57 protein-coding genes (2 of these 57 running past the window's edge) are annotated in these 55,168 nt (G+C 61.8%); 23 read left to right on the top strand and 34 right to left on the bottom strand.

Annotated elements, in window-relative coordinates:
* The 12 genes in view from GUY40_RS05755 to GUY40_RS05700 are tightly spaced (at most 40 nt apart) and all read right to left on the bottom strand, a layout consistent with a single transcriptional unit that may run on beyond the window.
* Positions 1-684, bottom strand: the 5' portion of a protein-coding gene (locus GUY40_RS05755) for a VOC family protein (RefSeq protein ID WP_166567973.1). 294 nt of this gene lie to the left of the window's left edge; 684 of the gene's 978 nt are visible here — the first part of the coding sequence; its start codon is at positions 682-684; its stop codon lies beyond the left edge, outside the window.
* Between the two features lie 11 nt (positions 685-695).
* A complete protein-coding gene (locus tag GUY40_RS05750; protein WP_166567972.1) occupies positions 696-2,177 on the bottom strand; it encodes an aldehyde dehydrogenase in 1,482 nt (493 codons plus the stop codon).
* Between the two features lie 10 nt (positions 2,178-2,187).
* The gene (locus GUY40_RS05745) at positions 2,188-2,991 is read right to left on the bottom strand and encodes an aspartate dehydrogenase (RefSeq protein ID WP_166567971.1); all 804 of its coding nucleotides are present in this window, start codon (positions 2,989-2,991) and stop codon (positions 2,188-2,190) included.
* 10 nt (positions 2,992-3,001) lie between these two features.
* Positions 3,002-4,684 carry a thiamine pyrophosphate-binding protein gene (locus GUY40_RS05740; protein ID WP_166567970.1) on the bottom strand — a complete coding sequence of 561 codons (1,683 nt, stop codon included), beginning with the start codon at positions 4,682-4,684 and terminating at the stop codon, positions 3,002-3,004.
* Positions 4,677-5,474, bottom strand: a complete 798-nt coding sequence (locus GUY40_RS05735) for an SDR family oxidoreductase (RefSeq protein ID WP_166567969.1) — start codon at positions 5,472-5,474, stop codon at positions 4,677-4,679. The genes GUY40_RS05740 and GUY40_RS05735 overlap by 8 nt, the downstream gene beginning before the upstream one ends.
* Position 5,475: 1 nt before the next feature.
* Positions 5,476-6,303, bottom strand: a complete 828-nt coding sequence (locus GUY40_RS05730; RefSeq protein ID WP_166567968.1) for an IclR family transcriptional regulator — start codon at positions 6,301-6,303, stop codon at positions 5,476-5,478.
* Positions 6,300-7,172 carry an alpha/beta fold hydrolase gene (locus GUY40_RS05725; protein WP_166567967.1) on the bottom strand — a complete coding sequence of 291 codons (873 nt, stop codon included), beginning with the start codon at positions 7,170-7,172 and terminating at the stop codon, positions 6,300-6,302. Before GUY40_RS05725 ends, GUY40_RS05730 begins: the two co-directional genes overlap by 4 nt.
* A 4-nt stretch (positions 7,173-7,176) precedes the next feature.
* Complete coding sequence (locus GUY40_RS05720; protein ID WP_166567966.1) at positions 7,177-7,713, bottom strand: cupin domain-containing protein; 537 nt, start codon at positions 7,711-7,713, stop codon at positions 7,177-7,179.
* 13 nt (positions 7,714-7,726) lie between these two features.
* Positions 7,727-8,494 carry an SDR family oxidoreductase gene (locus GUY40_RS05715; protein WP_178117696.1) on the bottom strand — a complete coding sequence of 256 codons (768 nt, stop codon included), beginning with the start codon at positions 8,492-8,494 and terminating at the stop codon, positions 7,727-7,729.
* Positions 8,491-9,267: an ABC transporter permease gene (locus tag GUY40_RS05710; protein WP_166567965.1), complete on the bottom strand. Its 777-nt coding sequence runs from the start codon at positions 9,265-9,267 to the stop codon at positions 8,491-8,493. Before GUY40_RS05710 ends, GUY40_RS05715 begins: the two co-directional genes overlap by 4 nt.
* Positions 9,268-9,295: 28 nt before the next feature.
* Positions 9,296-10,282: an ABC transporter substrate-binding protein gene (locus GUY40_RS05705; protein WP_166567964.1), complete on the bottom strand. Its 987-nt coding sequence runs from the start codon at positions 10,280-10,282 to the stop codon at positions 9,296-9,298.
* A gap of 40 nt (positions 10,283-10,322) precedes the next feature.
* Positions 10,323-11,159, bottom strand: coding sequence for an ABC transporter ATP-binding protein (locus tag GUY40_RS05700; RefSeq protein WP_256675651.1), 837 nt, complete (start codon positions 11,157-11,159; stop codon positions 10,323-10,325).
* A 618-nt stretch (positions 11,160-11,777) separates the two neighbouring features.
* Between GUY40_RS05700 and GUY40_RS05695 the strand changes: the two genes are divergently transcribed.
* Positions 11,778-12,053, top strand: a complete 276-nt coding sequence (locus GUY40_RS05695) for a short-chain dehydrogenase (protein ID WP_166567962.1) — start codon at positions 11,778-11,780, stop codon at positions 12,051-12,053.
* Between the two features lie 529 nt (positions 12,054-12,582).
* Here the strand turns inward: GUY40_RS05695 and aspA are convergent.
* Positions 12,583-14,007, bottom strand: coding sequence for an aspartate ammonia-lyase (gene aspA / locus GUY40_RS05690; RefSeq protein WP_166567961.1), 1,425 nt, complete (start codon positions 14,005-14,007; stop codon positions 12,583-12,585).
* A 181-nt stretch (positions 14,008-14,188) separates the two neighbouring features.
* Between aspA and GUY40_RS05685 the strand changes: the two genes are divergently transcribed.
* From GUY40_RS05685 to GUY40_RS05665, 5 genes are all read left to right on the top strand, one after another.
* Entirely contained in the window at positions 14,189-15,100 is a 912-nt protein-coding gene (locus GUY40_RS05685; RefSeq protein WP_166567960.1) for a LysR substrate-binding domain-containing protein, read from the top strand.
* Between the two features lie 202 nt (positions 15,101-15,302).
* Positions 15,303-15,794 (top strand): 5-(carboxyamino)imidazole ribonucleotide mutase, encoded by a 492-nt coding sequence (gene purE, locus GUY40_RS05680; RefSeq protein WP_166567959.1) that lies wholly within the window; start codon positions 15,303-15,305, stop codon positions 15,792-15,794.
* Positions 15,795-15,804: 10 nt separating this feature from the next.
* Positions 15,805-16,887: a 5-(carboxyamino)imidazole ribonucleotide synthase gene (locus tag GUY40_RS05675; protein WP_166567958.1), complete on the top strand. Its 1,083-nt coding sequence runs from the start codon at positions 15,805-15,807 to the stop codon at positions 16,885-16,887.
* A gap of 110 nt (positions 16,888-16,997) precedes the next feature.
* The gene (locus tag GUY40_RS05670) at positions 16,998-17,246 is read left to right on the top strand and encodes a GlsB/YeaQ/YmgE family stress response membrane protein (protein WP_166567957.1); all 249 of its coding nucleotides are present in this window, start codon (positions 16,998-17,000) and stop codon (positions 17,244-17,246) included.
* Positions 17,247-17,332: 86 nt separating this feature from the next.
* On the top strand, positions 17,333-17,866 hold the full coding sequence (locus GUY40_RS05665; protein WP_166567995.1) for a DUF3299 domain-containing protein: 534 nt from the start codon (positions 17,333-17,335) through the stop codon (positions 17,864-17,866).
* A gap of 158 nt (positions 17,867-18,024) precedes the next feature.
* Here GUY40_RS05665 and GUY40_RS05660 read toward each other — a convergent pair whose 3' ends face one another.
* The gene (locus tag GUY40_RS05660; protein WP_166567956.1) at positions 18,025-18,921 is read right to left on the bottom strand and encodes a D-hexose-6-phosphate mutarotase; all 897 of its coding nucleotides are present in this window, start codon (positions 18,919-18,921) and stop codon (positions 18,025-18,027) included.
* Positions 18,922-18,993: 72 nt separating this feature from the next.
* The gene (locus GUY40_RS05655; RefSeq protein WP_008366910.1) at positions 18,994-19,395 is read right to left on the bottom strand and encodes an acyl-CoA thioesterase; all 402 of its coding nucleotides are present in this window, start codon (positions 19,393-19,395) and stop codon (positions 18,994-18,996) included.
* 365 nt (positions 19,396-19,760) lie between these two features.
* Here GUY40_RS05655 and GUY40_RS05650 point away from each other — a divergent pair, with 365 nt between their 5' ends.
* From GUY40_RS05650 to GUY40_RS05615, 8 genes are all read left to right on the top strand, one after another.
* Entirely contained in the window at positions 19,761-21,050 is a 1,290-nt protein-coding gene (locus GUY40_RS05650; protein ID WP_166567955.1) for an MFS transporter, read from the top strand.
* 160 nt (positions 21,051-21,210) lie between these two features.
* A complete protein-coding gene (locus GUY40_RS05645; protein ID WP_166567954.1) occupies positions 21,211-22,209 on the top strand; it encodes a phosphate ABC transporter substrate-binding protein PstS in 999 nt (332 codons plus the stop codon).
* Positions 22,210-22,601: 392 nt separating this feature from the next.
* Positions 22,602-24,635: an ABC transporter permease subunit gene (locus GUY40_RS05640; RefSeq protein ID WP_178117699.1), complete on the top strand. Its 2,034-nt coding sequence runs from the start codon at positions 22,602-22,604 to the stop codon at positions 24,633-24,635.
* Positions 24,636-24,706: 71 nt separating this feature from the next.
* A complete protein-coding gene (gene pstA / locus GUY40_RS05635) occupies positions 24,707-26,323 on the top strand; it encodes a phosphate ABC transporter permease PstA (RefSeq protein ID WP_178117698.1) in 1,617 nt (538 codons plus the stop codon).
* Positions 26,324-26,408: 85 nt separating this feature from the next.
* Positions 26,409-27,242: a phosphate ABC transporter ATP-binding protein PstB gene (gene pstB, locus GUY40_RS05630; protein ID WP_166567951.1), complete on the top strand. Its 834-nt coding sequence runs from the start codon at positions 26,409-26,411 to the stop codon at positions 27,240-27,242.
* A 69-nt stretch (positions 27,243-27,311) separates the two neighbouring features.
* Positions 27,312-28,073, top strand: coding sequence for a phosphate signaling complex protein PhoU (gene phoU, locus GUY40_RS05625; protein ID WP_166567950.1), 762 nt, complete (start codon positions 27,312-27,314; stop codon positions 28,071-28,073).
* A 160-nt stretch (positions 28,074-28,233) separates the two neighbouring features.
* Positions 28,234-29,124, top strand: a complete 891-nt coding sequence (locus GUY40_RS05620) for a response regulator (RefSeq protein WP_166567949.1) — start codon at positions 28,234-28,236, stop codon at positions 29,122-29,124.
* A gap of 177 nt (positions 29,125-29,301) precedes the next feature.
* Positions 29,302-30,198, top strand: a complete 897-nt coding sequence (locus tag GUY40_RS05615; protein WP_166567948.1) for a peptidoglycan DD-metalloendopeptidase family protein — start codon at positions 29,302-29,304, stop codon at positions 30,196-30,198.
* A 9-nt stretch (positions 30,199-30,207) separates the two neighbouring features.
* Here GUY40_RS05615 and GUY40_RS05610 read toward each other — a convergent pair whose 3' ends face one another.
* From GUY40_RS05610 to phoB, 3 genes are all read right to left on the bottom strand, one after another.
* Positions 30,208-31,548 carry a hemolysin family protein gene (locus GUY40_RS05610; RefSeq protein ID WP_166567947.1) on the bottom strand — a complete coding sequence of 447 codons (1,341 nt, stop codon included), beginning with the start codon at positions 31,546-31,548 and terminating at the stop codon, positions 30,208-30,210.
* 98 nt (positions 31,549-31,646) lie between these two features.
* Positions 31,647-32,957 (bottom strand): phosphate regulon sensor histidine kinase PhoR, encoded by a 1,311-nt coding sequence (gene phoR / locus GUY40_RS05605; RefSeq protein WP_371924723.1) that lies wholly within the window; start codon positions 32,955-32,957, stop codon positions 31,647-31,649.
* Positions 32,958-33,018: 61 nt separating this feature from the next.
* Positions 33,019-33,708 carry a phosphate regulon transcriptional regulator PhoB gene (gene phoB, locus GUY40_RS05600; protein ID WP_010225936.1) on the bottom strand — a complete coding sequence of 230 codons (690 nt, stop codon included), beginning with the start codon at positions 33,706-33,708 and terminating at the stop codon, positions 33,019-33,021.
* Between the two features lie 144 nt (positions 33,709-33,852).
* Between phoB and GUY40_RS05595 the strand changes: the two genes are divergently transcribed.
* Positions 33,853-34,227 (top strand): hypothetical protein, encoded by a 375-nt coding sequence (locus GUY40_RS05595; protein WP_166567945.1) that lies wholly within the window; start codon positions 33,853-33,855, stop codon positions 34,225-34,227.
* A gap of 43 nt (positions 34,228-34,270) precedes the next feature.
* Here GUY40_RS05595 and ubiA read toward each other — a convergent pair whose 3' ends face one another.
* Both ubiA and GUY40_RS05585 read right to left on the bottom strand, forming a co-directional pair.
* A complete protein-coding gene (ubiA, locus tag GUY40_RS05590; protein ID WP_166567944.1) occupies positions 34,271-35,161 on the bottom strand; it encodes a 4-hydroxybenzoate octaprenyltransferase in 891 nt (296 codons plus the stop codon).
* Positions 35,161-35,724: a chorismate lyase gene (locus tag GUY40_RS05585; RefSeq protein ID WP_371924719.1), complete on the bottom strand. Its 564-nt coding sequence runs from the start codon at positions 35,722-35,724 to the stop codon at positions 35,161-35,163. Before GUY40_RS05585 ends, ubiA begins: the two co-directional genes overlap by 1 nt.
* A gap of 197 nt (positions 35,725-35,921) precedes the next feature.
* On the opposite strand from GUY40_RS05585, the gene GUY40_RS05580 reads away from it, so the two are divergent.
* The 4 genes from GUY40_RS05580 to GUY40_RS05565 all read left to right on the top strand — a co-directional run bounded on the left by GUY40_RS05580 (position 35,922) and on the right by GUY40_RS05565 (position 38,290).
* A complete protein-coding gene (locus GUY40_RS05580) occupies positions 35,922-36,089 on the top strand; it encodes a rubredoxin (RefSeq protein ID WP_166567942.1) in 168 nt (55 codons plus the stop codon).
* Between the two features lie 25 nt (positions 36,090-36,114).
* The gene (locus GUY40_RS05575; RefSeq protein ID WP_166567941.1) at positions 36,115-37,263 is read left to right on the top strand and encodes an NAD(P)/FAD-dependent oxidoreductase; all 1,149 of its coding nucleotides are present in this window, start codon (positions 36,115-36,117) and stop codon (positions 37,261-37,263) included.
* A 188-nt stretch (positions 37,264-37,451) separates the two neighbouring features.
* Positions 37,452-37,727, top strand: coding sequence for an HU family DNA-binding protein (locus GUY40_RS05570; RefSeq protein ID WP_166567940.1), 276 nt, complete (start codon positions 37,452-37,454; stop codon positions 37,725-37,727).
* Positions 37,728-37,915: 188 nt separating this feature from the next.
* Positions 37,916-38,290 (top strand): helicase, encoded by a 375-nt coding sequence (locus tag GUY40_RS05565; RefSeq protein ID WP_166567939.1) that lies wholly within the window; start codon positions 37,916-37,918, stop codon positions 38,288-38,290.
* Between the two features lie 37 nt (positions 38,291-38,327).
* On the opposite strand, the gene GUY40_RS05560 is transcribed toward GUY40_RS05565, so the two are convergent.
* The 6 genes from GUY40_RS05560 to exbB all read right to left on the bottom strand — a co-directional run bounded on the left by GUY40_RS05560 (position 38,328) and on the right by exbB (position 45,014).
* On the bottom strand, positions 38,328-39,722 hold the full coding sequence (locus GUY40_RS05560; RefSeq protein ID WP_166567938.1) for an aminoacyl-tRNA deacylase and HDOD domain-containing protein: 1,395 nt from the start codon (positions 39,720-39,722) through the stop codon (positions 38,328-38,330).
* A 62-nt stretch (positions 39,723-39,784) separates the two neighbouring features.
* Entirely contained in the window at positions 39,785-41,860 is a 2,076-nt protein-coding gene (gene recG / locus GUY40_RS05555; RefSeq protein WP_166567937.1) for an ATP-dependent DNA helicase RecG, read from the bottom strand.
* Complete coding sequence (locus GUY40_RS05550; protein ID WP_166567936.1) at positions 41,857-42,789, bottom strand: hydrogen peroxide-inducible genes activator; 933 nt, start codon at positions 42,787-42,789, stop codon at positions 41,857-41,859. The genes recG and GUY40_RS05550 overlap by 4 nt, the downstream gene beginning before the upstream one ends.
* A 93-nt stretch (positions 42,790-42,882) precedes the next feature.
* The gene (locus tag GUY40_RS05545; protein WP_166567935.1) at positions 42,883-43,620 is read right to left on the bottom strand and encodes an energy transducer TonB; all 738 of its coding nucleotides are present in this window, start codon (positions 43,618-43,620) and stop codon (positions 42,883-42,885) included.
* Entirely contained in the window at positions 43,617-44,042 is a 426-nt protein-coding gene (gene exbD, locus GUY40_RS05540; RefSeq protein WP_166567934.1) for a TonB system transport protein ExbD, read from the bottom strand. Before exbD ends, GUY40_RS05545 begins: the two co-directional genes overlap by 4 nt.
* 3 nt (positions 44,043-44,045) lie before the next feature.
* Entirely contained in the window at positions 44,046-45,014 is a 969-nt protein-coding gene (gene exbB, locus GUY40_RS05535) for a tonB-system energizer ExbB (protein ID WP_166567933.1), read from the bottom strand.
* A gap of 192 nt (positions 45,015-45,206) precedes the next feature.
* On the opposite strand from exbB, the gene GUY40_RS05530 reads away from it, so the two are divergent.
* Positions 45,207-46,067, top strand: a complete 861-nt coding sequence (locus tag GUY40_RS05530) for an SDR family oxidoreductase (RefSeq protein WP_166567932.1) — start codon at positions 45,207-45,209, stop codon at positions 46,065-46,067.
* A gap of 128 nt (positions 46,068-46,195) precedes the next feature.
* Here GUY40_RS05530 and GUY40_RS05525 read toward each other — a convergent pair whose 3' ends face one another.
* From GUY40_RS05525 to GUY40_RS05500, 6 genes are all read right to left on the bottom strand, one after another.
* A complete protein-coding gene (locus GUY40_RS05525) occupies positions 46,196-46,930 on the bottom strand; it encodes a hypothetical protein (RefSeq protein WP_166567931.1) in 735 nt (244 codons plus the stop codon).
* Between the two features lie 62 nt (positions 46,931-46,992).
* The gene (locus tag GUY40_RS05520) at positions 46,993-47,373 is read right to left on the bottom strand and encodes a RidA family protein (protein WP_166567930.1); all 381 of its coding nucleotides are present in this window, start codon (positions 47,371-47,373) and stop codon (positions 46,993-46,995) included.
* A 24-nt stretch (positions 47,374-47,397) separates the two neighbouring features.
* Entirely contained in the window at positions 47,398-49,506 is a 2,109-nt protein-coding gene (spoT, locus tag GUY40_RS05515) for a bifunctional GTP diphosphokinase/guanosine-3',5'-bis pyrophosphate 3'-pyrophosphohydrolase (RefSeq protein ID WP_166567929.1), read from the bottom strand.
* Between the two features lie 60 nt (positions 49,507-49,566).
* Positions 49,567-49,830, bottom strand: a complete 264-nt coding sequence (gene rpoZ / locus GUY40_RS05510; RefSeq protein WP_166567928.1) for a DNA-directed RNA polymerase subunit omega — start codon at positions 49,828-49,830, stop codon at positions 49,567-49,569.
* A gap of 168 nt (positions 49,831-49,998) precedes the next feature.
* Positions 49,999-50,619 (bottom strand): guanylate kinase, encoded by a 621-nt coding sequence (gene gmk, locus GUY40_RS05505; protein WP_166567927.1) that lies wholly within the window; start codon positions 50,617-50,619, stop codon positions 49,999-50,001.
* Positions 50,620-50,631: 12 nt separating this feature from the next.
* Positions 50,632-51,495 (bottom strand): YicC/YloC family endoribonuclease, encoded by an 864-nt coding sequence (locus GUY40_RS05500; RefSeq protein WP_166567926.1) that lies wholly within the window; start codon positions 51,493-51,495, stop codon positions 50,632-50,634.
* Positions 51,496-51,764: 269 nt separating this feature from the next.
* Between GUY40_RS05500 and rph the strand changes: the two genes are divergently transcribed.
* Together rph and GUY40_RS05490 are read left to right on the top strand one after the other, a co-directional pair.
* The gene (gene rph, locus GUY40_RS05495) at positions 51,765-52,487 is read left to right on the top strand and encodes a ribonuclease PH (RefSeq protein WP_166567925.1); all 723 of its coding nucleotides are present in this window, start codon (positions 51,765-51,767) and stop codon (positions 52,485-52,487) included.
* A 22-nt stretch (positions 52,488-52,509) separates the two neighbouring features.
* On the top strand, positions 52,510-52,878 hold the full coding sequence (locus GUY40_RS05490; protein ID WP_166567924.1) for a DUF4870 domain-containing protein: 369 nt from the start codon (positions 52,510-52,512) through the stop codon (positions 52,876-52,878).
* Between the two features lie 56 nt (positions 52,879-52,934).
* Here GUY40_RS05490 and GUY40_RS05485 read toward each other — a convergent pair whose 3' ends face one another.
* Complete coding sequence (locus GUY40_RS05485) at positions 52,935-53,714, bottom strand: exodeoxyribonuclease III (protein WP_166567923.1); 780 nt, start codon at positions 53,712-53,714, stop codon at positions 52,935-52,937.
* An 81-nt stretch (positions 53,715-53,795) separates the two neighbouring features.
* On the opposite strand from GUY40_RS05485, the gene pyrE reads away from it, so the two are divergent.
* A complete protein-coding gene (pyrE, locus tag GUY40_RS05480) occupies positions 53,796-54,437 on the top strand; it encodes an orotate phosphoribosyltransferase (protein WP_166567922.1) in 642 nt (213 codons plus the stop codon).
* Between the two features lie 165 nt (positions 54,438-54,602).
* Here the strand turns inward: pyrE and argB are convergent, their stop codons facing one another.
* Positions 54,603-55,168 carry the 3' portion of an acetylglutamate kinase gene (argB, locus tag GUY40_RS05475; RefSeq protein ID WP_166567921.1) on the bottom strand. 340 nt of this gene lie beyond the right edge of the window, so only the last 566 of its 906 coding nucleotides appear in the window; its start codon lies off the right edge, out of view; the stop codon is at positions 54,603-54,605.

Here is a 55,168-nt window from a genome sequence, read left to right as displayed (position 1 = left end):
GCCGCCGCCGAACACTTCATGCACATCGCGCACGGTGAAGGCGACGTGGTTCAAGCCGGCGCGTGGCGCGGGCAGTTGCAGCATGAACAGGTCGTGGTGGCCGCCTTCTTCGGCGGTGCGCAAAAACGCGCCGCGATCCGGGTAACGGTCCGAGGCCTGGAAGCCGAAACGCTCGTGGTAAAAGGCTTCGCAGGCGTTCACGTCCTTGACGAAAAACACCACGTGGCCCACTTCAATCGGCGTAGCGCGCTCGTACACCGGTGCCGGCTTGTTGATCCGGCCCTTGGTTTCCCAAGTGTTGTGGCCGCTGCATTCGATCTGAAGCTCGCGCTTGCGGGTGACCTGCAAGCGAATCGCCAGGCCGTTGGGGTCGGTGCAGCCGATGCGGCCGTTGCCTTCGACAAACCCTAAGTCGTTGGCGATGCGCTGGCTGTACAGCGCCAGGTCCGCCTCGCTCTCCACACCCCAGACCACTTCGCGCACGGTCGAACCGGCCTCGATGGCCGGCGGCAGGCCGGGTTTGTTCAGGTCGGCGAGGACCACGCGGCAGCCGTTGAGGGTTTCGAAAATCACCTCGTCAGGCTGCTCGCTGACCTTGCTCAGGCCCCAGTCGCTGAAGAAGCGCACACAGGTGTCGAGGTCTTCGACGCCATAGGTGATTTCATCAATACCTAAAACGCTCATGACGTTACCTCTCAGTGTCCGCTGGCCCAGGCCAGTGGCTGTTCATTCATGCCCCAGTAGAGGCTCTTCTGTTCCATGTACTGCAGGATCCCCAGGCGGCCCTTTTCACGGCCCAGGCCGCTGTCGCGCCAGCCGCCGAACGGGGTCGAAATAGAGAACTGTTTGTAGGTGTTGATCCACACCGTGCCGGCCTGGATCTTGCGGCCCAGGGCCCAGGCGCGTTTGTAGTCGCGGGTCCAGATACCTGCAGCGAGGGCGTAGAGGCTGTCGTTGGCTTGTTCGATCAGCTCGGCTTCGTCATCGAATGGCATGGCCACCAGCACCGGCCCGAAGATTTCTTCCTGGCAGGTTTGCTGGCGGTTGGTCAGGCCTTCGAGGATGGTCGGCGGGAAGAAATAGCCTTGGTCGTAAATGCCGCCCACCGGGCGCTTGCCGCCCAGCCGCAGACGACCACCTTCGGCCAGTCCCAGCGCTACGTAGCGCTCCACCGATTCGCGGTGCGCAGCGCTGACCAGCGGACCCATTTGCGTACCCTCATCGGCCGGGTCGCCCAGGCGAAGTTGCGCCGCGCCCGCCACCAGCCGCTCCATGAACGGCTCGTACAGCGAGCGCGCCACGAACAGCCGGGAGCCGGCGATGCAGGCTTCGCCCGAGGAGCTGAAAATACCGTAAAGCACGCCGGCCACGGCGTGGTCCAGATCGGCGTCGTCAAGGACGATGGTCGGCGACTTGCCGCCCAGTTCCAGCGACACCGGCATCATCTTGTCGGCAGCGATATGGGCGATGTGCTTGCCGGTACGGGTACCGCCGGTGAACGACACACGCTTGATCAGCGGGTGTTGGGTCAGGGCATCGCCGAGCACCGAGCCTTTGCCCGGCAGCACGCTGATCAAGCCCTTGGGCAGGCCGGCGTCTTCACAGATCCGGGCCAGTTGCAGGGCCATCAGCGGGGTGATCTCCGCCGGCTTGATCACCACCGCGTTACCGGCGGCCAGGGCGGGCGCGACTTTCTGCGCTTCGCTGGCAATCGGCGAGTTCCACGGGGTAATGGCCGCGACCACGCCCATGGGCTCGTACACGCTCATGGTGACGAAATCGCCGCGGGACGGGGTGATGGTTTCTTCCAGGGTTTCGCAGGCGGCGGCAAAAAACTGGAAGGTGCCGGCGGCACTGGCCACCAGGGCACGGGTTTCACCCATTGGCTTGCCGTTGTCCTGTCTCTGCAACTGCGCCAGTTCTTCACTGCGCTCGCGAATCAGCTCGGCAATGCGGTACAGCACACTGGCGCGCTCATGGGGTTTGCGCTGCGCCCAGCCGCTGTGGATAAACGCTTGATGAGCGCCTTGCACGGCCTCTTCAACGTCATCGAGGCTGGCCGCGTTGAGCCAAGCCACTGGCTCACCGGTGGCCGGGTAGCGGGTGGCGTAACGTTCGCCACGGCCCAGGCGCCAGGTGCCGGCGATGCAAAGAGGTAAAGTCTGTTCCAGAGTCATTTGGCTTCCCCTAGATGGAAATCGCATGGGCATGGTTGCCCAGGGCGCGGACCACGCTGTAAACGGTCAGCGCAGAGGTTTTTGGGTTGGCTTGCAGCGGCTTGCCGCGCAGGCTCAGTTCAAATCCGCCAAAGGCGCCACGGGCCTCGAACTGGTGGACGTTCTCGTCACTGTTCGGGTCGGCGATCAGCGTGACCTGTGTGCGGTCCAGGCCAAGTCCTGCCAGCGACAGGGTGGCGGCGACGTTGGCATTTTTCGGGTACAGGCGTGCGGCTTCGCGAGCGCTGCCCTGAAAAATCACCGTGGCCTGGGTGATGCTGTCCAAGTCGCAGACCTGCTCGCCGGGCGTGTTCTTCCAGGCCCGCGCCGGCTTGCGGCCGGTGTAGCTGACCGCGTCCAGGCCACCGACCTTGGCGGCCGACAGCGCATCGATACCGCCGATGGCGCCCGGCAGCAGTTCAATGCGGGTCTGGCCACGCTCGGCTGCCGCTTCCAGGCGCTCGACCAGGCCGACTTCCGACAGCGCACCCACCGAGACGATCAGGCAGGCGATGCCGCGCTCAAGGGCGGGCAGCACATGTTCCTCGATGGCCCGGTGGCCGGCACACTCGACCAGAAGATCCGGGTGAGCGTCGGCGGGCAGGGCGGTCAGCACCTGTGGTGGCCGCTTGAAGCTGGCCAGGCGCTGGCGAACCAGCTCAGCCGAACCCTCTGACGCGATGACGTAATCAACGCTCAGTTGCGGGTCCTTCTCCAGCAGTTCCAGCACACCGACGCCGATGGCGCCGCAGCCGATCATGGTGATATGCAACATGCGGCGATCCTCAGGCAGTGGCCTTCTGGGCCTTGGTTTCCATGTTGGGCGGGCCGGCAAACTGGGTGGCGAAGTTGCCCACCGCGAGCATGTCGACCTCCAGCAGGAACGGGCCCGGCTCGCTCAGCGCGCCTTCGACCACGCGGCCGAAATCCTTCAAGTCAGAGACCAGCGCATGACGCAGGCCCATGGACTCGGCAAGCTTGGTGTAGTCCGGGGTATGCAATTGGACGTAGGCGTGGCGGGCGCCATAAATGGCGTCCTGAATATTGCGAATCACGCCGTAACGCTGGTCGTTCATCAGCATGATCACCACGTTGGCCTTCTCCTGAACCAGGGTCGCCAGCTCACCGAGGTTGAGAATGAAGCCGCCGTCCCCAGCCAGGGCGAACACCTTGCGCTCTGGTGCGGTCTCAGCCGCCGCCACGGCCGCGCCGATGGCCATCGACAAGCCCTGGCCAATACCGCCGCCCAGAGCGTGCACGCCCGCGTTTGGGTGGTAGAGGTTGATCAGGCGGTTGCCCCAGATGCTGTTGGACAGCGTCACGTCGCGGACCCAGGAGAAATTTCGTCCGGTCGAGGCTTGCAGCTGTTCGACCATGGCCGAATACGGGCCCAGATCGGCGATCAGTTGCGCATGGGATTCGGCGCGCACTGCTTTCAACTCGCTGAGGAAATTCGGGTCGGTTTGCAGGCGTCCTTCCAGGCGATCAGCCAGACCATCCAGCGCCAGTGCCGAGTCGCCGCAGATGAACAAATCGCTCGAGTAGCTGCGCCCTTCGATCGCCGGGTTGGCGTCGATGCGCAGGGTGGTGCGCGGCAGCTTCAGGGCGTACTTGAACGTTTCGTTGCTGCGCAGGCGCGAGCCGGCCACCAGCAGGGCGTCGCAGGTCTGCAGAAAGTTTTCCACCCGCTTGTTCTGCGAGAACGCGCCCAGGCAGCGCTCGTCGTCTTCGTTGACCACGCCACGGCCCTGGGTCGAAGTGATCACACCCACGCCCATGTCCAGCAGGCGCTTGACCTGCTTGCCGGCATGGCGGGCGCCGCCGCCGAGCCAGAGCATCGGGCGCTTGGCGCTGGCCAGGCGTTCGGCGACCAGATCCAGCGCTTCGGGAGCAGGCACAGCGACCGGGATCGGCAGCGGCGACAGGTCGGTCGGCATCGGGATAAAGGTCGACTGAATGTCGATCGGGATTTCGACGCTGACGGGGCCGGTCGGCGCGGTCAGGGCGGTCTGCACGGCCAGCTTCATCGTGCTCAGCGCGGTCTCGACGCTGCGCACGCGGAAGGCGGCCTTGGACACGGCCTTGAGCATGGTCAACTGGTCACGGGCTTCGTGGATATAGGCGAAGTCCTGATCCAGGTACGGTGTTTCGATCTGCCCAGTGATGTGCAGCAGCGGCGTGCCGGCAGTCTGGGCTTCAACCATGGCACCGGCGGCGTTACCGGCGGCGGTACCGGTGGAGGTCAGGCACACGCCCAGGCCGCCGGTGGTGCGCGCATAGGCATCGGCCATGTTGGTGGCGCCGGCTTCACCGCGGGCCATGACGAAACGGATATTGCCACGCACGGCGAAGGCATCGAGGATCGGCATGTTGTGGATCGAGATCACGCCGAACGCGGCTTTCACGTCGCATTGTTCGAGGAAGGCGGTGATGACCGCGCCTACGGTGACAGTGTTTTCATTACGCATGGCGGGACAGGCCTCCAGAAACGTCGATATGGCTACCTGTGGTGTAGGCCGACAGGGGTGATGCCAAAAACAGGATCGCGCGGGCTGCCTCGACGGGCAGGCCCAGGCGGCCCAAGGGAATGTGTTTGCGTTGAGCCAATTGCGCGGTCCATTGCGACCAGTCCAGTTCGCGCTCTTCGCGGGCTTCGAAGCGGCGGCGCCATTGGCCGGACTCGACCAGACCGATAAGGATGCCGTTGACGCGGATGCCGTCGGTGGCGAACTCGGTGGCCATGGAACGCACCAGATTCTTCAGCCCCGCGCGGGCGGCTGAGGTGGCGACCATGTGCGGCTCCGGCTGGCTGGCCAGCAGCGAATTGACGCAGACGATGGCGGCGTTGCGCTGACTTTTGAGCTGGGCCATGAAAGCGCGCACCGGGTAGATGACCGAGAAGAACTTCAGGTTCAGCTCTTCGCTCCAGGCTTCATCGGTCGTGTCGGCAAAGGTCGACACGCGGCCTTGGCCGGCGTTGTTGATCAGCACCTGGGCCGGGCCGAAGGCGTTCTCGCTGGCAGTGGCGAAGGCTTTGACCGAATTCGCATTCAGCACATCGCACACCTGCGCCAGCAAACGGCCTTCGGGAAAGCGCTCGCGCAACTGCGCCTCGGCGCTGCGCAGGCGCTCCGGGTTACGGCCACAGAAGGCCACGTTGGCACCCGCTTCCAGCAACAGTTCGACACAGGCAAGGCCGATGCCGGACGAGCCGCCGGTGACAATGGCGGTGCTGCCTTGCAGTTGATAAAGGCTCATCTCAGTCCCTCATCAGCGCGGTGACGCGGCCGTGCGAAAGGTTCGGTGTGTAGTTGAGCAGGCGCGACAGCTCATCGGCGCTGCGGCGCACCTGGTTCACGGTTTCGTCGAAATTGACGTGGCCGATTTGCACGGTGGGAATGGTCACCCCCAGTGCGGCAACGATGCGGCCGCTCTGGTCGCGCACCGGCGCGGCGACCGTGGAGATGCTCGATTCGAAGAAGCCTTCGCCGCTGACAAAGCCGCGTTGGCGGTCGGTCTGAACCAGGTTGAACAGTTCCAGCACGGTGTTTGGCGTGCAGTTCGAGTGCCGTTCCAGGTGCTCTTCGGGGTACAGCTCGCGCAGCTCGGTCAGGCTCAGGTCTTCGAGCAGGATGCGGCCCAGCACGGTGGCGTGGGCGGGCAGGCGCGTGCCGACGCTGACGGCGCTGGAGAACACCGACGGCGGCGACACCTTGGCGACATAAACGATCGAGCGACCATCGCGCACTACCAGGTTGCTCGGGTAGTTGAGGCGGTCACACAGGCGAGCGAGCAGGGGTTGGCCCAGCTCGGTCAGCTCAAGAGAGGCGAGATATTCAAAGCCCAGGCGCAGAACCGACATGCCCAGGCGGTATTCGTTGCCGCTGCGGGTGACGAAGCCCATGATTTCGAGCGTGGTCAGCAGGCGGAAAATGGTCGAGCGTGGCAGTTCGAGGCGACGCGCCAGTTCCGGCGCGGTCAGGGTGCGGTTTTGCCGGCTGAACTCGCAGAGCAGCAACAGGCCGCGCTCCAGGCCAGGCACGATGTATTTGTCTTGCGGGTCTTTCATCAGATCCGAATCGCTCATAGCGCACTACCTGTCAAAGATTGCTTGAGGGCATAGGCCAGACGGCCCGTCACCACATGAGGTTGTTCGATGGGGCTGGCGTGCCCGGCATCGGGAATCAGGCTGAACGGCGCATCCAGTGCCTTGGCCAAGCTCAGGCAGGCCGTCGGCACGGTGATGCTGTCGGCTTCGCCGCAGTGCACTTCGCAGGGCACAGGCAGCGGTGCGTAACGCAGCAAGTCATCGCCGCACAGCAGCTCGATGGCCTGGCGATAGCCTTCGACGTTGAGTCGGGCCATGTTCCAGCGCACCCAGGCCAAGGCGGTGTTGCTGGCCTTGGGCGAGAGCATGTGGGCGCTGCGCTGTTCGGCCATCTGCTCGATGCCCAATTGCTCCAGCGCCTGCAGGCGTTTGCTGCGCACTTGCTGGCGCTGGATTTCCCGGGCCGGGTCGCCATAGCCACGGGCGGGGCTGAGCAGCACCAGCCGGCTGACCCGTTCACGGCCCAGGCCGCTGGCGAATGCCGCTGCGGTCAGGGCGCCGAGCGAATGGCCGACCAACACACAACGCTCGATGCCCAGCGCGTCCAGCGTCATGAGCAGGCGTTCGGCGTAGTCGCCAGCCACCGGTGCTGATTGCGTCAGTGGTGTTGAAGCGCCGTAGCCCGGGGCATCCCAGGCAATGACCCGGGCGCGCTCGCTCAGTTGTAGCGCCACCTGCAACCAGGATGCAGCACCGGAACCGATGCCATGCAGCAGTACAATGGCTGGCCCGTTGCCGACTTCGCGCACGGCTTGAACGCCGTCGTCGAGCGTCAGCAACCGCTCGGCAAAGCGGCTGTCGAGCAGTGACTGGTTGGCGGCGGTCAGGTCTTGGATGGCGTGTAACATGGGCTTATCCGCGCTTGATCGAAGCCAGAGGGTGCTCTGGCGGGTAGGTCGGGGTGACCGGCTTTTTCGCGCCGAGCATCACGCACATCAGCGCGTCTTCATCGCCGATGTTGATCTCTTCGCGGTACACGCCTGGCGGTACGGAAATCACGTCACGGTCGGTGAGGATGGTTTCAAAGCGCTCGCCGTCTTTCTCGATGATCACCTTCAGCTTGCCGCGCAGTACGAAGAACACTTCTTCGACGTCGGTGTGCAGGTGGGGCGGGCCTTCGTGCCCGGCCGGGATCACCATGGTGGAGAAGGTGAAGTTCTCCGACGGGATGGTGTTCATGTCGCTGCTCACGCCAGTGCCGCCGGTGCCGATGTAGCGCATTTGCGCACGGCGGAATTTGGGGTCGTAGTCGGCCTGGAACTTCAGCGCGTTCCAGTCGTACTTGCGGGTCTCGTAGCGGGCGATGCGGGTTTGCATCCAGCCGGCCAGGTCGGTGCCTGCAGGTTGCTCCCAGGTTTTCGGGGCGGTTTGTTGGGATAGGTCAGTCATGATGTTCTCCTGATCAAGGCATGACGAACCCGCCGTTGACCGGCAGGGTTTGTCCAGTGATGAAGCGCGACAGGTCAGACAGGCCGAACAGCACGGCACCGCTGACATCGGCGGGAAGTTGTGGACGTTGGATCGCCCGTTGTTCGGTGTAGAGGCGGTGGCGCGCCTCGGGCACATAGGCGGTGGCTTCCACCAGCACCAGGCCCGGGGCGATGGCATTGACGGTGATGTTGTCGTCGCCCAGCTCACGGGCCAGGCTGCGGGTCATGGCGATGATCGCGCCCTTGCTGGCAACGTAGGCCAGCAGGTTCGGCGCGCCCCACAGCGGGGTGTCCGAGGCCAGGTTGATGATCGCGCCCTTGCCGCTGGCGCGCAGGGCCGGCAGGCAGGCCTTGGTCATCAGCCAGGTGCCGCGCACATTGACCTGCATGACCTGATCCCAGGTGTCGATAGTCAGTTCTTCGCAGGTCTTGCCGCCGGAGTTGGTCACCGAAGCGTTGTTTACCAGCCCGTCAAGGCCGCCGAGGCTGGCCACGGTGTGGGCGACGCAGGCTTCGATGGAGGCTGGGTCGGCGAGGTCGACGGTGACGCCGACCACGTCCAGCTCCTGAGCCACCAGTTCGGCAGCCGATTGCTGCACGCGCTCGGCGAGAATATCGGCGATCACCACGCGGGCACCGGCCTTGGCGATGGCTTCGGCAAAGGCGAAGCCCAGGCCACGAGCGCCACCGGTGACCAGCACGCGGCGGCCTTCGAGCAGTCGATTGAGGGCAGTCATCATTGAGTACTCAGCATGGCTTTGGGCATGTAGTGCAGAACGCGTTTCTCGGCCCAGACCACGGCGCCGTAGGCGAGCACACCGATCAGGGTGAGCATGACGATGGCGACGAACACGCCGGCGGTGTTGCCCTGGCCTTCAGCATCGACCAGCAGGAAGCCCAGGCCCTGGTTGCCGCCGACCAGCTCGCCGACGGTGACGCCGATCACCGCAAGGGTGGAGGCAATCCGCAGTCCCGAGAACAGCGCGGCCATGGCCGAGGGGAATTCCACCAGGCGGAAGATCTGCCAGCGGCTGGCGTTCATGGTGCGCACCAGGTTGATCATGTCCGGGTCCACGGTGCGGATCGCCGAGAGCACGTTGATCATCACCGGGAAGAACACGATCAGGATGGCGATCAGAATCTTCGGGTAGATGGTGTAGCCCAGCCACATCACGAACAGCGGGGCGAAGGCAACTTTCGGGGCGATCTGCAAGGCCAGGATGTACGGCGAGAGCATGGCTTCGGCCGACGGCGAGAGGCCCAGCGACACGCCGATCATCACGCCCAGCAGGGCGCCGAGGGCAAAGCCGACGATGATCTCAAAGGCGGTGATCAGGGTGTGTCCGAGCAGTCCGCTGGACTGCCACATCACCACGCTTTCCTGGGCCACGCGGCTCAGTTGCGGCATGACGAATTCAGGCATCCCCAAGAGGCCGGGGCCCCATTGCCAGAGCACCAGAAAGAGGACTAACAGGGCCGTGCTGCCCAGCACGGAGGAATTCAGGCTTTTCATCGGTTGGGTACCTTATTGTGATCCGCGACTAGTTGGCGGCTGTCGTGGTTTCGATGAACTGATTGGTGTAGAGGTCGTCAAGCTTCGGTTCCTGGCTGACGATGCCTTCGCTGACATAGAACTGGCGGACCTTCTCCAGACGCGCCGGGTCGATCCGGCCGAGCACGGCCTGCTTGGCGTAAACGTGTTCGACGTAGAGCTTGAAGGTCTTCTCCAGCGAGTCTTCCTTGCCGGCATAGGCGGGCACGGCCTTGGCGAAGGTCACTGCGGCGGCGCGTGGGTCTTCGATGATGTCGCGCATGCCTTGCAGGGTGGCCTGGACCACGCCGCGAATGATCTCGGGGTGGTTCTTGATCGCGTCGTCGGAAGCCATGATCGACTGCGCCATGCTTTCGAAAATCTGCTCCTGCGGGATCAGCTTGATCGGCGTGTCGGCTTCCTCGGCGTTGGTCACCCAGTCCGGCACGCCGGCCATGGCTTGGGACTTGTTCGCCGAAAACAGCTGCCAGACACCGGACGGGCCGGCGGCCTGGACGTTCACGTCGGATTTGCTCAGGCCGGCTTTGCGCAAGGAAGCGAGCAGGGCGTAGTAGGTGGTGTCCGAGTACGACATCACGGTCAGGGTCTTGCCCTTGAGGTCGCTGATCGAATGGATGTTGTCGCGGGCATTGGTAGCGATCATGGTCACGCCACCGGCGCCGAGCACCGCCACGTTACGCACGGGAATGCCGTTGGCGCGCACCACGATCGGGGTGTCGCCAATGGCGCCGCCGATCATCGCGTTGCCGGCACCGATCTGCTTGGCCACATCGACACCGCCCTTGGCGGCGATAAAGGTCAGGTTCAGATCCTTCTGGGTGTAGTAGCCCTTTTCCTTGGCGATGACCCATGGCGCGAAGGCCGGGGAGTTCGGCGGCGCCGGCAGCAGGTAGGTCACGTCAGTGGCGGCCTGCGCGCTCAGGGCCAGGCTGAGGCCTGCGGCGCAGCTGAACGTTTTCATCAGAATCTTGAACATGCGTGCTCCTGAATCGTTGATGGGCCGGTGTGGCCGGTGATCAATGCAGTTCGGTGTCTTCGCCCACCTTGAGCAGCGCCATCAGGCGACCGGCCAGTGGGCCGATTTCCGGCAGCTTGCGACGCTCCAGCGGGTTGTCGCGAAACGGCAGGTCGACGGTGATTTCTTCGATGATGGTGCCGGGGCGGGCGCTCATGACCAGCAGGCGGTCCGACATGGCGATGGCTTCGACCAGGTCGTGGGTGATGAACAGGGCGGTCTTCTTTTCTTCGAAAAGCATCTTGGCCATGTCCTGCTGCAGGATCATCTTGGTCTGCGCATCGAGGGCCGAGAACGGCTCGTCGAGGAACAACACCTGCGGGTCGATCGCCAGAGTGCGAGCCAATGCCGCGCGTTGACGCATGCCACCTGACAGCTGGAACGGATAGTGGTCGGCAAAGCCTTGCAGATGGCAACGCTTGAGCAGATCTTCGGCGATGGGCTGGCGCTGGGACGCGGGCATGCCCTGAATTTCCAGGCCCAGCTCGACGTTGTGGCGAATGCTGCGCCATGGCATCAGCAGGTCCTTCTGCAGCATGAACGCGACCTTGCGCACCGGGCCGTTGACCGGCTCACCGCCGACGAACACCTCGCCTTCGCTGGGGCGATAAAGGCCCGAGCCCATGTTGAGGATGGTGCTCTTGCCACAGCCCGACGGGCCGATGATCGAAACCACCTCACCACGACGGATCTTGAAATTGACTCCACGGATGGCGAAGGGCGCTTCTTTTGCACCCTTGGCCGGGAAACATTTGCCGACATTACGGAATTCGATTTCCGTCGGCTCCAGGCCTTCCTTGGGCGCTTGTTGATTCCATTGCGGGGCGATTGCGTACATCTCTTTCACAGCCATTGGGGAGGTCTCTGGTCTGTTTTATAGGTGATACGTCGTTTAGTGCATGAACAATGCCAGTTACTTGAACGGACACTTTTTATTAAAAAGTCCTTTTAAATTAATTGGTTACGCATACGCGCTTATTTCTTGGTCGTTTCATATATGAAACGTGGTTTCTCCCGTGGCACGAATTTGCACAGTGGTTGAACGCCGTTTGAGCACTTGCCTGGAAACAGGGTTTTTGAGGTAACGCCAAAGAAGGGAGGTGTTACAGCGCTGTTCAACAGGTAAAACAAATGGCTCAGGGAATTAACGCTATCCAATGTGTAGGAGCGGACCCGGCCGCGATGGGCTGCGCAGCAGCCCTAAATTGCGATGACATTGCGCAGATCGCCGGGGCCGTTTCACGGCCCATCGCGGCCAGGTCCGCTCCTACATAAAGCGCGCCTTGCCGGGCGATTAGCAGGAGGTTTATAGTCCACCCCGTCGCCCACATGGCGACCGGGTTTGGCGACCCGCAACAGACGAGCAGCGGTGGTGCTTTTTTAAGCAACACGTCGTTGCAACGTATGGCTGCTTTATAGAGCAGCTGCGATCGCCAACTTTGAATGAGATTTGCCCATGCCCCGCTATATCCCCCTCACCGACATAGACCTTGATAACCCCAGCCTGATGATCGACAGCGAAGTACCGCCGTTGAGCATCCATGCCACTGCGCTCGCGCGGATTCGAGCGGCAACCGAGATGATGGAAAGCCTGTCCCGAACCGAGGTCGCCAGGGCTGATGGCGTTGATCTGCAACATATCGCCCAGGCGGCCACGATGCTGATGCGTGATGGGTGTGATTTGCTGGGGGTATTGGGAATTCAGCTTCGGGCGTTGCCTGCGAAGCTTTAAAGGCATAAAGGCCATACCGAAAACACACAGATCTAAAGCCGAACAAACAAGGCTGGCAACTCCAAACTCACAGGCCATGGCACGTTGCAACAAATGTGGGAGCGGATTTATCCGCGAAGCGCCGCGCGGGCGGCGCGCGATCTCAAGAACAAAGGAAAAACCAAGGCAGGCACCTCACACGGCTCATGCGATCTGCTGGCAGGCCCCCTCGCCTCCTCCATCAGAATGAAGAGAGTTGCCTGAGAACCGTATCAAGGCTTCCAGGTGCTTGCCTTGGGTTTTCCGGCGCTGCCGAAATCGAGCGCCGCCCGCGCGGCGCATCGCGGCGGTCCGGCGTTCCGGTAAATCCGCTCCCACATTTGTTGCAACGTGCCATGACCTGTGAGATTGGGGTTGTCAGCTTTGCTTGTAGGGCGGGAGATCGCGGTGGCGCAGGCATAAAAAAAAGGGCCCGGAGATCATCGTCTCAGGGCCCTGAAAGGTGAGAGGTGTCTAGTCCCTCGACCTGGTGAGCGTTACAGCGTGTGGCTTAGGCCTTCAGAGGCACCAGACGCGGAGCAATCATGTTTTCCGGTTTCAGGATGTCGGCGAGCATGACCTCGTCGAGCAGGCCTTCTTCGCGGACCAGTTCCAGTACGCCGCGGCCGGTTTCCAGCGCGATGCGGGCGATACGGGTGGCGTTCTCGTAACCGATGAACGGGTTCAGTGCGGTGACCAGGCCGATCGAGTGTTCGACCAGTTCACGGCAGCGCTGTTCGTTGGCGGTGATGCCGACGATGCAGTGCTCGCGCAGCATGTCCATGGCGCGTTGCAGCAGGCGGATCGAGTCGAAAATCTTGTAGGCGATCAGCGGTTCCATCACGTTCAGCTGCAGCTGGCCGCCTTCGGCCGCCACGGTCAGGGCCAGGTCGTTACCCATGATTTCAAAGGCAACCATGTTGACCGCTTCCGGGATCACCGGGTTGACCTTGCCTGGCATGATCGAGCTGCCTGGCTGACGCGCTGGCAGGTTGATCTCGTTGATGCCGGTACGCGGGCCGCTGGACAGCAGGCGCAGGTCGTTACAGATCTTCGACAGCTTGACCGCGGTACGCTTGAGCATGCCGGAGAACAGTACGAAGGCGCCCATGTCGGAGGTGGCTTCGATCAGGTCGGCCGCCGGTACCAGTGGCTGGCCGCTGATGGTGGCCAGGCGCGTAACAGCCAGGTGCTGGTAGCCAGGGTCGGCGTTGATGCCGGTGCCGATGGCGGTACCGCCCAGGTTCACTTCGGTCAGCAGTTCCGGTGCCAGCGAGCGCAGACGGTTGAGGTCTTCGGTCAGGGTCGTGGCGAAGGCACGGAATTCCTGGCCCAGGGTCATCGGTACAGCATCTTGCAGCTGGGTACGGCCCATTTTCAGGACGTGGCTGAACGCTTCACCCTTGGCCGCGAAGGCCTGGATCAGGCTGTCGAGGCTGGCCAGCAGCGCGTCGTGACCCAGCAGCAGACCCAGGCGAATCGCCGTTGGGTAGGCGTCGTTGGTCGACTGCGCCATGTTCACGTCGTTGTTCGGGTGCAGGTATTTGTATTCGCCCTTGCTGTGGCCCATGGCCTCCAGCGCGATGTTGGCGATGACTTCGTTGGCATTCATGTTGGTTGAAGTGCCAGCGCCGCCTTGAATCATGTCCACCACGAACTGGTCGTGGAAATCGCCGCGGATCAGACGTGCACACGCTTCGCTGATCGCTGCGTGCTTGGCCTCGCTCAGGTGGCCCAACTCGCGGTTGGCGTCAGCAGCGGCCTGCTTGACCATCGCAAGGCCGACGACCAGTTTCGGGTAGTGCGACAGCGGAACACCGGAGAGGTGAAAGTTATTCACGGCTCGCAGGGTCTGGATGCCGAAATACGCGTCAGCAGGAACTTCGAGCGTGCCGAGCAAGTCTTTTTCGATGCGGAATGATGCAGCGGAGGACATGATAGAGATGATCTCAGTTTTGGCCCGGCCTGTGCCGGAATGCTGCTAATGCTAGGCTTGTGGAATATTTCTGCCCAATGCTGTTGCACGCTGCCCTATGCACAAACGGCATAATGTTGGCTGTGACGCCGAGACTGATTCGAGCGTATGAATTTTATTTGACGTGTCCGTGGAGGACGTCATGAACCTGGAAAGTAAATGGCTGGAAGATTTCAGCGCGCTGGCTGCCACACGCAGCTTCTCGCAGGCGGCCGAGCGCCGCTTTGTGACCCAGCCCGCCTTCAGCCGTCGGATTCGCAGCCTTGAAGCGGCGCTCGGGCTGACCCTGGTCAACCGCTCGCGCACCCCCATCGAATTGACCGCCGCCGGGCAGCTGTTTCTGGTGACCGCGCGCACGGTGGTCGAGCAGTTGGGCGAAGTGCTGCGTCACCTGCATCATCTGGAAGGCGGGCAGGGCGAAGTCATGCAAGTGGCGGCGGCCCATTCGTTGGCGCTGGGGTTCTTCCCGCGCTGGATCGCCCAGCTGCGCAATGAAGGCTTGAACATTGCGACGCGTCTGGTCGCCACCAACGTTGGCGATGCCGTGCATGCCCTGCGCGAAGGCGGCTGTGACCTGATGCTGGCCTTCTATGACCCGGACGCGGCGCTGCAGATGGATGCCGAGATTTTCCCGTCCTTGCATCTGGGTCATACCGAAATGCTGCCGGTGTGCGCGGCCGATGCCGACGGCAAACCGCTATTTGACCTGGAGGGTGACGCCAGCGTGCCATTGCTTGCCTACAGCGCCGGCGCGTTTCTGGGGCGCTCGGTCAACCTGTTGCTGCGCCAGCGCAATCTGCGTTTTACCACGGTGTATGAAACGGCCATGGCCGACAGCCTCAAAAGCATGGCGCTGGAGGGACTGGGTATTGCCTGGGTGCCGCAATTGAGCGTGCGCGCCGAGCTTGCCCGGGGGGAACTGGTGGTGTGTGGCGGCCCGCAGTGGCACATTCCGCTGGAAATTCGCCTGTACCGCTGCGCCCTGGTGCGCAAGGCCAACGTGCGATTGCTCTGGCGCAAACTCGAAGGCGGCGCGGCCCAAGGCACCGCTTGACTCCAGAGTCAGCCAAGGGCTTGAAAATTCAAGCCGACAGTTGGTCGTCAGGGGGCTTTCAAGCGGGCGCTTTGCGGTATACTGCGCGGCCTTCGGCCGGTCCAACCGGCCCTTTTTCGCATAACAAGCCACGCCGGTAGTCCCCGCGTGGCTTGTTGTTTTTTGACGCGCCTGCGGGCGCCAAAGCAGAAGAGGCACGACGATGAGCGCACTGGTTGGCGTGATCATGGGCTCCAAGTCCGATTGGTCCACCCTGAGCCACACGGCTGATATGCTGGAAAAACTCGGCATTCCTTATGAAGTGAAGGTCGTTTCGGCACACCGGACACCGGACCTGCTGTTCCAGTACGCCGAGGAGGCCGAAAGCCGCGGCATCGAGGTGATCATCGCCGGTGCCGGGGGCGCTGCCCACCTGCCAGGCATGTGCGCCGCGAAGACGCACCTGCCGGTACTCGGCGTGCCGGTGCAGTCTTCCATGCTGTCGGGCGTCGACTCGCTGCTGTCGATTGTGCAGATGCCGGCTGGCATTCCGGTCGCGACCCTGGCCATCGGCAAGGCTGGCGCGATCAACGCCGCGCTGCTGTCGGCGAGCATCCTGGGCGCCAAGCACCCGCAATTCCACGCCGTGTTGAAGCAATTCCGCGCTGAACAGACAGACAACGTCCTGGACAATCCAGATCCACGCCAGGCCTGAGGTTTCAAGCATGAAAATCGGTGTAATCGGTGGCGGCCAGTTGGGCCGCATGTTGGCTCTGGCGGGTACTCCGCTGGGGATGAACTTCGCTTTCCTCGACCCCGCGCCGGACGCCTGTGCCGCGCCGTTGGGCGAGCACCTGCGCGCCGATTACGGTGACCAGGACCATCTGCGCCAGCTGGCTGACGAGGTCGATCTGGTGACGTTCGAGTTCGAGAACGTGCCGGCTGAAACTGTCGCCTTCCTGTCCCAGTTCGTGCCGGTCTACCCGAGCGCCGAAGCCCTGCGTATCGCCCGCGATCGCTGGTTCGAAAAGAGCATGTTCAAAACCCTGGGCATTCCGACCCCGGATTTTGCCGACATCCAGTCGCAAGCCGACCTGGACGCCGCGGTGGCCAGCATCGGTCTGCCGGCCGTGCTGAAAACCCGCACCCTGGGCTATGACGGCAAGGGTCAGAAGGTGCTGCGCACCGCTGCCGACTTGGTCGACACCTTTGCCGAACTCGGCAGCGTACCGTGCCTGCTCGAAGGTTTCGTGCCGTTCACCGGTGAAGTCTCGCTGGTCGCCGTGCGTGCTCGCGATGGCGAAATCCGCTTTTACCCGTTGGTGCACAACACCCACGAAAACGGCATCCTGCGCCTCTCGGTGGCCAGTGAAGACCACATGCTCCAAGGCCTGGCCGAAGACTACGCGAGCCGCGTGCTCAAGCAGCTCAACTACGTCGGTGTGCTGGCGTTCGAGTTCTTTGAAGTCGACGGCGGCTTGAAAGCCAACGAAATCGCGCCGCGCGTTCACAACTCCGGGCACTGGACCATCGAAGGCGCCGAGTGCAGCCAGTTCGAAAACCACCTGCGTGCCGTCGCTGGCCTGCCGCTGGGCTCGACCGAAAAGGTCGGCGAAAGCGCCATGCTGAACTTCATCGGTGAAGTGCCGCCGGTAGAACAGGTGATCGCGGTCGACGACTGCCACCTGCATCACTACGGCAAGGCCTTCAAGGTCGGCCGCAAAGTCGGTCACGCGACCCTGCGTTGCGCCGACATGGACACCCTGGTGCAGCAAATCGCCAAGGTCGAAGCCCTGATCGCGGGCTGATTCGCGAGTGCCGGCAGCCGGGAACCTTCCCGCTGCCGGCTCCCTCTGATGGCAGGATGCCAAAGTGCTGACTAGGCTGTGGCTTGGTCACTTCACTCAGAGGCAATCCCATGGGAATTATTGGAACCATCTTCATCGGCCTGATCGTTGGGCTGCTGGCCCGCTTCCTCAAGCCGGGCGATGACAGCATGGGTTGGATCATGACGATTCTGCTGGGTATCGGCGGCTCGTTGGCAGCGACTTACGGCGGCCAGGCGCTGGGCATTTATCAGGCAGGCCAGGCAGCCGGTTTCTTCGGGGCGCTGGTCGGCGCGGTCGTGCTGCTGGTGCTGTACGGCCTGATCCGCAAAAAAAACTGACTCACTGACTGACCAGACCCTCTCTGCGGCAATAGCGCAGGGCGCTAGAATGCGCGGCGTAAATCCATCTGGAAGCTCAATTGATGATGCGTCGCGTACTCTTGATGACACTGTTGCTGTGCAGCGGTCTGGCCCAGGCACAACTGCCGGAAACCGACTGGCTGGAGTTGATGCCCAAGTCTGACCAGAAAGCCCTGGAGCAGATGCCGGAGATCGACCATGACAGCCCCGAAGCCAATGGCACCTTTACCGAAAAGGGCGGCATGAAGCAGAGCAAGGGCTTGCCGGCGGTGATGTATTCGACCAAGACCGTGCCGGCCATGAATGGCAAGAAAATCCGCCTGGGCGGCTACCCGGTGCCGCTGGAAACCGACGCCAAGGGCAACAGCACGCTGTTCTTCCTGGTGCCGTACCCCGGCGCCTGCATCCATGTGCCGCCACCGCCGCCTAATCAACTGGTATTGGTGCGCTATCCCCACGGCTTGAAGCTGGACGACATCTATACACCGCTGTGGGTGACGGGCACGCTGAAGATTGAGACGGTCACCAATGACCTGGCAGATGCGGCTTATGCGCTGGATGCAGGGAGTGTGCGGGTGGTGACCGAGGCTGACCTCTGATTTGCTAAACCTGCTCCGATGCTGGCGAATGTCTTGCTTAATGTGGGAGCGGATTTATACGCGAATAGCTTCACGCGGTTTGCCTGACACACCGTTTTCAAGCTATTCGCGGATAAATCCGCTCCCACAAAGGCATGACTCAGGAATGAGGCAAGAGATTACAGCGGTTCGCTGACGATCTTAACGCTCAGCACATGGCTTGCGCCCGCACCGAGGCTGACAATGTCATCCCACACATTCGCCGTCTCGATGCACAGCATCCGCTGCCAGCCGTCATCGGCCATGTCCACCAGCTCCCGCGCACGATCCGTCCACGGGTTCCAGATCACCGCTGAACGCGATCCGCTGCTGATGATATTGATCCGACGCTTCCAGGCCGGGTCGATGATGCTTAGTTGAGTAGGCGCCTTCAGGTAGATCCGGTCGGTTTCGCCGGCAAACTGCAACACACCGTCCTGCTGACGCGGCTGCCACTCGGCCAGGGTTTCGATATAGGTCAGGCCTTCGACACCCTCGACCTTCACGTTGCGCACATCGCTGACCGCAAAGTAGCTGTGCAGCGCCTGGCTGATCATCGCCGTCTTCTCGCCAACGTTTGTGCTGGTCAGGCTGACAGTCAGCTGCTCACCCATCTCGATGCTCAGCTTCAGCTCGACCTTGTGCCGCCAGCCGGGCAGACCCTCTGCCGCTTCCGGCAAGCTGAAATCCACGCGCAGGGCGTCGCCGCTGCTGTCGATGCCGAGCAATTCCCAGTCGCGACCGCGCACCAGCCCGTGGGCCGGAGCTTCCTTGCCGTGGTACATGGCCTGAACGGCCTGAGGGTTGCGGGCCAGATTGCCAAACCAGGGCCAGCACACCGGAACGCCGGCGCGCACGGATTTGCCTTGTTTGAACACGGCCTGATCGCTGAGCCACAGCAGCGGTTCTTCACCGACACGCTGGTAACTCAGGATCTGTGCGCCTTGTTGGGCAACCAGCAGTTCGGCGCGCTCATCGCTGATACGCCAGCAATTCAGTTCGCCGTGCTTTTCGGACTCGACCTTAGGAGGGGACATGCGCTGCTCTCATTCAGATGCCTATAAGACATTGGACCGTATCGGGTCACACGAGTTTACCGCGCAGTCCGATCAGCGACGAGGTGGCACCGAGCGTGTGCGGCCGCTGCCATCGATGGCAACGAAGACGAAGACCGCTTCAGTGACCTTGCGCCATTCACTGGAAAGCGGGTCGTCGCTCCAGACTTCGACCATCATCTGGATCGAGCTGCGGCCGATTTCCAGGGTCTGGGTATAGAACGACAGCTGCGCGCCCACCGCCACCGGCACCAGAAAAGCCATGCGATCGATCGCCACGGTCGCGACGCGCCCACCGGCAACCTTGCTGGCCATGGCGGTGCCGGCCAGGTCCATCTGCGCGACTAGCCAGCCGCCGAAGATATCGCCAAAGCCGTTGGTTTCACGGGGTAAAGCTGTGATCTGCAAGGCCAGGTCGCCTTGCGGGATAGGATCTTCTTGTTCGAGCTCAATCATGCCGGGGGGCCTCTGACCCATCACGCTTCGTTGGTTGGCGTACTGCATACACGCCTCGAAAAACGATTCAGCACCAAACTACTACGCTGCTTTCGCTTGCGGAGGCGCTCCGAGGGAAACTCTGCGAAATCGACTAATCAGCCCGATTAGCAACGTTTTCGCACAGCACCCCTATTGCACCCAACCTTTTGTTACATCGCCCAGTATATAGAGCCGGATCTTCTGCGACGACCGTTGAGTTCTGTTTATGACCGCAGAATCGGCGGATATGTGCTTTTTCAAGCAATTTGCTATCGTGCGAAACTTCTTACACACCTGTTCCACCCCAGGTTCGGCTTGATTTGCCCCAATAAGAGACATCCGACATGACTTCCGTTCCCTCGAGCGTCGCACAGCCCGCGCGATCGCTGACCCGAAATGACTACAAAACCTTGTCACTGTCTGCGCTGGGCGGTGCGCTCGAGTTCTACGATTTCATCATTTTCGTGTTCTTTGCCACCGTGGTCGGCAAATTGTTCTTCCCCTCCGAAATGCCGGAATGGCTGCGCCTGATGCAGACCTTCGGGATCTTCGCGGCCGGCTATCTGGCACGACCGCTGGGCGGCATCGTCATGGCCCACTTCGGCGATCTGCTGGGCCGCAAGAAGATGTTTACCTTAAGTATTTTCATGATGGCCGTGCCGACCCTGATCATGGGTCTGCTGCCGACCTATGCGCAGATTGGGATGTGGGCACCGATCCTGTTGCTGCTGATGCGGGTCATCCAGGGTGCGGCGATTGGCGGTGAAGTGCCGGGTGCCTGGGTGTTTGTCTCCGAACACGTGCCGGCGCGCAACACCGGCTACGCCTGCGGCACCCTGACGGCCGGGCTGACCGCGGGCATTCTGCTCGGCTCGCTGGTGGCGACCCTGATCAACAGCCTGTACAGCCCCGAGCAAGTGGCCGATTACGCCTGGCGTATCCCGTTCCTGCTGGGCGGTGTGTTTGGCCTGATGTCGGTGTACCTGCGTCGCTGGCTGCACGAAACCCCGGTGTTCGCCGAACTGCAGCAGCGCAAGGCGCTGGCTGAAGAGATCCCGTTGCGTGCGGTATTGCGTGATCACCGGGGCGCCATCATGCTGTCGATGCTACTGACCTGGCTGCTGTCAGCCGGCATCATCGTGGTCATCCTCATGACTCCGACCGTGCTGCAGACCGTGTACGGCTTCAGCCCCACCGTCGCCCTGCAGGCCAATAGCCTCGCGATTGTGTTCCTCAGTATCGGCTGTGTGATTGCCGGCAGCCTGGCCGACCGATTCGGCGCGGGTAAGGTCTTTGTCATCGGCAGCCTGTCGTTGCTGATCAGCTCCTGGACCTTCTACCACAACCTGCAGGCGCACCCGGACTGGCTGTTTGGGCTGTATTCCCTGACCGGGCTGCTGGTGGGCACCATCGGCGCGGTACCGTATGTCATGGTGCGGGCGTTCCCGCCCGTAGTACGGTTCAGCGGCCTGTCGTTCTCCTACAACCTGGCCTACGCCATCTTCGGCGGCTTGACGCCGATGGTCGTGACTTTCCTGCTCAAGGTCAGCCCCATGGGCCCGTCCTACTATGTGGCGGGTATCTGCACCATTGGTCTGGTGGTGGGCGCTTATTTGATGGCGACCAAGCGCTGAGACCGCTCTGACTCAACCCTTCTTACATTTTGTAAAGGCCATCTCCCGAAAAGGGTGATGGCCTTTCATCTAATTGTCACATTGCATTCATAGAGTAGTCATGCGGCCTGCAGATACTTGGGCCCGATCCATCTAACCCCAATCCTGCTAGGAGCAAGGCATGAAACTGAAGCGTTTGATGGCGGCCCTGACTTTCGTCGCCGCTGGCGTTGCCACCGCCAATGCGGTTGCCGCTGTTGACCCTGCTATTCCGACCTACGTCAAAACTACCGGCGTGTCGGGCAATCTCTCCAGCGTCGGTTCCGATACCCTGGCCAACCTGATGACCCTGTGGGCCGAGTCCTACAAAAAAGAATACCCGAACGTGAACATTCAGATTCAGGCTGCCGGTTCTTCGACCGCGCCACCCGCCCTGACTGAAGGCACCGCGAACCTGGGTCCGATGAGCCGCAAGATGAAGGACGTCGAGCTGCAGGCCTTCGAACAGAAATACGGCTACAAGCCAACCGCTATCCCGGTTGCCGTTGACGCCTTGGCTGTGTTCGTCCACAAGGACAACCCGATCAAGGGCCTGACCATGGCTCAAGTCGATTCGATCTTCTCTTCGACTCGCCTGTGCGGCGCCAAGTCCGACGTGAAAACCTGGGGCGACCTGGGCGTGACCGGCGACCTGGCCAACAAGCCAGTTCAGCTGTTCGGTCGTAACTCGGTATCCGGCACCTACGGCTACTTCAAGGAAGAAGCCCTGTGCAAAGGCGACTTCAAGCCTAACGTCAACGAACAACCTGGCTCGGCATCGGTCGTGCAGTCGATCAGCAGCTCGCTGAACGGCATTGGTTACTCGGGCATCGGCTACAAGACCGCTAGCGTGAAAACCGTCCCTCTGGCCAAGAAAGAAGGCGGTGTCTTTGTTGAAGACAACGAAGCCAACGCCCTGAACGGCACCTACCCGCTGTCGCGCTTCCTCTACGTTTACGTCAACAAGGCACCGAACAAGCCTCTGGCCCCGCTGGAAGCTGAGTTCGTGAAGCTGATCCTGTCTCAGGCCGGTCAGCAAGTTGTGGTGAAAGACGGCTACATCCCGTTGCCAGCCAAAGTTGCCGCCAAGGCACTGGCTGACCTGGGCCTGGAGCACGTGAAGAACACCGCAGCCAAGTAAGTGAGAGCAAGGCGGGGCCTGGAAAAATGTCCGGGCCCTGCCGCAAATTGCGAGTCCGCTGCCAAGACCACTGGGCGGCGGACTTTTTTTCGTCACTGCATTGTCATGTTTCTGTCATATGAGATCGCTAGGGTGTGCGCATGAATGATCTGGCCAACTCCACAATGACTCAAAAAGCCCCGCCCGAGCGGATTGACTTCAATACGCCCGAATTGCAGCGCAAGCGTCGCGTGCGTGCACTCAAGGATCGCCTGACCCACTGGTATGTACTGGTGGGCGGGCTGGCCGTGCTGGCCGCGATTACCTTGATCTTCTTTTATCTGGCGTATGTGGTCGTGCCCCTGTTCCAGGGCGCCGAGTTGACCACCAGAAAAGCCATCACCCCGGCCTGGATGCAGGACGCCGGCAAGCCGCTGATGATCGCTCTGGAAGAGCAGAACCTGGTCGGCATGCGCGTCTCGGACAAGGGCCAGGCGCTGTTCTTCGACACCAAGACCGGTGCCGAGCTGCAGCGCGTCGACCTGCCGCTGCCGGCGGGTACCACGGTGACCTCCATTGGTGCCGACCAGCCGGGCAATCCGCTAGTGGTGGTCGGCTTGTCCAACGGGCAGGCCCTGGCATTCCGCCACACCTACAAGATCACTTACCCTGACAACAAGAAAACCATCACTCCGGCCATTGAGTACCCCTATGGCCAAGAGATGTTTACGCTGGATGAAGACGGCCGCCCGCTTGAGCACGTGAGCCTGAACGTCAACGACGACACCCTCGTGGTGGCCGGTTCCACCGGTGCGCACCTGCAAGTGCTGTCGCTGGCTCGCGAAGAAAACATGATGACCGGTGAAGTCACCACCGAGCAGAGTCGCATCGACCTGCCGCAGATGACCGAAACGGTAAAAGCCATTTATATCGATCCGCGTCAGCAATGGCTGTACGTGATCAACGGTCGCGCCCAGGCAGACGTGTTCAGCCTGCGCGACAAAAGCCTGAATGGTCGTTACAAGCTGCTGGAAGATGGCAACGCCGAAGTCACCGCCAGCAACCAGCTGGTCGGCGGCATCTCGCTGATCATTGGTGACTCCAAGGGCGGCCTGGCTCAGTGGTTCATGGCCCGCGACCCGGATGGCGAGCAGCGCCTCAAGCGTATTCGTGACTTCTCCATGGGCACGAGCCCCGTGGTGCAGATCGACGCCGAAGAGCGCCGCAAGGGCTTCGTGGCCCTGGACGCCAGCGGCAAGCTCGGTGTGTTCCACAGCACGGCGCACCGTACCCTGCTGGTGGAACCGGTCGCCGAAGGCGCTGGCATCCTGGCGCTGTCGCCACGGGCCAACCGCATCATTGTTGAAGAAGGCGGCAAACTGCTGCCGATGAGCCTGCGCAACCCGCACCCGGAAGTGTCCTGGAGCGCGCTGTGGAGCAAGGTCTGGTACGAGAACTACGACGAACCGAAGTACGTCTGGCAGTCGACCGCGTCGAACACCGACTTCGAACCCAAGCTGAGCCTGTCGCCGTTGACCTTCGGCACCTTGAAGGCGGCGTTCTACGCCATGATCCTGGCTGCACCGCTGGCCATTGCTGCTGCTATCTACACCGCCTACTTCATGGCACCGGGCATGCGCCGCAAGGTCAAGCCGGTGATCGAGTTGATGGAGGCGATGCCGACGGTGATCCTCGGCTTCTTCGCCGGCCTGTTCCTGGCACCGTATCTGGAAGGGCACTTGCCTGGCGTGTTCAGCTTGTTCCTGTTGATGCCGGTGGGCATCCTGGTCTCGGGCTTCGCCTGGAGCCGCCTGCCTGAGTCGATTCGCCTGCGGGTGCCGGATGGCTGGGAGAGCGCGATCCTGATCCCGGTGATCCTCTTCACCGGCTGGGCTGCGCTGACCATGAGTCCGTTCCTGGAAACCTGGTTCTTCGGCGGCGACATGCGCCTGTGGATCACCAATGACCTGGGTATCACCTATGACCAGCGCAACGCTCTGGTGGTGGGTATCGCCATGGGCTTTGCGGTCATCCCGAACATCTACTCGATTGCCGAAGACGCCGTGTTCAGCGTGCCGCGCAGCCTGACCCTCGGTTCGCTGGCACTCGGTGCCACGCCGTGGCAGACCCTGACTCGCGTGGTCATCCTGACTGCCAGCCCGGGTATCTTCTCGGCGCTGATGATCGGCATGGGCCGTGCGGTCGGCGAAACGATGATCGTGCTGATGGCCACCGGTAACACCCCGGTCATGGAAATGAACCTGTTCGAGGGCATGCGCACCCTGGCGGCCAACGTCGCGGTGGAGATGCCGGAATCCGAAGTCGGTGGCAGCCATTACCGCGTGCTGTTCCTCGCAGCCCTGGTGCTGCTGATGTTCACCTTCGTGATGAACACCTTGGCCGAGCTGATTCGCCAGCGTCTGCGCAAGAAATACTCGTCGCTTTGATAGAAAGGTAGAGATCCGTGAAAAAGGATTCCCTCAAAGGTTGGTTCAAGAGCGGCGCTCCCGGTGTCTGGATGAGCGGTGGGGCCGTTTCCATCGCTGTGATCATGACCATTGGCCTGTTGGCGGTGATCGCCGTGCGCGGCCTGGGCCACTTCTGGCCAGCCGACCTGCTGCACGCCAACTACAACGTGCCAGGCCAGGCCAACCACATCGTCGTCGGCGAAGTGGTGCAGAAAGAAGAGGTGCCGCGCGTCCGTCTCAAGGGTGCCGGTCTGCCGGTGCCCGATGTTGGCCCGGAGTTCATGACCCGCGAGCTGATCAAGGTCGGTAACCGTGACCTCAACGGCAGCGACTTCACCTGGGTGGTCGGCGAATGGCTGACCAACCACAGCAAGCCCGCCGAACTGATGGCGCTGGAGCGCCGTGAGTGGGGCAACTTCTACGGCTATCTGGTGAGCGTCAAGGAAGACGGCAAGGTTGTCGCCCAGGGCCAGGATGCCTGGGGCGAGCTGCAGGCACGCCTCAAGCGTGCCGACCAATTGACCGGTGAGCTGAGCAAGCTCGAGAAGAAAGACATCGGCGCCATCAACCACGGCCTTGAGCGCCTGCGTCTGCAGACCCGCAAGCTGGAACTGAGCGGCAAGCTGGACGCTGCCGCCCAGGCCGACATCGAATCCGAGCGTGCGCAGCTGAACAACCGCTATAAGGCCATCGAAGAGCGCCTGGGTGACCTGCACCAGTCGTTGAACCGCGACAGCCTGGTGGCGCGCGATGCCAACGGCAAGGAAGTCGAGATCAACCTGAGCAAGGTCGTTCACGCTTACCAGCCCAACGGCATGGGCACCTTCACCAAGATGGGTGTTTACTTCAGCAAGGTCTGGGAGTTCCTGAGCGACGACCCGCGTGAAGCCAACACCGAAGGCGGGATCTTCCCGGCCATCTTCGGTACGGTGATGATGACCCTGATCATGGCTGTGATCGTCACGCCGTTTGGCGTACTGGCAGCGGTCTACCTGCGTGAGTACGCCCGCCAGGGCCCGGTAACCCGCCTGATCCGCATTGCGGTGAACAACCTGGCCGGTGTTCCGGCTATCGTTTACGGCGTGTTCGGCCTGGGCTTCTTCGTTTACGTGCTGGGTGGCTCGCTTGACCGACTGTTCTTCCCCGAAGCCCTGCCGGCCCCGACCCTGGGTACCCCGGGCCTGCTCTGGGCATCCCTGACCCTGGCACTGCTGGCGGTGCCGGTGGTGATCGTGGCCACCGAAGAAGGCCTGGCGCGGATTCCTCGTACCGTGCGTGAAGGCTCGCTGGCGCTGGGCGCCACCAAGGCCGAGACGCTGTGGAAGATCGTTCTGCCAATGGCCAGCCCGGCAATGATGACCGGCATGATCCTGGCGGTGGCCCGTGCTGCCGGTGAGGTTGCGCCGCTGATGCTGGTGGGTGTGGTGAAACTGGCACCGTCGTTGCCGGTGGACGGTAACTATCCGTACCTGCACCTGGATCAGAAGATCATGCACCTGGGCTTCCACATCTACGACGTCGGCTTCCAGAGCCCGAACGTGGAAGCGGCGCGGCCGCTGGTATACGCCACTGCCTTGTTGCTGGTGCTGGTGATCGCCACGCTCAACCTGTCGGCAGTGTGGATTCGTAACCACCTGCGCGAGAAGTACAAGGCCCTGGACAGCTGATCCACGCCTGACCCTACATCGACCGCGCCGCCTGGCCTTGCCGGGTGGCGCGATGAAACGAATTGATAGCGTATGGAGCCTACCCATGCAGCAAGAATCCCACTCCCACGGCATCAACATGTCGGCTCTGGGTCGCGACAAACAGAGCCTGCGTCTGGCTGAAGAAACCGTGGCCATCGAAGTGCCCGGCCTGAGCCTGTTCTACGGCGAAAAGCAGGCGCTGTTCGACGTCAGCCTGAACATCCCCAAGCAACGCGTGACCGCCTTCATCGGCCCGTCGGGCTGCGGCAAGTCGACCTTGCTGCGCACCTTCAACCGCATGAATGACCTGGTCGATGGCTGCCGTGTCGACGGCGCCATCAACCTGTACGGCAATAACATCTACCGCAAGGGCGAAGACGTGGCCGAGCTGCGTCGTCGGGTCGGCATGGTGTTCCAGAAGCCGAACCCGTTCCCCAAGACCATCTACGAAAACGTCGTTTATGGCCTGCGTATCCAGGGCATCAACAAGAAGCGCGTGCTCGACGAAGCCGTCGAGTGGGCACTCAAAGGGGCGGCGCTGTGGGACGAGGTCAAGGATCGCCTGCATGAATCCGCGCTGGGCCTGTCCGGCGGCCAGCAGCAGCGTCTGGTGATCGCCCGTACCATCGCGGTCGAGCCTGAAGTGCTGTTGCTCGACGAACCGTGCTCGGCGCTGGACCCGATCTCGACCCTGAAGGTCGAAGAGCTGATCTACGAGCTGAAATCCAAGTACACCATCGTCATCGTGACCCACAACATGCAGCAGGCGGCGCGGGTCTCCGACTACACCGCGTTCATGTACATGGGCAAGCTGGTTGAATTCGGGGATACCGATACCCTGTTCACCAATCCGGCGAAGAAGCAGACTGAAGACTACATCACCGGTCGTTACGGCTAGGTCTTAACGATTCGATGTATGAACGCTGCGGTCGACCGCACCTCACCGGACGCTTCAAGGATTTCAAGCATGATTGATAAAGACAGCCTTACGCACCACATCTCCCAGCAGTTCAACGCGGAGCTCGAGGAAGTGCGCAGCCACCTCCTGGCGATGGGAGGGCTGGTCGAGAAGCAGGTCAACGACGCCGTGACCGCGCTGATCGAAGCCGACTCGGGCCTGGCCCAGCAGGTTCGAGAAGTGGACGAGCAGATCAACCAGATGGAACGCAACATCGACGAGGAATGCGTGCGCATTCTGGCGCGCCGCCAGCCGGCGGCCTCGGATTTGCGCCTGATCATCAGCATTTCCAAGTCGGTGATCGACCTGGAGCGCATCGGCGACGAGTCGACCAAGATCGCCCGCCGCGCCATCCAGCTGTGCGAAGAAGGCGAGTCGCCGCGCGGTTATGTCGAAGTTCGGCACATTGGTGACCAGGTGCGTAACATGGTCCGCGATGCACTGGACGCCTTTGCCCGCTTCGATGCGGACCTGGCCTTGTCGGTGGCGCAATACGACAAGAACATCGACCGCGAGTACAAGACCGCGCTGCGCGAGCTGGTCACCTACATGATGGAAGACCCGCGTTCGATCTCCCGCGTGTTGAGCGTGATCTGGGCCCTGCGTTCGCTTGAGCGTATCGGCGATCACGCGCGCAATATTTCGGAGCTGGTGATCTATCTGGTGCGCGGCACCGACGTTCGCCACCTGGGCCTCAAGCGCATGCAAGAGGAAGTGCAGGGCACCACGTCCGAAAGCGCTAATGTTTCGGGTGAAGCGGACGATAAGTAAGACTGCCCGAGAACAAACGCCCGGCCTTGGCCGGGCGTTTTCGTTTGCGGCAGATCAAAGCAAGGCAGCCGCGAACGAATAAAAGTCCCGGCGTGAGCCAGGTTTTGGCAAAAGGCCATCATCCAGCGCTATGCTTGTCGGGATTTTTGAGGAGGGGTGGATGAGTAAAGTCAGCGTGCTGGTTGTGGATGATGCGCCGTTCATTCGTGACCTGATGAAGAAGTGTCTGCGCAATTATTTCCCCGGTATGGTCATCGAAGACGCCATCAACGGCCGCAAGGCCCAGGTGCTGCTGCAAACCCAGAAATTCGACCTGGTGTTGTGCGACTGGGAAATGCCCGAGATGTCGGGACTTGAGCTGCTCAGCTGGTGCCGTTCCCAGGACGGGCACAAGGCCCTGCCGTTCATCATGGTCACCAGCCGCGGTGACAAGGAGAACGTGGTGCAGGCCATTCAGGCCGGCGTCTCCGACTTTATCGGCAAGCCGTTCACCAACGAGCAGCTGTTGACCAAGGTGCAGAAGGCCCTGGGCAAGATCGGCAAGCTTGAGGCCGTGCAGGTCAGTATCGCGCCCACCCGCGTTGCCCCGGCATTTGCCAATGACTCTTTGAGCGCGTTGACCGGGGGCAAGGCCGAAGTGGTTAAACCCACACCGGCGCCTGCGTCGGCTGCCAAACCGCTGATCAATCCAACCCCCAAGGCACCGCCGCCGACGGGCCGTGGACAGGGTCAGTTGCGGCTGCCCAGCGGCAATCAGCAGTGCGTGATCAAGGCGCTGAGCCTCAAGGAAGCGTTGCTGGTGGTGCGTCGCAGTGAAGTCTTGCCGCAGGTGCTCGAAGGCGCCGTGCTCGATCTTGAGCAGGGCGAGAATGCGGAAGTGGCCCGGCTCAACGGCTACCTGCATGCCATCGTCGCTTACGAGCCCAAGCCTGACAGCGACTGGTTGCAGCTGACCTTCCGCTTTGTCGACCAGGACGCCCAGAAGCTCGATTACCTGTCGCGGCTGATTGCCCGTGGGGCGGCGTTGAAGCACTTTGTGCCGGGTGCCTGAATCGGCGCTGAACCATTCGCGGATAAATCCGCTCCCACATTGAAAGCCCAGCATCCTCAGATGCTGAGCGGGGAATATGTGGGAGCGGATTTATCCGCGAATGAGGCCCTCCTGGATGCACACCCCGCAGAGCACCTGCTAGTCTTCCCCGCAGTCAAATTTGCCAGAAAGCTGCCCATGCTCGCGCGTTCATTGCTTCTCTGTGGTCTTTTCATGGCCTCCAGCTCGGCCGTGGCCGCGACCATCTACAAGTCGACCGATGCCAACGGTGTCGTCTCCTATTCCGACAAGCCAACCCCGGGTGCGTGGGTGTTTGTGTTTCGCGATCAAATGGTCGAGCACCTGGAAACGCAGGTACGCCTCGATATTCAGAAGCGCAGTGGCATCACAGCCTTCGTCGTGCGTAACGAGCTGTTCGCCCCGGTGGAAGTCGAGCTGAAGCTGGACGGCGTCAGCAACGTTCGCACGTCGCCACCCAGGCTCGTGCGCCAGGTAGTGCCCGCCCGTTCAAGCGTCACGCTGGCCTCGCTGGCGGCCAGGACGGTCGGCCAGCCCCCTCGCTATACTCACGCGTTCCGCTACGCACTGGGCGACCCTTCAGCGCGCCCCAGGGCCTATCGCTACCCGTTGCCCTGGACCGGCGGGCCATTCCAGCTGACCCAGGGCGCCAACGGCCGCTACAGCCATTTCGGCCCCAAGGGACGCTATGCGCAGGACATCGCCATGCCCGAAGGCACGCCGATCATCGCCGCGCGTTCAGGCATGGTGATCAAGGTCGAGAACAATCAGTCGGGGCGCGGCACCGACCCGTCGGGCAATTTTGTCCGGGTGTTGCATGACGACGGCAGCATGGGTGTGTACCTGCACCTGATGCAGGGCTCGGTGGTGGTTCGCGAGGGGCAGCGGGTGGGTCTGGGCGCGGCGCTGGCGCGCTCGGGCAATACCGGCAACAGCACCGGCCCGCACCTGCATTTTGTGATTCAACGCAACGTCGGGCTGGCGCTGGAGTCGATTCCCTACCAGTTCAATCAGCCGGTGGGCAGCCTGCCCAACTTTGCAGTGGGCGGGCAATGACAGCGCGGTTCAATCGAGCTTGAGCACCTTGGCCAGAATGATTTTCGGGCCTTTCATCTTCTTGATGATGATGCGCAGGCCTTCAACTTCCAGCACTTCTTCCTCTTCGGGTACGCGCTTGAGGGTTTCGTAGATCAGGCCGGCGAGGGTTTCGGCCTCGATGTGGTCCAGATCAATGCCCAGCAGGCGCTCGACCTTGAACAGCGGGGTATCGCCGCGCACCAGCAGTTTGCCGGGCTGGTAGGCGAGGATGCCGCGTTCGGCCTTGCGGTGCTCGTCCTGAATGTCCCCGACCAGCACTTCCAGCACGTCTTCCATGGTCAGATAGCCAATGACCTTGCCGTCGGCTTCCTCGACCAGCGCAAAGTGCGCGCCGCCCTTGCGGAACTGCTCCAGCAACCGTGACAGCGGCATGTGCTTGGAAACCCGTTCCAGCGGCCGGGTCAGCTCGGCCAGGTTGAATGACTCGGGCACATGCTCCAGCGCCGCCAGTTCCAGCAGCAGGTCCTTGATGTGCAACAGGCCGACGTATTCGCCACGCTCGGAGTCGTAGACCGGGTAACGGCTGAACTTGTGGCGACGGAACATCGCCAGGATTTCCTTGAGCGGTGCATTGAACTCAAGGCTCACCAGGTCTTCTTTGGAGTTGGCCCAGTCGACCACCTCCAGCTCGCCCATCTCGACCGCCGAGGCCAGTACGCGCATGCCCTGGTCGCTCGGGTCCTGGCCACGGCTGGAGTGCAGGATCAGCTTGAGTTCTTCACGGCTGTAGTGATGATCGTGATGCGGGCCGGGCTCGCCTTGCCCGGCGATGCGCAGGATGGTGTTGGCGCTGGCGTTGAGCAGGTAGATGGCCGGGTACATGACCCAGTAGAACAGGTACAGCGGCACCGCCGTCCACAGCGACAGCAGCTCGGGCTTGCGGATCGCCCACGACTTGGGCGCCAGCTCGCCGACCACGATGTGCAGGTACGAGATGATGAAGAAGGCGCTGAAAAACGAAACAGCCTTGATCACTTCCGGCGATTGCACGCCGACAGCGCCCAGCAACGGCTCCAGCAGGTGCGCAAAGGCCGGCTCACCGACCCAGCCAAGGCCCAGGGAGGCGAGGGTGATACCCAGCTGGCAGGCGGACAGGTAGGCGTCCAGTTGGTTGTGTACGGTGCGCAGGATCTGGCCGCGCCAGCCGTGTTGCTCGGCGATGGACTCGACCCGGGTCGAGCGCAGCTTGACCATGGCGAACTCGGCGGCAACGAAAAAGCCGTTGAGCAGCACCAGTAGCAGAGCAAAAAGAATCATGCCGAAGTCGGCAAACAGTGAAGCGAGGTTAAAGCCAGGGGAAGGGTCCATGATGGAGTTTTTACGGGTTCCGTCTTTGAAATGGGGGCAATAGCGCGCCTGAAATGCAGGCGCAAGTCAGGCAATGTAGCGGCTGCGCGACCAATTGCCTAGTCGCGGGCGCCGCTGGTGGTATTGGCCGATAGCCGGGAGACAGTCTGAACCGGGGCGAAATGGCAGGTGAACGTGCTGCCGTGGCCTGGCACGCTGGAGATTTCGAGGCGAGCGCGATGGCGTATCAGCACATGCTTGACGATCGCCAGGCCCAGCCCGGTGCCGCCGGTGTTGGAGGCGCGGCTGGAGTCTACCCGGTAGAAACGTTCGGTCAGGCGCGGGATGTGCTTGGGATCGATGCCGATGCCCGAGTCCTGGACGCTCAAGTAGGCACCTCGCTCATCGCCCCACCAGCGGATACGGATCTGGCCGTTGTCGGGAGTGTATTTGACCGCGTTGAAAATCAGGTTGGAAAACGCGCTGCGCAGTTCCGTCTCGCTGCCCTTGAGATACAGGCTGGCATCGGCCTCCAGGCTGATCTGCTGATTGCGCGGCCCGGACAGCGCCCGCGCATCGCTCTGGATCGTTTGCAGCAGGCTGTCGACCTTCACGGGCAGGTTATCGGAGGGGTAATCGGTCGCCTCCAATTTGGCCAGCAGCAGCAAGTCATTGAGCAAGGTTTGCATGCGTGCGCCTTGCTGGTGCATCTGCTGCAAGGCCCGCACCCAACGTGGGTTCACGTCCTCGACGTTATCGAGCAGGGTTTCCAGATAACCGGAAATCACGGTCAGCGGCGTGCGCAACTCGTGGGAGACGTTGGCGACGAAGTCCTTGCGCATCTGTTCGAGCTGATGAATGCGGGTGACGTCGCGCACCAGCATCAGGTGCTCGTTGTTGCCATAGCGGGTAATCAGCAGCTGCACGCGCACGCGATCGTTGATCGGCGAGGGGATTTCCAGTGGTTCGTGGTAGTTGCCGACGTCGAAGTATTCCTTGAAGCGCGGGTGGCGCACCAGGTTGGTGACCGGCTGGCCGCTGTCTTGAGGGGTTTTCAGGCCCAACAGGGTTTCGGCGGCGCGGTTCCACCATTCAAGGTTGCCATCGCTGTCGAGCATGATGACCGCATCGCGCAGGGCCGCGGTGGATTCCTGGACCCGGTCGATGACCGCTTGCAGGCGCCCACGCACGCGCTGGTCGCGGCGTTGCAGGTGATAGATGCTGTCGAAGACTTCGCCCCACAGGCCATAGCCGTCCGGCGGTGGTTCATCGGGTTTATACAGCCGCAGCCATTCATGCAGGCGCAGCAATTGCTTGAGGGTCCAGGCCAGGTACAGCCCAAGGCCTAACGCCAGGCTTGCACCGTAGTAACCGCTTACCAATCCTGCCAGCAGGCAGACAGTCAGCAGAAGCAGCAGGTGGCGGATCAGGGTGCCGTGCCAGTTCTGGTTCAATTAACGACGAGTCCTTTCGTGACTGGTCAATCGGGGGTCAGCTTTTGGTCGAGAACCGGTAGCCGGTGCCACGAACAGTCTGTACCAGGTTTTCATAAGCGTCACCGAGGGCCTTGCGCAGGCGGCGGATATGCACATCGACAGTGCGTTCTTCCACGTAGACGTTGCCGCCCCAGACCTGATCGAGCAGCTGGCCGCGGGTGTAGGCGCGCTCTTGGTGGGTCATGAAGAACTGCAACAGGCGATATTCGGTAGGGCCCATCTCGGCCGGCTTGCCGTCAATGGTAACCCGATGGCTGATCGGGTCCAGCAGCAGGCCGCCGACTTCGATCGGCGCTTCGCCGTCGCTTGGGCCGGCGCGGCGCAGCACGGCCTTCAGGCGCGCGACCAGCTCGCGAGGCGAGAACGGTTTAGTGATGTAGTCGTCAGCGCCGACTTCCAGGCCCTGGATCTTGTTGTCTTCCTCGCCCTTGGCCGTGAGCATGATGATCGGAATATCGCCCGTCAACTCATCACGCTTGAGGCGCCGCGCCAGCTCGATTCCGGAGGTGCCAGGCAGCATCCAGTCGAGCAGGATCAAGTCCGGCTTGCGGTCGACGATGATGGCGTGGGCCTGCTGGGAGTTCTCGGCCTCCAGGCAGTCATAGCCAGCCATTTCCAATGCAACGGCGATCATCTCGCGAATGGGCGCTTCGTCGTCGACGATCAGAATGTTTCTGCCAACCATGCTCCAAACCTCTGCCGTTAAGTGTCCTGGCCCGCATTAGATAACGGAATTATTGCAGTCGTGTGACAGGTCGGGGGAGGTCGCAGCAACATTCGGTTACTGAGCTAGGCTATTAAGCCTCTCCCCAAACAAGAGGTGGCTCCAATGACACGACATACGCTGAACTGGATGGCCCTTTTTACTGCAGCTGCTCTGGCGTTGCCAAGCGTGGCTTCGGCGGATCATGCCATGGCAAAAAATGGCATGTTCGTCGACCAGGCGGGCATGACACTTTACACCTTCGACAAGGACGCCGGCGGCAAGTCGATGTGTAACGGCGAATGTGCCAAGAACTGGCCGCCGCTGATGGTTATGGGCAAAGAAGCAGCCAAGGACGACTGGACTCACGTTACGCGTGATGACGGTAGCATGCAGTGGGCGTACAAAGGCAAGCCTCTGTACACCTTCGTCAAGGACAAGAAAGCAGGGGATATGACCGGAGACGGTATGAAAGATGTCTGGCACGTCGCCAAACCCTGACGCCTGACGCCTGAAGGCGGGTTGGCCGCTCCTGAGCGAGCGGTCAACGCAATGCGTAATCCAGCACGATCCCCACGAAAATCGCCAGACCTGCCCAGTGGTTGTGCAGAAACGCGCGGAAACAGGCCATGCGCTCGCGTTCGCGGGTGTACCAGTACTCCCAGGCAAAACACAGCGCCGCGACCAGCAAACCCAAGTGGAACCACAGCCCCAGCTCGAAGCGCGCACCCGCCAGCAGCAGGCAGCCCAGTGCCAGCCCTTGCAGGATGACGATGATCAGTCGATCCGACTCGCCGAACAGAATGGCCGTGGACTTGACCCCGATCTTCAGGTCGTCATCACGGTCGGTCATGGCGTAATAGGTGTCGTAACCCACGGTCCAGAGCAGATTGGCGATGTACAGTAGCCAGGCCGCCGCCGGCAGGTTGCCGGTTTCGGCAGTGAACGCCATCGGCATCCCCCAGGAAAACGCCGCACCCAGGACGACTTGCGGGTAATAGGTGTAGCGCTTCATGAACGGGTAGGTGGCAGCCAGCGCCAGGCCGCCGAACGACAGCCAGATGGTGGTGGCGTTGGTGCAAAGCACCAGCAGGAAGCTGGCGCCGATCAGTGTGGCAAAGAATACCAGCGCTTCGCGCGAACTGATCCTGCCCGCCGGCAGCGGCCGCTGCTCGGTGCGCTTGACGTGGCCATCGACCTTGCGATCGGCGAAGTCGTTGATGACGCAGCCGGCGGCGCGCATCAGCACCACGCCGGTGACGAAAATGAACACGTTGGCAAGCGTAGGCGAACCCTCGCCGGCAATCCACAGCGCCCACAGCGTTGGCCACAGCAGCAGGTAGATGCCGATGGGCTTGTCCATCCGCGTCAGCTGGACAAAGTCCCAGGCGCGCGGGTTAAGGCGATTCAGGGATTTGAGCAGGCTCTGGTACATCAATCGTTCTCCCGGGACGGTTCGGTAGCCTGCCACAGGGCCGGCAGAAACACTTCCGCGACCAGCAGGCTCAAGCCATCGCGGTCGAAACGCGAGCGGCGGCCCCAGAGTCCTTCGGTTTCATGATCCGTCGGCAGCCAGGCCGCCGGGTAATGGCAGACCTCAATCGGCTGTCGGCTGAAGGCCTGATCACAAAACAGCAACTCACCCAGCGAGCGGCTGCCCAACTGATCCATGTGCAGCCCGCCCTGTTCCAGTGCCGCCCGCGCAGCAACGCTGCGGGCAAAGATCCAAGGCTCGCCGTGGCCACGCAAATACACTTCGCGCACCCAGCCAATGCTGCCCGGGGCCAAGTCCAGCGCCGCGCACTCGTCGTCGCGCAGGGGCTGCCAGCTTTCGAGCACAGGTGTCACGCTGAAGTGATCGGCGGATAATTGGATCAGGCGGCGGGTGAGCGAGCCCTGGTCGAACAGCCAGTCGAGGGTGACCGGCGCCAGCGGCGTCGCCAGCCGTGACTGCGTCAGCCATTGCGGCGTGGTAATCAGAGGGATGTCGTGCGGCACGGTAGGTATGGATGCTTGCCAGAGAGGCGGCGAGCTTAGCATGCGAAAGAATCAAAGGAACAAATGTTGGTACATCTCTCTTGAGCACGCCGCTTGCATACTGGCCCGCGCATCAGTACAAAACCCGCTGCGCAGGTCGACAGACCTCATCAACAACGATCGACCGCGACAAAGCCTGAGCATTGAGGAACCCGTTAATGAAGAAGTGGCAGTGTGTGGTATGTGGCCTGATTTACAACGAGGCCGAGGGTTGGCCCGACGATGACATCGCGCCGGGTACCCGTTGGGAAGACGTACCCGAAGACTGGCTGTGCCCGGACTGTGGCGTCGGCAAAATGGACTTCGAGATGATCGAAATCGCCTGATTCACCCAAACAAGGAAACCAGTGAATGACTGCACCTGTCGTGATCGTGGGCACGGGCCTGGCCGGCTACAACCTGGCCCGGGAATTTCGCAAGCTCGATGGCGAAACGCCGTTACTGCTCATTACCGCCGATGACGGTCGTTCCTATTCCAAGCCCATGCTCTCCATCGGCTTCGGCAAGAAAAAGGATGCCGATGGCCTTGGCATGGCCGAGCCCGGCGTCATGGCCGATCAGCTCAAGGCTGAAATTCGCACCCATACCCGGATCAGCGGCATTGACCCCGGCCACAAGCGGCTGTGGATCGGCGAGGAGCAAGTGGCGTACCGCGACCTGATCCTGGCCTGGGGGGCGCAGACGGTGCAGGTTCCGGTTGAGGGTGATGCCGAGGATTCAATCTTCCCGATCAACGACCTGGAAGACTACGCCCGCTTTCGCACGGCGGCGCAGGGCAAGCGCCGGGTACTGCTGCTGGGCGCCGGGCTGATTGGCTGTGAATTTGCCAATGACCTGATGCTGGGCGGCTATGAGGTCGAACTGGTCGCCCCCTGCGAGCAAGTGATGCCAACCCTGCTTCACCCCGCGGCGGCGGCGGCCGTGCAAGCCGGGCTTGAGGGGCTGGGTGCGCGGTTCCATCTGGGTCCGGTACTGACCCGTCTGCAGCGATCGGCAGAGGGCCTGGAAGCGCACTTGTCTGATGGCACTGCCATCGCTTGCGATGTGGTGGTGTCGGCCATCGGACTGCGCCCACGGGTCGACCTGGCAGCCGCAGCGGGCCTTGAGGTCAACCGTGGCGTGGTCGTTGATCGCCAGCTGAAAACCTCCCACGCGAACATCTATGCCCTGGGCGATTGCGCCGAGGTCGACGGCCTCAATCTGCTGTACGTCATGCCCTTGATGAGCTGCGCGCGGGCATTGGCGCAAACCCTGGCGGGTACTCCGACCCAGGTCAAGTACGGGCCGATGCCGATTACTGTGAAAACTCCGGTTTGCCCCCTTGTTGTCTCGCCACCGCCACGGGGTCGCGAAGGCAGTTGGAGCGTCGAAGGCGAGGGCGCCGACATCAAGGTGCTATGCCGCGATGCAGAGGGATCGCTGCTCGGTTATGCCCTGACAGGCGCGGCGGTGAGCGAGAAGCTGGCACTGAACAAGCAGCTTCCACCGCTGTTGGCGTGAATAAAGGCCTTTCTGTCGGAATCACCCCGCCTTTGCCTCTACAAAGGTCGTGTTGAGACTGGCGCGGCCCTTGGGGGCGTGCCATTCTCACTCCCGTCTGCCGCAGCTTAGAGCCTGCGGCGCCTTGGGCGCTGTTCAGCGGAACAGCACGAACATAACAACAAAAAACCCGTCAAAGAGGCTTCATCATGCGTAAACCAGAACTGGCAGCCGCAATCGCTGAAAAAGCGGATCTGACCAAAGAGCAGGCCAATCGCGTCCTCAATGCTGTTCTCGAAGAAATCACCAATGCCCTTCACAAGAAGGACAGCGTCACGCTTGTCGGGTTTGGTACCTTCCTGCCGCGTCATCGCGGTGCCCGTACGGGTAAAAACCCGCAGACCGGCGAGCCGGTCAAGATCAAGGCCAGCAACACCGTTGCGTTCAAGCCGGGCAAATTCCTGAAAGACAGCGTCAATCCCTGACCGCCGTAGCGACCCTTTTGTCGTCGCGTGAAAAAATGGGTATTGCCTGACAGCAATGCCCATTTTTTATGACTGTATAGTCGGAATTTGTACACGAAAACGCAGTTATCTTCTGTCATCACGTTGGAAAAACAGGCATTCAAACCGCTACACTGCGCCGCAGACTTTTACCTTCCTGAGGCGCCAACATGAAGTTTCGCTTTTTACTGTGGGCCATGGGGCTGTTGATGGCCAAGGCCAGTCGCAACAACCCGGCTTTCCAGCAGCAACTGGCCGACAAGCAGCTGGTGTTTCAGTTGCAGACCCTTGATGGCAAGGTTGCCCGTCACTTCATCGTCAAAGACATGCGCATCACCAGCAAGTCCGGCACGGTAGCAGAACCTGCGTTTGCGATTGCTTTCAAGGATGCGGCGTTCGGTTTTCAGACGTTGCAGGCCAAAAACAAGCAGTTGGCGTTCATGCAGGGGATTCAGGACAAGACCATTCAGATCAAGGGCAATCCGGCACTGGTCATCTGGTTTCAAGGGTTGATGAAGTATCTGAAGCCCAAGAAGAAAGCCTGAGGGATGCTGCAGGAGCAACTTCAGTTGCTCCTGCAAATCAACCGTGAAACTGCGACGCCAGCTCCCGCAACAGCGTTTCAGCCTCCAGTACCTTTCTCACCACGTCATCAGCCTTGTCCCGTGTCAGCCCCAGCCGCTCCAGCAGCTCATCAGGGACGCTTTCATCCGGCCCCGTGCCCACGCCGTGATTGCGCAACAGACGCACCGCCAGGCACACCAGGTTGGGGTAGGCCGCATGGTCGCCGGCATAGTGGGTGTCTTGCTGGAATCGCAATGCGGTCGCGAGCTCCTCCGGCATGTCCCAGAAGCGCATCAGCCAGGCACCGATCTGCTCGCGGCTGATGCCCAGCAGGTGCTGCTCGACATAGCTGTGGCACAGGTGCGGGTTGACCTCCAGGTGCCGGCAGATCAGCGAAAAATGCGGCGGAAAGACATGCGCAAGCAGCAGGTAGCCGAAGTTGTGCAGCAACCCGGCGAGGTAGGTCAGGCCTGTTTCCGGGCGCTGGGCACGGGGCATGGCGCGGGTCAGGCCTTCGATCACGGCGGCGGTGTAGATCGATTGCTGCCAGTAGGGCGTGGTGTGTTGCGGGTGGTCCTTGGGCAAGCTCAAGGTCTTGCCCAGCGCCAGGCCCAGCGCCAGGTTGATCACCAGATCAAAGCCAAGCACCCGGACAATGGCATCTTCAACCGAGCGGATCTTGCCTGGCGCTGCGTAATACGGCGATGCTGCCCAGCTGACAACCTGTGCTGCCAGGGCCGGGTCGGTCTCGACCACATTGGTGATGTCATCCACCGATGCATTCGGGTCAACGCGCAGCTTGATGATCCTCTGCGCAGTCTGGGCCAGCGGCGGGATTTCGATGGTTTCTTCCAGGCGCTTCTGAATGCGCCGCGCCGTGAAGGCGTGTACCGCTTGGGTAATTTCCTCGCTGTCGTCACCTGGCCGGTCAAGGTTTGGCCGGATGCTGGTCAGTGGTACGCCGAAGCTGGCGGCACTGCCCTTGCTGAGCATTTTCTTGAAATCGTTCGGATCGACCTCCAGCAGCTCGCCAGGGTGACCGGCGCTGACCAGCAAGGTGGGCGCATTGAGCAGGCTGGCTTCGTACAGGCACGGTGAACTGGTCAGGGCAGGCAGCCCGGGCAAGATCGACAGTTGATGTTTGTCGAGCATGCGCTTGAGGCGCTCAAGCGGTACGGCGGCAAGCTTGCGCCCAGTCAGCTCTTCGAGGCGGTTGAGATCGAGCAGCTGGCTTTGCGGGAACAGCACCATCAGTGCCCCGACTGAATCTTCAAGCAACGCTGCCTGAACCTTGGCGCTGGCCGGTAGCTGCGCACTGTCGACCACCTCGCGGAACGGGATACCGTGCTTTTCGAGCAGCAGGTGGGTGACAGACGGGGCAGGGGTTGCGGCGTCCTTGGCAACTTCAGTCATGGTCTGTCTCCTTTTCCTACAATCACTCAGTATAGCCAGCTTCGCTCGCCGTTTGGATCTGCTTACACTTGGCCGTATTGCTGGCCATGCCGCAGCCAGCGCTCCAACAGCGGGCTGACATGTTCGGGCCAGCGCGCCAGCAAGGCCTGGGCGGCATCTCGTACGGCGGGCAACAGGTCGGCGTCGCGCATCAGGTCCGCAACCTTGAACTGCAACAGGCCGGTCTGGCGGGTGCCGAGCATCTCACCGGGGCCACGCAATTCCAGGTCTTTTTCCGCGATGACGAAGCCATCGTTGGTTTCACGCATGATACCCAGGCGTTGGCGGCCGATCTGCGACAGCGGTGGATGGTAGAGCAAAACGCAGTGGCTGGCTGCGCTGCCGCGGCCGACCCGCCCGCGCAGCTGGTGGAGCTGTGCCAGGCCCAGGCGCTCTGGGTTCTCGATAATCATCAGGCTCGCATTGGGAACGTCCACGCCGACCTCGATCACCGTGGTTGCCACCAGCAGTTGCAGGTTGCCTTGCTTGAACTCGGCCATCACCGCAGCTTTTTCCGCAGGCTTCATGCGACCGTGGATCAGCCCGACGCTGAGTTCGCCCAAAGCGCTGGTGAGCTCTTCAAACGAGGTTTCGGCGGCCTGGCAGGTCAGTTCTTCGGATTCTTCGATCAGCGTGCAGACCCAGTAGGCCTGACGGCCTTCGGTGCAGGCGGCGCGCACGCGTTCGATCACTTCAATGCGGCGGCTGTCGGCCACCAGTACGGTGTTGACCGGGGTTCGACCAGGCGGCAGTTCGTCGAGGATCGAGGTGTCGAGGTCGGCGTAGGCGCTCATGGCCAGGGTGCGCGGGATGGGCGTGGCGGTCATGATCAGCTGGTGCGGACAGAGCCTGCCGCCGACGCCTTTCTGACGCAAGGCCAGGCGCTGCTGGACGCCGAAGCGGTGCTGTTCGTCGATGATCACCAGCGCCAGATTGTGGAATTTCACTTCTTCCTGGAACAACGCATGGGTGCCGACCACCATCGGCACGCCGGCGGCGATCTGCTCCAGTGCGCTGACCCGGGCCTTGCCCTTGAGCTTGCCGGCCAGCCAAGCGACCTCGAGGCCCAGGGGTTCCAGCCAGCGCTTGAAGGTGACGAAATGTTGTTCGGCGAGGATCTCGGTCGGCGCCATCAGCGCCACCTGATAACCCGCTTCCAGCGCCTGCAGCGCGGCCAGGGCGGCGACCACGGTCTTGCCTGCGCCGACGTCACCCTGTACCAGCCGCAGCATCGGCTCGGGCTGACTGAGGTCGTAGGCGATCTCGTTACCCACGCGCTGTTGGGCGCCGGTGGGGGCAAAGCCCAGGTTGGCGAGGTATTGCTCGGGCAGGCGACTGGCCTTGGGCAGCAGCGGCGCGCGCTGGGCGCGCAGGCTCTCGCGAAGACGCTGCTGCGACAGTTGGTGGGTCAGCAGCTCTTCAAAGGCCAGCCGGTGTTGCGCCCAGTGATGGCCCAGGGCGAGCTCCTCGACATCGGCGTCGGCCGGCGGGTGGTGCAGGTAGCGAATCGCATCATCGAGCGGCGCCAACTGATAATCGCGCGCCAGCTCGTCCGGCAGCCAATCCGGCAGGCTGCGCGGGCCGAGCATCGCCAGGCTTTGCTGGCTGAGCTGGCGCAAGCGCTGTTGGGTCAGGCCTTCGGTGCTGGGGTAGATCGGGGTCAAGGTCTGCTCGACCGGCGCCGGCTCGTCGCCGGTCAGGGCGCGGTATTCGGGATGATAAATCTCCAGCCCCGAGGCGCCGGGGCGGGCTTCGCCGTAGCAACGCAGGTGCGTACCGCGCTTGAGGCCATCCTTCTGGGCATTGCTGAAGTGGTAGAAACGCAGGCTCAGCACACCGCTGCCGTCGCCCAGGCGCACGACCAGACTGCGGCGCTTGCCCATCACCACGTCAGCGCCGCTGACCACCCCTTCGATCACCGCATCCTGCCCCGGCCGCAGCTGCCCGATCGGCACTACGCGGGTGCGATCCTGGTAGCGCAAGGGCAGGTGGAAGAGCACATCCTGCAGGTTTTCCAGGCCGACCTTGGCGAGCTTTTCAGCCATCGCCTCGCCAACGCCCTTGAGTGCCGTCACCGACACGTTGGACAGTTCGGTCATGATACGGCTTGTTTGGCGACCGGCGGCTTGGCCACCGAGCACAGGCGAATGGAGTCGGCGAGGATTTCAATCGCCTTGGGCCGCGGGAAGCTGGCGCGCCAGGCGATGGCGACCGTGCGAAACGGCGTGGGCGGCGTCAGCGGGCGGACTTCGATCACGCCTGGCGCGTAGTGATGGCTGTCGACCGCCGAGAGCGGCAGGATCGAGATCCCCAGCCCCGAGGCGACCATATGGCGGATGGTTTCCAGCGAGCTGGATTCCACGGTGGTGTGTTTGGAGCCATCGCTGCCCTTGTTCAGGGTCGGGCAGGCTTCGAGCACCTGGTCGCGGAAGCAATGGCCTTCACCGAGCAGCAACAGGCTCTTGTCGTTGAGCAGGCTGGCGTCGATGGATTGCTTTTTCGTCCAGGGGTGTTCGCTGGGCATCAACACATAAAACGGTTCATCGTAGAGAGGCAGGGTCAGCACGTCGGCTTCGTTGAACGGCAGGGCAATGATCACTGCGTCCAGCTCGCCATTGCGCAGTTTGTCGCGCAACACGTGGGTGAAGTTCTCTTCGATGTACAGCGGCATCTGCGGGGCGACCCGGTGCAGCTGCGGAATCAGGTGGGGGAACAGGTACGGGCCAACGGTGTAGATGGCACCGACCTTGAGCGGAGCGGTCAGCTGATTCTTGCCGGCCTGGGCCAGCTCGCGAATGCCTTGGGCTTGCTCCAGGACCTTCTGGGCCTGCGCCACAATCCCTTCACCCACGGGGGTCAGGCGTACGGCACTCTTGCTGCGTTCGAAAATCAGCACCCCGAGTTCGTCTTCGAGCTTTTTCACGCCCACCGACAAGGTGGGCTGGCTGACATGGCAACGCTCGGCCGCATGGCCGAAGTGCTGCTCTTGGGCGAGGGTGACGATGTAGCGCAATTCTGTGAGGGTCATAACGTGCGTCCATGAAGTTGCGGCCCCAGCATAGCGGCTGCAATCGATAGACGCACGTTATCAACCTTGCTGGCGTATGTCAGAAACAACCGATCAGCGTTTGTCGAGCGAGTAAACGAACGGTGCGACCACTTCCAGGCTGCCATTGTTCAGCAGTTCCTTGGGCGGTGGCGGCAAGGGTTGAGCCTTGCGAATCATTTCCATCGTTGCCCGATCCAGCGATGCACTGCCCGACCCGTTTGCCAGCGAGTAAGACAGGACCTTGCCTTCGCCATCGACCACGAAGCGCAATCGGTTGACCCCTTCCATGCCACGACGACGCGCGTCCTCAGGGTACTTCTTGTACTTGCTCAGGTGGCGCAGCAGGTCGCTCTGCCAGGTTGGCAGGGCATTGCTGTTGGAAGCGATGCTTGGAGCTTGTGCTGTCGACTTCTGTGCCGGCGCCGTGCTCGGTGGGGTGTCCACCGTTTCCTCTGCTGGGGGTTTTTCCTGCGGCGGCTCAGGCTTTTTCTCGGGTTTTGGCGGCTGTGGCTGGGCCTTGGGCTTGACCGGTTTCGCAATCGCGATCTTCGGTTTTGGCGCTTCGACCAGCTTGGGCAGCGGTGGCTCTTCGACCGGTGCCGGCGGTTGTGGTGGCGTCACCACTTTCGGTGGTGGTGGCGGCGCAGGCTCGGGCATGGGCGCCATTTCCACCATCATCGCCGCGGGCGGCAATTCGATCGCCTGAGGGGCGGACCAATTGAGAGCCAGCAGGATGGCGACGGCATGCACGCCCAGCACGATTGCCAGGCTACCGCTATAACGCGTCAGCTTTTGGCGCGTAGTGATCATTTCTTGGCTGCCGTCTCAAGTCCTACCAGGCCGACCTTCAAGTAGCCGGCTGCGCGCAAGGTGTTCATGACGTCCATCAGGTCGCCGTAGTCCACGCCCTTGTCCGCCTGGAAGAAGATGGTGGTGTCCTTGTCGCCCTTGGTCTTGGCGTCAAGCAGCGCGCCCAGTTGTTCGCGGCTCACCTGATCTTCACCCAGGTACAGGTTTTGATCGGCCTTGACGCTCAGGAAGATCGGTTTCTCCGGCCTCGGCGCAGGTTTTGCGGTAGAGGCGGGCAGATCGACCTTGATATCGACGGTAGCCAATGGCGCTGCGACCATGAAGATGATCAGCAGCACCAGCATCACGTCGATGAACGGCGTCACGTTGATTTCGTGGTTCTCGGCGAGATCGTCGCCGCCTTCGTTCAGATGCAGGCCCATGGATTACCCCACTTTCACCATGTGTGCCTGGACATTACGCTCGCCTGGCTGGTGGTCGAGGTCGCGGCTGACCAGCAGCAGGACTTGTGCGGAAGCGTCGGAAACCTGAGCCTTGTAGCCGGCGATCGAGCGGGCGAAGACGTTGTAGATCACCACCGCTGGAATCGCGGCAACCAGGCCCAGGGCGGTCGCCAGCAGCGCTTCGGCGATGCCCGGGGCAACGACGGCGAGGTTGGTGGTCTGGGTCTTGGCGATGCCGATGAAGCTGTTCATGATGCCCCATACGGTGCCGAACAGACCCACGAACGGGGCGGTCGAACCGATGGTGGCCAGTACGCCGGTGCCGCTGCTCATGGTGCGACCGCAGGCGGCGACCAGGCGCTCCAGACGGAAGCTGACGCGCTCCTTGATGCCTTCTTTCTCGCGGGCGGTGGCCGACAGGTGCATTTCTTCAAGGGCATCGTGGACCAGCAGGTGAGCCAGGGTGCCGGACTTGTTGGCGGTTTCACTGGCTTGCTTGAGGCTGGTGGCCTTCTTCAGCAGCGCGATTTCACCGCGCAGACGACGCTTGGCGCCCAGCAGCTCGAAGCCTTTGGCGATCCAGATGGTCCAGGTAATGATCGAGGCGATGGCCAGGCCAATCATGACGGCCTTAACGACCACGTCAGCATTCTGGTACATACCCCATGGCGACAGGTCATGGGCCATGCCCAGGCTGTTATCTTCGACAATGGCGTTATCGCTGGCGTTGTCTGCGCTTTCGATGGCGGGGGCAGCGTCTGGGGTGGCGGCGGGTGCAGGTGTTGCGGCCGGGGCAACGGCGGCAGCCGGGGTGCTGGCCGGGTGGGTGGCTTCCTCTGCAAAGGCGACCGGTGTCAGCACCAGGCCAAACATCAGCGCGGCAATGGCGCGCCAGGCGCGTCCTTTGGGTGCAAGCGTGGTTGGCGAAGCGGAAGATGGGTTACGTGTCATGCTGGCCGGACCTGAGCAGAAGAATGAGGTGGGTGTCCTTCAAGGCCTCGTGACGCGGCCGAGAACAAATGGGTCCGCATTATTGCAAGTAATTCTTGTTAGCAGAAGTAATGGGGTTACTTATTTTTAACATTTACAAGCCGTTTATCGATTGTCGAGCGCGGCTGACTCACGGATTCAAGAGGTTTAGCGATGTCCAAAGCCACTGTATTGATCGCCGGTTGCGGTGATGTCGGCAGCCGTCTGGCTCGCCAGTTGATCGCCGAGCAATGGCCGGTTTTCGGCCTGCGCCGCCGGGTCGAGTTGCTGCCACCGGGCGTTGCCGGGGTGGCCGGCGATCTGTTCCAGGCGGCGGTGCCTGCGAGCTGGCCGACCACACCGATCGATTACCTGGTGTATTGCGCGGCGGCTACCGAGCATGATGAGGCCGGGTATCAGGCCGCTTACATTGATGGCTTGAAGCATGTCTTGAGCTGGCTCAAACAGCATGGCCAGCAACCTCGACGCATCCTGTTTGTGTCCAGCAGCAGCGTTTATGGTCAGCAGCAGGGCGAATGGATCGATGAGGCGTCCGCGACCGAGCCCGTGGGGTATTCCGGCAAGATCATGCTCGAAGCGGAGCAATTGGCACTCGCCAGTGGATGTGCGACCAGCATCGTGCGCCTGACCGGCATCTATGGCCCGGGCCGTGAGTGGTTGTTGACTCAGGTGCGCCAGGGTTATCGGGTTGCCGAAGAGCCACCGTTGTATGGCAATCGCATTCATGCCGAAGACGCGGCCGGGCTGCTGGCGTTCCTGCTCAAGGCAGATGCAAGCGGGCAGGTGCTGGACGATTGCTATATAGGGGTGGATGACGACCCGGCTGCGCTGGCCGATGTGGTGCATTGGCTGCGCGAATACATGGGTGTTACCGAGTGGTCGGATGAAGCCAGGGTTCGTCGTACTGGCAGCAAGCGTTGCAGCAATGCCAGGGCGCGTGCATTGGGTTGGGCGCCGGGGTATGCCAGTTTCAGGGAAGGGTATGCGGCGATTCTTGAGGGTCGGGATCGGTAGAGAGAGGGCTGGCCTCGACTGTAGGAGCCGGCTTTAGCCGCGAAGGGTCGCGTAGCGGCCCCAATCGATGGACCTGCTGTGCAGGCCTTCGCGGCTAAAGCCGGCTCCTACAGGGGATAGGTTCGAGCTTATTGATGCTCAAGCAGCCAGCGACGAGCACCCGGGTGCAGATCCGGCATCTCGTCATTCGCCGCCTGGTTCACTGCCTGCAGAATCTCCAGCTTCTCGCCGTCCCGCACGAAAATCCACGGGTTGCCCTGCTGCTTCTGCTCAAGCCACAGGCTGTCGAACTCGCCACTCATGGCCGCGCAATCACCGGCCAGGCACAGCGCATAACGGTCGGCGCCAGGCATCCCGCTGATCTGGCCGCTGGAGCCGAAGCGCACCGTGGCGCCCTGGCCCGGGCCTTCGATGATTTTCCACTCGCCACCCAGGTACGCCGTGTACAGCGCCTGCTCAAAGGTAGTGCCGACCGGCGCTTCCAGAGGTGCCGGGGCCTTGGCGCGCAGGAAGGTCTGCTCAGGGCCGGACTCGCTGTCCGCCTGAATCAGTTCGTCGGCATCATCAGTCAGGGTTTCCGCATTGCCGTAGAAATCCACCTTCCACTCATCCTTGTCACTGGCCTGCAGCTTGCCTTCGCCGACTTCAAAGCCGTTGCTGAAGGTAGCCTGACCGGCTTTGACGTTGACCCGCCATTCAAGGTTAGGGCCATTGGCGAGCAGTGCCTGACGCAGGTTTACACCTTTGGCGGCGGCATCGATGGCGTTCTGATTGATCCAGGTACCGCTGATATCGCGGTCGGCGTGACTGGCGCAGCCGCTCAGCATGGCGGCGAGCAGCGTTAGGGCAAGCGCGTGGCGCATGAGGGGGTCCTTCCGGGGGGCGAGGAGGCGGTGACTGGCGGGCGCCGGTCACCGCATAGGTATTACTCGAGGACGAGGATGGCGTCCATTTCAACTTGCGAGCCGCGTGGCAGGGCAGCCACGCCGATGGCGGCACGGGCCGGGTACGGCTGTTCGAAATAACGACCCATGATTTCGTTGACCTTGGCGAAGTGGCTCAGGTCAGTCAGGAAGATATTCAGCTTGACGATGTCCTTGAACGAACCGCCCGCTGCTTCAGCGACCGCTTTCAGGTTTTCGAAGACCTGAACGGTCTGTGCTTCGAAGCCGTCGACCAGTTCCATGGTTTTCGGGTCGAGCGGGATCTGACCGGACATGTAGACGGTGTTGCCAGCCTTGATCGCCTGGGAGTAGGTGCCAATGGCTGCGGGTGCCTTGTCGCTGGTGATGACGGTCTTGGTCATGAGTGACTCCTTGGAATTGTTGGGCTACGCACGCATGCGGGTGATGCGGATGACCCCGGTCAGGGCGCGCAATTTTTTGATCACACGGGCCAGGTGCACGCGGTCGTGCACGCTGACCACCAGTTGGACCACGCTGATGCGGCCATCGCGTTCATCCATGCTGATTTTCTCGATATTGCCATCGGCGGCGTTAACGCTGCTGGCAAGCAGGGCAATCAGGCCGCGCTGATGTTCGAGCTCGACGCGCAGCTCGACATTGAATTCGCCGGTGACATCCTTGGCCCACGAGAGCTGGATGCATTTTTCCGGGTTGTGGCGGATTTCGCTGATATTGCGGCAGTTTTCCAGGTGGACCACCATGCCCTTGCCCGCGGACAGATGCCCGACGATCGGGTCGCCGGGGATGGGCGTACAGCACTTGGCATAACTGAGCACCAGGCCTTCGGTACCGCGAATCGCCAGCGGGCCTTCCGGGCTTGGCAGGTGTTCACCCTCGGTGGACAGCAGGCGCCGAGCAACCACATAGGCCATGCGATTGCCCAGGCCGATGTCTTCAAGCAGGTCTTCGATCAATTCCAGGCGGTATTCGTGGAGCATGGCCTGGACGCGCTCGACCGGAATCCTGTCCAGGGCGCTGTCAAAGCCGTTGAGCACCTTGTTCAGCAGGCGCTCGCCCAGGTTGATCGACTCGGAACGGCGTTGCAGCTTGAGCGCGTGCCGGATGTGCGTGCGCGCCTTGCCGGTGACCACGAAGTTGAGCCAGGCGGGGTTCGGCCGTGCGCCCGGGGCGCTGACGATCTCGACCGTCGAGCCGCTTTGCAGCGGTTCGGACAGGGGCGCCAGGCGGCGGTTGATACGGCAGGCGATGCAGCTGTTGCCGACATCGGTGTGCACCGCGTAGGCGAAGTCGACGGCCGTGGAGCCCTTGGGCAACTCCATGATCCGGCCCTTGGGCGTGAACACGTAGACCTCGTCCGGAAACAGGTCGATCTTCACGCTTTCGATGAATTCCAGCGAGTTGCCGGCGCGTTGCTGCATCTCGAGCACGCCCTTGACCCATTGGCGGGCGCGGGCATGGGTGCCCTTGGGCTGCTCGTCGTCGCTGGATTTGTATAGCCAGTGGGCGGCGATGCCGTTGTTGGCCATTTCTTCCATTTCGCGGGTGCGAATCTGGATCTCGATGGGTACCCCGTGCATGCCGAACAGCGTGGTATGCAGCGACTGGTAGCCGTTGGCCTTGGGAATCGCGATGTAATCCTTGAAGCGGCCCGGCAGTGGCTTGTACAGATTGTGCACGGCGCCCAGCACGCGGTAGCAGGTGTCGACCTTGTCGACGACGATGCGGAACGCGTACACGTCCATGATCTCGTTGAAGGCGCGGCGCTTGCCGCGCATCTTCTTGTAGATGCCATAGAGGTGCTTCTGACGGCCGCAGACATCGCCCTGGATACCGTCGACCGCCAGGCAATGGCTGAGCGACTCTTCGATCTTGTTGACGATTTCCTTGCGATTGCCACGGGCGCGGCGTACGGCGCGCTGGATCAGCGCCGAACGCATCGGGTGCATCGCCTTGAAGCCCAGGTCTTCAAACTCCACGCGCACATTGTGCATGCCCAGCCGGTTGGCGATGGGTGCGTAGATTTCCAGGGTTTCCTTGGCGATGCGGCGGCGTTTTTCGCCGGACAGGACTTCCAGCGTGCGCATGTTGTGCAGGCGGTCGGCGAGCTTGACCAGGATCACGCGAATGTCGCGCGCCATGGCCATGGCCATCTTCTGGAAGTTTTCGGCCTGGGCCTCGGCCTTGGTTTCGAAGTTCATCTGGGTCAGCTTGCTGACCCCGTCCACCAGTTCGGCGACGGTTTCGCCAAACTGTGCCTGCAGCGCCTCCTTGGCGATGCCGGTGTCTTCGATGACGTCGTGCAGCATGGCGGCCATCAGGCTCTGATGGTCCATGTGCATGTCGGCAAGGATATTGGCCACTGCCAGCGGGTGCGTGACATAGGCTTCGCCGCTTCGACGGCGTTGGCCGTCGTGGGCTTGTTCGGCGTAGAAGTACGCTCGGCGGACCAGGTTGACCTGGTCATTGCCGAGGTAGGTCGAGAGACGATCAGCGAGGGCGTCTATGCTCGGCAAGATATTACCTCCAGCCGATGGACATGACCCTGCGCCGTGCAACGTCGACCAGGCATAGACTTAAACGGCCTCGTTGGCCTCATCTTCGAACGCAGCGAAGAGCGGTTCGTCTTCGACGATTTCAGCGTTGGCGATGAACTCGTAGCTCATCAGGCCTTCAGCGATTTCACGCAGGGCCACAACGGTAGGCTTGTCGTTTTCCCACTGGACCAGAGGCTCTTTGCCGCCGGTGGCCAGTTGACGGGCACGCTTGGTAGAGAGCATGACCAGCTCAAAGCGGTTTTCCACGTGTTCTAGGCAGTCTTCAACGGTTACGCGGGCCATGGTATTCCTCGGAGCGAATGCAAGATGCGCGCTGCCCGGTTGGGCGAGCGGACTCGACAGTTTAAAAAATCACCAGCGATTAGGGAAGCGCTGATTTTTTGACCACGCCCTTCAACGCTCTGCAAGTGCCAATGTAAAGCCCTTGCAGGGTTTTTGGGAAGAGCAAGATCAACCCAGCAATTCAGCCAGCAATCTACCGTGACGCTGTTGTTGGCGCTTCTGATGCAGCTGATTGGCACGGAAAACTGCCTTCAAATCGTCCAGTGCGTGGGCGAAATCGTCGTTGATGATCAGGTAGTCGTAATCGACGTAGTGACTCATCTCGCTGACGGCTTCACGCATCCGGCCTTCAATGATCTCGTCGCTGTCCTGACCGCGATTGGTCAGGCGCTGACGCAAGGCTTGCTGGCTTGGCGGCAGAATGAAGATCGAACGGGCCTGGGGCATCAACTTGCGCACTTGCTCGGCACCTTGCCAGTCAATTTCCAGAATCAGGTCATGACCTTCGTCGAGCGTCTGCTGCAAGCGGCTTTGCGAGGTGCCATAGAGGTTGCCGAACACCTCGGCGCGCTCGAGGAAGTCGCCGTGTTCGATCATCTTCACGAACTCGGCACGATCGACGAAGTGATAATTCACGCCATCCACTTCACCCGGACGCATGGCGCGGGTGGTGTGGGAAACGGAAACTTGAATCTGCGGCTGAGCGTCAATCAATGCCTTGACCAGGCTGGTCTTGCCGGCGCCCGAAGGCGCGGAAATGATGTAGAGAGTGCCGGTGCTGTGGTTCATGTCGGGGTTGCCTTACTCAATGTTCTGCACTTGTTCACGCATTTGCTCGATCAATACCTTGAGGTTGACCGCCGCCTGAGTGCTGCGCGGGTCAAAGGCTTTGGAGCCCAGGGTATTGGCTTCGCGGTTGAGCTCCTGCATCAGGAAGTCCAGGCGCCGACCGGCAGCCCCGCCAGCCTTGAGGACGCGGCGCACTTCGTTGATGTGGGTGCTGAGCCGGTCCAGCTCTTCGGCAACGTCGCTTTTTTGCGCCAGCAGGACCATTTCCTGCTCCAGGCGCTGGGGGTCCAGCTCGGCTTGCATGTCGGTGAAGCGGTCGAGGATCTTCTGTCGCTGGGTGGCAAGCATCTGCGGCACCTGGACGCGCAGGGTCGCGACTTCTCGGGTCATGCTGTCCAGGCGCTCATTGATCAGGCGGGCCAGCTCCGCGCCTTCGCGGTCGCGGCCGTTCTTGAGCTCTTGCAGGGCTTCGCCAAACAGCACCAGCGCCTCGTTGTTCAGGGCTTGCGGGTCGTTGGCGTCGGCCACCAGCACGCCAGGCCAGGCCAGCACTTCGAGCGGGTTGAGCGGTGCAGGTTGCTTGATCAGGCTGGCGACGGTTTCGGCGGCCGCCACCAGCTGCGCGGCGCGCTCGCGGTCGACTTGCAGCGGCTTGCCGGCGGTTTCTTCCACCAGGCGCAAAGTGCATTCGACCTTGCCGCGTGAAATCCCTTGGCGCAGTGCTTCGCGTACCGCGCCTTCGAGATCGCGCAAGGCGTCCGGCAGGCGCAGGTGTGGCTCCAGGTAGCGATGGTTGACTGATCGCAATTCCCAACTGAGGGTGCCCTGGATGCCAGCCCGTTCGACACGGGCGAAGGCGGTCATGCTGTGCACCATGGGAAATACCTCGCGCTTGAATGGTGGGAAGCCGGCAGGCCGGTAAAAGGCCTGGATTGTAGCGCAGTGCGACAGGCTCGCCCAATCAGCTGATGTTACAAAGAGTCCCATGGCTCCCCGGAAAAACCCGACGGACGCCGCGAGCCCACGGCCTGCGTGCTTATCCGACGGTCGGTCGGAGCCTCGGTTTTTTTAAAGTGTGACCGCCGTCAATTACGGGCTCTATAATGCTGGGCAGATTTGTGTCCCCCCAGTACAGGTATCCCCAAATGAAACGTCCAAGTGGTCGCGCTGCCGATCAGCTCCGCTCGATCCGCATCACCCGCAACTACACCAAACATGCCGAGGGGTCCGTACTGGTCGAGTTCGGTGACACCAAGGTCGTCTGCACGGTCAGCGTTGAAAACGGCGTGCCGCGGTTTCTGAAAGGTCAGGGCCAGGGTTGGTTGACCGCCGAGTACGGCATGCTTCCGCGCGCCACTGGCGAGCGTAACCAGCGTGAAGCCAGCCGTGGCAAACAAGGCGGCCGCACCCTCGAAATCCAGCGCCTGATCGGCCGCTCCCTGCGCGCTGCGCTGGACATGAGCAAGCTGGGTGACATCACCCTGTACGTCGATTGCGACGTTATCCAGGCCGATGGCGGTACCCGTACCGCGTCGATCACAGGTTCCATGGTCGCGCTGGTCGACGCCCTGCGCGTGGTCAAGAAGCGTGGTGGCTTGAAGGGGGGCGACCCGCTCAAGCAGATGATCGCTGCGGTGTCCGTCGGCATGTACCAGGGCGAGCCGGTGCTTGACCTGGACTACCTGGAAGACTCTGCTGCCGAGACCGACCTGAACGTGGTAATGACCAGCACCGGTGGCTTCATCGAAGTCCAGGGCACCGCCGAAGGCGCGCCGTTCCAGCCGCACGAGCTGAACGCGATGCTGGCACTGGCGCAAAAAGGCATGACCGATCTGTTCGAACTGCAGAACGCGTCGCTGGCCGACTGAACGTAATGCAAGGGGGCACCGCATGAGCGACGAACCGATTCCCTTGCCCACCCCGAACGCCAAAGTGCGTCAGTGGGCGATGTTCTGCCACCTGGCAGCGTTCTTCGGTCTGCTGTTTCCCTTTGGCAGCCTGCTTGGCCCGCTGATTGTCTGGCAGTTGAAAAAGGATCTTGATCCTTATGTCGACGCCCAGGGCAAGGAGGCGCTGAACTTCCAGATCACCGTCGCGATCGTGTCGATGATCTATTTCCTGCTGATGTTTGTGCTGGTGGGGTTCGCGCTGCTGGGGCTGGTGGTGATCGCTGCGGGTATCCTGGCGATCATTGCGGCGGTCAAGGCCAATGAAGGCCAGCCGTATCGTTATCCGTTCACCTGGCGGTTGATCAAATAATCACCAGATGCAAAAAAGCCGACTTCGCAGTCGGCTTTTTTGTGCCTGTCGGCTGACTAGATCGTCAGCGTCCAGTCGTAGTCCACGATCAGCGGCGCATGCTGGGAGAAGCGCGGCTGGCGTGGCAGGCGAGCGCTGCGGACGAACCGGCGCAGGCCAGGGGTCAGCAACTGGTAGTCGAAACGCCAGCCCAGGTTGAGCATCTCGGCCTGTTCGTTGTCTGGCCACCAGCTGTACTGATCGCCTTCACGGCTGACTTCGCGCAAGGCGTCGACATAGCCCATGTTGCCAACAATCTCGTCCATCCAGGCGCGCTCAGGGGCGAGGAAGCCCGGCGACTGCTGGCTGTCACGCCAGTTCTTGATGTCGAGCTTCTGCTGCGCCACGTAGAGCGAGCCGCAGTAGATGTACTCGCGACGCTTACGCCGCTGCTTGTCCAGGTATTTGGCGAAGTCGTCCATGAGCTTGAACTTGCCGTTCAAGTCTTCATCTCCGTTCATCCCTGATGGCAGCAGCAGGGTCGCAATACTGACTTTGTCGAAATCTGCCTGCAGGTAGCGCCCGTAGCGGTCGGCTGTTTCGAAGCCCAGACCACTGATGACTGCCTTCGGCTGCAACCGCGAGTAAAGTGCCACGCCACCCTGGGCGGGAACTTCGGCATCGCAGGCGTATAAGAAGTAACCATCCAGTTGGAAGGCTGCATCGTCCAGTTCGAAGGCGGAGGCGCGGGTGTCCTGCAGGCAGATGACGTCGGCATTCTGGGCTTGCAGCCAACTGAGCAAACCACGCTCGACTGCAGCCTGAATACCATTCACGTTCACACTGATGATCCGCATAAATGGCCCCAAAAATCTCGTGCGTGTATGATACCCGAGCTCTACCTAATTAGCTAAATCCGTGGTATTCGGGACTTTTTCATGCAGCCGTATCAGCGCGACTTCATTCGTTTTGCCATCGATCGTGGGGTTCTGCGCTTCGGTGAATTCACCCTGAAATCAGGGCGTACCAGCCCGTATTTCTTCAATGCCGGCCTGTTTAACAGTGGTTCGGCGCTGGCGCAGCTGGGGCGTTTCTATGCTGCGGCGATTGTTGAAAGCGGTATTTCCTTCGACGTTCTGTTCGGGCCGGCCTACAAGGGCATCCCGCTGGCGGCCGCTACGGCGGTGGCCCTGGCCGAACATCACAATCGCGATCTGCCCTGGTGCTTCAACCGCAAGGAAGCCAAGGCTCACGGCGAAGGCGGTAGCCTGGTCGGCGCACCATTGGCCGGTGATGTGTTGATCATCGACGACGTGATCACCGCGGGCACCGCGATCCGTGAGGTGATGCAGATCATCCAGGGTCAGAACGCCAAGGCGGCCGGTGTGTTGATCGCTCTCAACCGTCAGGAGCGTGGCAACGGTGAGCTGTCGGCGATCCAGGAAGTCGAGCGTGACTTCGGTATTCCGGTGGTCAGTATCGTTTCGCTGAACCAGGTGCTGGAATTCCTGGCCGATGATCCGGCGCTCAAGCAGCACTTGCCGGCAGTTGAAGCCTATCGGGCTCAATACGGCATCTGATCGCACTCACGCCGGTAGGAGCAAGGCTTGCCTGCGATGGGCTGCGAAGCAGACCCTAGGGCCGCTGCGCGCCCCATCGCGGGCAAGCCCGGCTCCTACAGGGGTGGTTAGCAAATCGAAAAAAAGGCCCTGCATTTGCAGAGCCTTTTTTATTTCTGGCGCGGATCAGTGACGCTTGCGGTTGCTGATCAGCGTACCCACACCGCTGTCGGTGAAGATTTCCAGCAGCACGGCATTCGGCACGCGGCCGTCGATGATGTGCGAGCTGTTAACGCCGCCCTGTACCGCTTCCAGCGCGCAACGAATCTTGGGCAGCATGCCGCCGTAGATGGTGCCGTCGGCGATCAGGCCGTTGACTTGCTCGGTGGTCAGGCCGGTGAGGACCTGGCCTTGCTTGTCCATCAGGCCTGCGATGTTGGTCAGCAGGATCAGCTTCTCGGCCTTGAGGGCTTCGGCGACCTTGCCGGCCACAAGGTCGGCGTTGATGTTGTACGACTCGCCATCGGCGCCGACACCAATCGGTGCGATGACCGGGATGAAGTCGCCTTTGACCAGCATGTTCAGCAGGTCGGTATTGACCCCGACCACTTCGCCCACATGACCGATGTCGATGATTTCAGGCGTGGTCATCTCTGGCGTCTGACGTGTGACGGACAGCTTTTTCGCGCGGATCAACTGGGCGTCCTTGCCGGTCAGGCCGATGGCGCTGCCGCCATGGCTGTTGATCAGGT

The organism is Pseudomonas sp. R5(2019) (genome assembly GCF_009905435.1).
Classification (GTDB): Bacteria; Pseudomonadota; Gammaproteobacteria; order Pseudomonadales; family Pseudomonadaceae; genus Aquipseudomonas.
The sequence above is the reverse complement of the archived record's forward strand: the minus strand, read 5'-3'. Positions and strand labels throughout refer to the sequence as shown.

What these genes read in the sequence shown, in the direction of transcription:
- recG (WP_166567937.1), bottom strand. Translation starts at nt 41,860, where the DNA reads ATGACCGAACTGTCCAACGTGTCGGTGACGGCACTCAAGGGCGTTGGC.
- GUY40_RS05740 (WP_166567970.1), bottom strand. Translation starts at nt 4,684, where the DNA reads ATGCGTAATGAAAACACTGTCACCGTAGGCGCGGTCATCACCGCCTTC.
- GUY40_RS05705 (WP_166567964.1), bottom strand. Translation starts at nt 10,282, where the DNA reads ATGTTCAAGATTCTGATGAAAACGTTCAGCTGCGCCGCAGGCCTCAGC.
- GUY40_RS05645 (WP_166567954.1), top strand. Translation starts at nt 21,211, where the DNA reads ATGAAACTGAAGCGTTTGATGGCGGCCCTGACTTTCGTCGCCGCTGGC.
- purE (WP_166567959.1), top strand. Translation starts at nt 15,303, where the DNA reads ATGAGCGCACTGGTTGGCGTGATCATGGGCTCCAAGTCCGATTGGTCC.
- GUY40_RS05750 (WP_166567972.1), bottom strand. Translation starts at nt 2,177, where the DNA reads ATGACTCTGGAACAGACTTTACCTCTTTGCATCGCCGGCACCTGGCGC.
- GUY40_RS05615 (WP_166567948.1), top strand. Translation starts at nt 29,302, where the DNA reads ATGCTCGCGCGTTCATTGCTTCTCTGTGGTCTTTTCATGGCCTCCAGC.
- phoB (WP_010225936.1), bottom strand. Translation starts at nt 33,708, where the DNA reads ATGGTTGGCAGAAACATTCTGATCGTCGACGACGAAGCGCCCATTCGC.
- GUY40_RS05490 (WP_166567924.1), top strand. Translation starts at nt 52,510, where the DNA reads ATGAGCGACGAACCGATTCCCTTGCCCACCCCGAACGCCAAAGTGCGT.
- GUY40_RS05595 (WP_166567945.1), top strand. Translation starts at nt 33,853, where the DNA reads ATGACACGACATACGCTGAACTGGATGGCCCTTTTTACTGCAGCTGCT.
- GUY40_RS05660 (WP_166567956.1), bottom strand. Translation starts at nt 18,921, where the DNA reads ATGTCCCCTCCTAAGGTCGAGTCCGAAAAGCACGGCGAACTGAATTGC.
- GUY40_RS05565 (WP_166567939.1), top strand. Translation starts at nt 37,916, where the DNA reads ATGAAGTTTCGCTTTTTACTGTGGGCCATGGGGCTGTTGATGGCCAAG.
- rpoZ (WP_166567928.1), bottom strand. Translation starts at nt 49,830, where the DNA reads ATGGCCCGCGTAACCGTTGAAGACTGCCTAGAACACGTGGAAAACCGC.
- GUY40_RS05560 (WP_166567938.1), bottom strand. Translation starts at nt 39,722, where the DNA reads ATGACTGAAGTTGCCAAGGACGCCGCAACCCCTGCCCCGTCTGTCACC.
- GUY40_RS05550 (WP_166567936.1), bottom strand. Translation starts at nt 42,789, where the DNA reads ATGACCCTCACAGAATTGCGCTACATCGTCACCCTCGCCCAAGAGCAG.
- aspA (WP_166567961.1), bottom strand. Translation starts at nt 14,007, where the DNA reads ATGTCCTCCGCTGCATCATTCCGCATCGAAAAAGACTTGCTCGGCACG.
- GUY40_RS05520 (WP_166567930.1), bottom strand. Translation starts at nt 47,373, where the DNA reads ATGACCAAGACCGTCATCACCAGCGACAAGGCACCCGCAGCCATTGGC.
- GUY40_RS05500 (WP_166567926.1), bottom strand. Translation starts at nt 51,495, where the DNA reads ATGGTGCACAGCATGACCGCCTTCGCCCGTGTCGAACGGGCTGGCATC.
- GUY40_RS05725 (WP_166567967.1), bottom strand. Translation starts at nt 7,172, where the DNA reads ATGTTACACGCCATCCAAGACCTGACCGCCGCCAACCAGTCACTGCTC.
- GUY40_RS05525 (WP_166567931.1), bottom strand. Translation starts at nt 46,930, where the DNA reads ATGCGCCACGCGCTTGCCCTAACGCTGCTCGCCGCCATGCTGAGCGGC.
- GUY40_RS05720 (WP_166567966.1), bottom strand. Translation starts at nt 7,713, where the DNA reads ATGACTGACCTATCCCAACAAACCGCCCCGAAAACCTGGGAGCAACCT.
- GUY40_RS05730 (WP_166567968.1), bottom strand. Translation starts at nt 6,303, where the DNA reads ATGAGCGATTCGGATCTGATGAAAGACCCGCAAGACAAATACATCGTG.
- GUY40_RS05715 (WP_178117696.1), bottom strand. Translation starts at nt 8,494, where the DNA reads ATGATGACTGCCCTCAATCGACTGCTCGAAGGCCGCCGCGTGCTGGTC.
- GUY40_RS05695 (WP_166567962.1), top strand. Translation starts at nt 11,778, where the DNA reads ATGCCCCGCTATATCCCCCTCACCGACATAGACCTTGATAACCCCAGC.
- GUY40_RS05685 (WP_166567960.1), top strand. Translation starts at nt 14,189, where the DNA reads ATGAACCTGGAAAGTAAATGGCTGGAAGATTTCAGCGCGCTGGCTGCC.
- GUY40_RS05665 (WP_166567995.1), top strand. Translation starts at nt 17,333, where the DNA reads ATGCGTCGCGTACTCTTGATGACACTGTTGCTGTGCAGCGGTCTGGCC.
- GUY40_RS05545 (WP_166567935.1), bottom strand. Translation starts at nt 43,620, where the DNA reads ATGATCACTACGCGCCAAAAGCTGACGCGTTATAGCGGTAGCCTGGCA.
- pstB (WP_166567951.1), top strand. Translation starts at nt 26,409, where the DNA reads ATGCAGCAAGAATCCCACTCCCACGGCATCAACATGTCGGCTCTGGGT.
- GUY40_RS05700 (WP_256675651.1), bottom strand. Translation starts at nt 11,159, where the DNA reads ATGTACGCAATCGCCCCGCAATGGAATCAACAAGCGCCCAAGGAAGGC.
- GUY40_RS05610 (WP_166567947.1), bottom strand. Translation starts at nt 31,548, where the DNA reads ATGGACCCTTCCCCTGGCTTTAACCTCGCTTCACTGTTTGCCGACTTC.
- GUY40_RS05735 (WP_166567969.1), bottom strand. Translation starts at nt 5,474, where the DNA reads ATGAGCCTTTATCAACTGCAAGGCAGCACCGCCATTGTCACCGGCGGC.
- GUY40_RS05580 (WP_166567942.1), top strand. Translation starts at nt 35,922, where the DNA reads ATGAAGAAGTGGCAGTGTGTGGTATGTGGCCTGATTTACAACGAGGCC.
- GUY40_RS05670 (WP_166567957.1), top strand. Translation starts at nt 16,998, where the DNA reads ATGGGAATTATTGGAACCATCTTCATCGGCCTGATCGTTGGGCTGCTG.
- GUY40_RS05745 (WP_166567971.1), bottom strand. Translation starts at nt 2,991, where the DNA reads ATGTTGCATATCACCATGATCGGCTGCGGCGCCATCGGCGTCGGTGTG.
- rph (WP_166567925.1), top strand. Translation starts at nt 51,765, where the DNA reads ATGAAACGTCCAAGTGGTCGCGCTGCCGATCAGCTCCGCTCGATCCGC.
- GUY40_RS05710 (WP_166567965.1), bottom strand. Translation starts at nt 9,267, where the DNA reads ATGAAAAGCCTGAATTCCTCCGTGCTGGGCAGCACGGCCCTGTTAGTC.
- GUY40_RS05570 (WP_166567940.1), top strand. Translation starts at nt 37,452, where the DNA reads ATGCGTAAACCAGAACTGGCAGCCGCAATCGCTGAAAAAGCGGATCTG.
- exbB (WP_166567933.1), bottom strand. Translation starts at nt 45,014, where the DNA reads ATGACACGTAACCCATCTTCCGCTTCGCCAACCACGCTTGCACCCAAA.
- pstA (WP_178117698.1), top strand. Translation starts at nt 24,707, where the DNA reads ATGAGCGGTGGGGCCGTTTCCATCGCTGTGATCATGACCATTGGCCTG.
- GUY40_RS05650 (WP_166567955.1), top strand. Translation starts at nt 19,761, where the DNA reads ATGACTTCCGTTCCCTCGAGCGTCGCACAGCCCGCGCGATCGCTGACC.
- GUY40_RS05675 (WP_166567958.1), top strand. Translation starts at nt 15,805, where the DNA reads ATGAAAATCGGTGTAATCGGTGGCGGCCAGTTGGGCCGCATGTTGGCT.
- exbD (WP_166567934.1), bottom strand. Translation starts at nt 44,042, where the DNA reads ATGGGCCTGCATCTGAACGAAGGCGGCGACGATCTCGCCGAGAACCAC.
- GUY40_RS05655 (WP_008366910.1), bottom strand. Translation starts at nt 19,395, where the DNA reads ATGATTGAGCTCGAACAAGAAGATCCTATCCCGCAAGGCGACCTGGCC.
- phoU (WP_166567950.1), top strand. Translation starts at nt 27,312, where the DNA reads ATGATTGATAAAGACAGCCTTACGCACCACATCTCCCAGCAGTTCAAC.
- GUY40_RS05620 (WP_166567949.1), top strand. Translation starts at nt 28,234, where the DNA reads ATGAGTAAAGTCAGCGTGCTGGTTGTGGATGATGCGCCGTTCATTCGT.
- gmk (WP_166567927.1), bottom strand. Translation starts at nt 50,619, where the DNA reads ATGAACCACAGCACCGGCACTCTCTACATCATTTCCGCGCCTTCGGGC.
- pyrE (WP_166567922.1), top strand. Translation starts at nt 53,796, where the DNA reads ATGCAGCCGTATCAGCGCGACTTCATTCGTTTTGCCATCGATCGTGGG.
- GUY40_RS05575 (WP_166567941.1), top strand. Translation starts at nt 36,115, where the DNA reads ATGACTGCACCTGTCGTGATCGTGGGCACGGGCCTGGCCGGCTACAAC.
- GUY40_RS05530 (WP_166567932.1), top strand. Translation starts at nt 45,207, where the DNA reads ATGTCCAAAGCCACTGTATTGATCGCCGGTTGCGGTGATGTCGGCAGC.
- ubiA (WP_166567944.1), bottom strand. Translation starts at nt 35,161, where the DNA reads ATGTACCAGAGCCTGCTCAAATCCCTGAATCGCCTTAACCCGCGCGCC.
- GUY40_RS05640 (WP_178117699.1), top strand. Translation starts at nt 22,602, where the DNA reads ATGCAGGACGCCGGCAAGCCGCTGATGATCGCTCTGGAAGAGCAGAAC.
- GUY40_RS05485 (WP_166567923.1), bottom strand. Translation starts at nt 53,714, where the DNA reads ATGCGGATCATCAGTGTGAACGTGAATGGTATTCAGGCTGCAGTCGAG.